This window comes from Alkalibacterium kapii (genome assembly GCF_007988865.1).
Classification (GTDB): domain Bacteria; phylum Bacillota; class Bacilli; order Lactobacillales; family Carnobacteriaceae_A; genus Alkalibacterium; species Alkalibacterium kapii.
Genome location: NZ_BJUY01000009.1, coordinates 1 through 57,671, shown reverse-complemented (window position 1 = coordinate 57,671; position 57,671 = coordinate 1). Strand labels below are relative to the sequence as shown.

The 57,671-nt window shown below is 41.4% G+C and carries 53 protein-coding genes and 1 riboswitch (1 of these 54 running past the window's edge); of the genes, 42 read left to right on the top strand and 11 right to left on the bottom strand.

Going from position 1 to position 57,671, the window contains the following annotated elements; all coding sequences use genetic code 11:
* Nucleotides 1-693, top strand: the 3' portion of a protein-coding gene (locus AKA01nite_RS04850; RefSeq protein WP_146924194.1) for a C40 family peptidase. 621 nt of this gene lie to the left of the window's left edge; 693 of the gene's 1,314 nt are visible here — the last part of the coding sequence; the start codon falls outside the window, past its left edge; it ends in the stop codon at nt 691-693.
* An 852-nt stretch (nt 694-1,545) separates the two neighbouring features.
* Here AKA01nite_RS04850 and AKA01nite_RS04845 read toward each other — a convergent pair.
* Entirely contained in the window at nt 1,546-3,351 is a 1,806-nt protein-coding gene (locus AKA01nite_RS04845; RefSeq protein WP_146924193.1) for a M3 family oligoendopeptidase, read from the bottom strand.
* 109 nt (nt 3,352-3,460) lie between these two features.
* Here AKA01nite_RS04845 and AKA01nite_RS04840 point away from each other — a divergent pair, with 109 nt between their 5' ends.
* From AKA01nite_RS04840 to AKA01nite_RS04730, 23 genes are all read left to right on the top strand, one after another.
* On the top strand, nt 3,461-3,982 hold the full coding sequence (locus AKA01nite_RS04840; RefSeq protein ID WP_146924192.1) for a VanZ family protein: 522 nt from the start codon (nt 3,461-3,463) through the stop codon (nt 3,980-3,982).
* Nucleotides 3,983-4,117: 135 nt separating this feature from the next.
* The gene (locus AKA01nite_RS04835; RefSeq protein WP_146924191.1) at nt 4,118-4,843 is read left to right on the top strand and encodes a YebC/PmpR family DNA-binding transcriptional regulator; all 726 of its coding nucleotides are present in this window, start codon (nt 4,118-4,120) and stop codon (nt 4,841-4,843) included.
* Nucleotides 4,844-4,982: 139 nt separating this feature from the next.
* On the top strand, nt 4,983-6,059 hold the full coding sequence (gene comGA, locus AKA01nite_RS04830; protein WP_246116989.1) for a competence type IV pilus ATPase ComGA: 1,077 nt from the start codon (nt 4,983-4,985) through the stop codon (nt 6,057-6,059).
* Entirely contained in the window at nt 6,007-7,071 is a 1,065-nt protein-coding gene (gene comGB, locus AKA01nite_RS04825) for a competence type IV pilus assembly protein ComGB (RefSeq protein ID WP_146924190.1), read from the top strand. Before comGA ends, comGB begins: the two co-directional genes overlap by 53 nt.
* 16 nt (nt 7,072-7,087) lie before the next feature.
* Entirely contained in the window at nt 7,088-7,435 is a 348-nt protein-coding gene (comGC, locus tag AKA01nite_RS04820) for a competence type IV pilus major pilin ComGC (RefSeq protein ID WP_146924189.1), read from the top strand.
* 17 nt (nt 7,436-7,452) lie between these two features.
* Nucleotides 7,453-7,902: a competence type IV pilus minor pilin ComGD gene (comGD, locus tag AKA01nite_RS04815; RefSeq protein ID WP_186805100.1), complete on the top strand. Its 450-nt coding sequence runs from the start codon at nt 7,453-7,455 to the stop codon at nt 7,900-7,902.
* On the top strand, nt 7,889-8,215 hold the full coding sequence (locus tag AKA01nite_RS04810; protein ID WP_146924187.1) for a type II secretion system protein: 327 nt from the start codon (nt 7,889-7,891) through the stop codon (nt 8,213-8,215). Before comGD ends, AKA01nite_RS04810 begins: the two co-directional genes overlap by 14 nt.
* Nucleotides 8,212-8,652: a competence type IV pilus minor pilin ComGF gene (gene comGF / locus AKA01nite_RS04805; RefSeq protein ID WP_186805099.1), complete on the top strand. Its 441-nt coding sequence runs from the start codon at nt 8,212-8,214 to the stop codon at nt 8,650-8,652. The genes AKA01nite_RS04810 and comGF overlap by 4 nt, the downstream gene beginning before the upstream one ends.
* A 6-nt stretch (nt 8,653-8,658) precedes the next feature.
* Nucleotides 8,659-9,123 (top strand): hypothetical protein, encoded by a 465-nt coding sequence (locus AKA01nite_RS04800; protein ID WP_146924185.1) that lies wholly within the window; start codon nt 8,659-8,661, stop codon nt 9,121-9,123.
* Between the two features lie 193 nt (nt 9,124-9,316).
* A complete protein-coding gene (locus tag AKA01nite_RS04795; RefSeq protein ID WP_146924184.1) occupies nt 9,317-10,378 on the top strand; it encodes a M24 family metallopeptidase in 1,062 nt (353 codons plus the stop codon).
* Nucleotides 10,379-10,501: 123 nt separating this feature from the next.
* Nucleotides 10,502-11,059, top strand: coding sequence for an elongation factor P (gene efp / locus AKA01nite_RS04790; RefSeq protein WP_146924183.1), 558 nt, complete (start codon nt 10,502-10,504; stop codon nt 11,057-11,059).
* A gap of 50 nt (nt 11,060-11,109) precedes the next feature.
* Nucleotides 11,110-11,529, top strand: a complete 420-nt coding sequence (locus tag AKA01nite_RS04785; protein ID WP_146924182.1) for an Asp23/Gls24 family envelope stress response protein — start codon at nt 11,110-11,112, stop codon at nt 11,527-11,529.
* Nucleotides 11,526-12,005: a transcription antitermination factor NusB gene (gene nusB, locus AKA01nite_RS04780; RefSeq protein WP_146924181.1), complete on the top strand. Its 480-nt coding sequence runs from the start codon at nt 11,526-11,528 to the stop codon at nt 12,003-12,005. The genes AKA01nite_RS04785 and nusB overlap by 4 nt, the downstream gene beginning before the upstream one ends.
* A 168-nt stretch (nt 12,006-12,173) precedes the next feature.
* Nucleotides 12,174-13,544: an exodeoxyribonuclease VII large subunit gene (gene xseA, locus AKA01nite_RS04775; RefSeq protein WP_146924180.1), complete on the top strand. Its 1,371-nt coding sequence runs from the start codon at nt 12,174-12,176 to the stop codon at nt 13,542-13,544.
* A complete protein-coding gene (locus tag AKA01nite_RS04770; RefSeq protein WP_146924179.1) occupies nt 13,537-13,752 on the top strand; it encodes an exodeoxyribonuclease VII small subunit in 216 nt (71 codons plus the stop codon). Before xseA ends, AKA01nite_RS04770 begins: the two co-directional genes overlap by 8 nt.
* A 32-nt stretch (nt 13,753-13,784) precedes the next feature.
* Nucleotides 13,785-14,666, top strand: coding sequence for a polyprenyl synthetase family protein (locus AKA01nite_RS04765; protein WP_146924178.1), 882 nt, complete (start codon nt 13,785-13,787; stop codon nt 14,664-14,666).
* 21 nt (nt 14,667-14,687) lie between these two features.
* Nucleotides 14,688-15,494 (top strand): TlyA family RNA methyltransferase, encoded by an 807-nt coding sequence (locus AKA01nite_RS04760; RefSeq protein WP_146924177.1) that lies wholly within the window; start codon nt 14,688-14,690, stop codon nt 15,492-15,494.
* Between the two features lie 185 nt (nt 15,495-15,679).
* Nucleotides 15,680-16,129 (top strand): arginine repressor, encoded by a 450-nt coding sequence (argR, locus tag AKA01nite_RS04755; protein ID WP_146924176.1) that lies wholly within the window; start codon nt 15,680-15,682, stop codon nt 16,127-16,129.
* A gap of 30 nt (nt 16,130-16,159) precedes the next feature.
* On the top strand, nt 16,160-17,869 hold the full coding sequence (gene recN, locus AKA01nite_RS04750) for a DNA repair protein RecN (protein ID WP_146924175.1): 1,710 nt from the start codon (nt 16,160-16,162) through the stop codon (nt 17,867-17,869).
* 348 nt (nt 17,870-18,217) lie between these two features.
* Nucleotides 18,218-19,657: an NADP-dependent phosphogluconate dehydrogenase gene (gene gnd, locus AKA01nite_RS04745; protein ID WP_146924174.1), complete on the top strand. Its 1,440-nt coding sequence runs from the start codon at nt 18,218-18,220 to the stop codon at nt 19,655-19,657.
* A gap of 219 nt (nt 19,658-19,876) precedes the next feature.
* On the top strand, nt 19,877-20,569 hold the full coding sequence (locus AKA01nite_RS04740) for a response regulator transcription factor (protein ID WP_146924173.1): 693 nt from the start codon (nt 19,877-19,879) through the stop codon (nt 20,567-20,569).
* Complete coding sequence (locus AKA01nite_RS04735; RefSeq protein ID WP_146924172.1) at nt 20,566-22,077, top strand: HAMP domain-containing sensor histidine kinase; 1,512 nt, start codon at nt 20,566-20,568, stop codon at nt 22,075-22,077. The genes AKA01nite_RS04740 and AKA01nite_RS04735 overlap by 4 nt, the downstream gene beginning before the upstream one ends.
* 145 nt (nt 22,078-22,222) lie before the next feature.
* Nucleotides 22,223-23,098 carry a nuclease-related domain-containing protein gene (locus tag AKA01nite_RS04730; protein ID WP_186805098.1) on the top strand — a complete coding sequence of 292 codons (876 nt, stop codon included), beginning with the start codon at nt 22,223-22,225 and terminating at the stop codon, nt 23,096-23,098.
* Between the two features lie 602 nt (nt 23,099-23,700).
* Here the strand turns inward: AKA01nite_RS04730 and yidC are convergent.
* Together yidC and AKA01nite_RS04720 are read right to left on the bottom strand one after the other, a co-directional pair.
* On the bottom strand, nt 23,701-24,681 hold the full coding sequence (gene yidC, locus AKA01nite_RS04725; RefSeq protein WP_371860857.1) for a membrane protein insertase YidC: 981 nt from the start codon (nt 24,679-24,681) through the stop codon (nt 23,701-23,703).
* A gap of 76 nt (nt 24,682-24,757) precedes the next feature.
* Complete coding sequence (locus tag AKA01nite_RS04720; protein ID WP_146924169.1) at nt 24,758-25,129, bottom strand: acylphosphatase; 372 nt, start codon at nt 25,127-25,129, stop codon at nt 24,758-24,760.
* Between the two features lie 177 nt (nt 25,130-25,306).
* On the opposite strand from AKA01nite_RS04720, the gene AKA01nite_RS04715 reads away from it, so the two are divergent.
* From AKA01nite_RS04715 to AKA01nite_RS04695, 5 genes are all read left to right on the top strand, one after another.
* A complete protein-coding gene (locus tag AKA01nite_RS04715) occupies nt 25,307-27,661 on the top strand; it encodes an FtsK/SpoIIIE family DNA translocase (RefSeq protein ID WP_146924168.1) in 2,355 nt (784 codons plus the stop codon).
* Nucleotides 27,662-27,846: 185 nt separating this feature from the next.
* Nucleotides 27,847-28,953: a BMP family lipoprotein gene (locus AKA01nite_RS04710; RefSeq protein WP_246116988.1), complete on the top strand. Its 1,107-nt coding sequence runs from the start codon at nt 27,847-27,849 to the stop codon at nt 28,951-28,953.
* A 192-nt stretch (nt 28,954-29,145) separates the two neighbouring features.
* Nucleotides 29,146-30,711 (top strand): ABC transporter ATP-binding protein, encoded by a 1,566-nt coding sequence (locus AKA01nite_RS04705; RefSeq protein WP_246116991.1) that lies wholly within the window; start codon nt 29,146-29,148, stop codon nt 30,709-30,711.
* Entirely contained in the window at nt 30,692-31,768 is a 1,077-nt protein-coding gene (locus tag AKA01nite_RS04700; protein WP_246116990.1) for an ABC transporter permease, read from the top strand. The genes AKA01nite_RS04705 and AKA01nite_RS04700 overlap by 20 nt, the downstream gene beginning before the upstream one ends.
* A 2-nt stretch (nt 31,769-31,770) precedes the next feature.
* The gene (locus AKA01nite_RS04695) at nt 31,771-32,727 is read left to right on the top strand and encodes an ABC transporter permease (RefSeq protein WP_146924165.1); all 957 of its coding nucleotides are present in this window, start codon (nt 31,771-31,773) and stop codon (nt 32,725-32,727) included.
* Between the two features lie 62 nt (nt 32,728-32,789).
* Here AKA01nite_RS04695 and AKA01nite_RS09295 read toward each other — a convergent pair whose 3' ends face one another.
* The 3 genes from AKA01nite_RS09295 to mnmM form a co-directional block, all read right to left on the bottom strand.
* Entirely contained in the window at nt 32,790-32,954 is a 165-nt protein-coding gene (locus AKA01nite_RS09295) for a hypothetical protein (protein WP_186805097.1), read from the bottom strand.
* A gap of 45 nt (nt 32,955-32,999) precedes the next feature.
* On the bottom strand, nt 33,000-33,755 hold the full coding sequence (locus AKA01nite_RS04690; protein ID WP_146924164.1) for an ATP-grasp domain-containing protein: 756 nt from the start codon (nt 33,753-33,755) through the stop codon (nt 33,000-33,002).
* A gap of 174 nt (nt 33,756-33,929) precedes the next feature.
* A complete protein-coding gene (gene mnmM, locus AKA01nite_RS04685) occupies nt 33,930-34,493 on the bottom strand; it encodes a tRNA 5-(aminomethyl)-2-thiouridylate-methyltransferase MnmM (RefSeq protein ID WP_146924163.1) in 564 nt (187 codons plus the stop codon).
* 555 nt (nt 34,494-35,048) lie between these two features.
* Between mnmM and leuS the strand changes: the two genes are divergently transcribed.
* From leuS to AKA01nite_RS04665, 4 genes are all read left to right on the top strand, one after another.
* Nucleotides 35,049-37,466 carry a leucine--tRNA ligase gene (leuS, locus tag AKA01nite_RS04680; protein ID WP_146924162.1) on the top strand — a complete coding sequence of 806 codons (2,418 nt, stop codon included), beginning with the start codon at nt 35,049-35,051 and terminating at the stop codon, nt 37,464-37,466.
* A gap of 187 nt (nt 37,467-37,653) precedes the next feature.
* Nucleotides 37,654-39,414 carry an ABC transporter ATP-binding protein gene (locus tag AKA01nite_RS04675; protein ID WP_146924161.1) on the top strand — a complete coding sequence of 587 codons (1,761 nt, stop codon included), beginning with the start codon at nt 37,654-37,656 and terminating at the stop codon, nt 39,412-39,414.
* Nucleotides 39,415-39,593: 179 nt separating this feature from the next.
* A complete protein-coding gene (locus AKA01nite_RS04670) occupies nt 39,594-41,258 on the top strand; it encodes a putative polysaccharide biosynthesis protein (RefSeq protein WP_146924160.1) in 1,665 nt (554 codons plus the stop codon).
* 30 nt (nt 41,259-41,288) lie between these two features.
* Entirely contained in the window at nt 41,289-42,017 is a 729-nt protein-coding gene (locus AKA01nite_RS04665; RefSeq protein ID WP_146924159.1) for a pseudouridine synthase, read from the top strand.
* Nucleotides 42,018-42,608: 591 nt separating this feature from the next.
* On the opposite strand, the gene AKA01nite_RS04660 is transcribed toward AKA01nite_RS04665, so the two are convergent.
* Together AKA01nite_RS04660 and AKA01nite_RS04655 are read right to left on the bottom strand one after the other, a co-directional pair.
* Nucleotides 42,609-42,872 (bottom strand): hypothetical protein, encoded by a 264-nt coding sequence (locus AKA01nite_RS04660; protein ID WP_146924158.1) that lies wholly within the window; start codon nt 42,870-42,872, stop codon nt 42,609-42,611.
* 110 nt (nt 42,873-42,982) lie between these two features.
* Nucleotides 42,983-43,828: an NAD(P)H-hydrate dehydratase gene (locus AKA01nite_RS04655; protein WP_146924157.1), complete on the bottom strand. Its 846-nt coding sequence runs from the start codon at nt 43,826-43,828 to the stop codon at nt 42,983-42,985.
* A gap of 209 nt (nt 43,829-44,037) precedes the next feature.
* Between AKA01nite_RS04655 and pepV the strand changes: the two genes are divergently transcribed.
* Together pepV and AKA01nite_RS04645 are read left to right on the top strand one after the other, a co-directional pair.
* A complete protein-coding gene (pepV, locus tag AKA01nite_RS04650; protein ID WP_146924156.1) occupies nt 44,038-45,444 on the top strand; it encodes a dipeptidase PepV in 1,407 nt (468 codons plus the stop codon).
* A gap of 152 nt (nt 45,445-45,596) precedes the next feature.
* Nucleotides 45,597-46,478, top strand: a complete 882-nt coding sequence (locus AKA01nite_RS04645) for a hypothetical protein (RefSeq protein WP_146924155.1) — start codon at nt 45,597-45,599, stop codon at nt 46,476-46,478.
* Nucleotides 46,479-47,093: 615 nt separating this feature from the next.
* Here the strand turns inward: AKA01nite_RS04645 and AKA01nite_RS04640 are convergent.
* Both AKA01nite_RS04640 and AKA01nite_RS04635 read right to left on the bottom strand, forming a co-directional pair.
* Entirely contained in the window at nt 47,094-48,272 is a 1,179-nt protein-coding gene (locus tag AKA01nite_RS04640) for a GerMN domain-containing protein (protein WP_146924154.1), read from the bottom strand.
* A gap of 54 nt (nt 48,273-48,326) precedes the next feature.
* Nucleotides 48,327-49,520 (bottom strand): iron-containing alcohol dehydrogenase, encoded by a 1,194-nt coding sequence (locus AKA01nite_RS04635; protein ID WP_146924153.1) that lies wholly within the window; start codon nt 49,518-49,520, stop codon nt 48,327-48,329.
* A 264-nt stretch (nt 49,521-49,784) separates the two neighbouring features.
* Between AKA01nite_RS04635 and gcvT the strand changes: the two genes are divergently transcribed.
* The 7 genes from gcvT to AKA01nite_RS04605 all read left to right on the top strand — a co-directional run bounded on the left by gcvT (nt 49,785) and on the right by AKA01nite_RS04605 (nt 57,360).
* Complete coding sequence (gene gcvT, locus AKA01nite_RS04630; protein ID WP_146924152.1) at nt 49,785-50,897, top strand: glycine cleavage system aminomethyltransferase GcvT; 1,113 nt, start codon at nt 49,785-49,787, stop codon at nt 50,895-50,897.
* 25 nt (nt 50,898-50,922) lie between these two features.
* On the top strand, nt 50,923-51,309 hold the full coding sequence (gene gcvH, locus AKA01nite_RS04625; RefSeq protein WP_146924151.1) for a glycine cleavage system protein GcvH: 387 nt from the start codon (nt 50,923-50,925) through the stop codon (nt 51,307-51,309).
* A gap of 104 nt (nt 51,310-51,413) precedes the next feature.
* On the top strand, nt 51,414-52,769 hold the full coding sequence (gcvPA, locus tag AKA01nite_RS04620) for an aminomethyl-transferring glycine dehydrogenase subunit GcvPA (RefSeq protein WP_146924150.1): 1,356 nt from the start codon (nt 51,414-51,416) through the stop codon (nt 52,767-52,769).
* Nucleotides 52,770-54,245 carry an aminomethyl-transferring glycine dehydrogenase subunit GcvPB gene (gene gcvPB, locus AKA01nite_RS04615; protein ID WP_146924149.1) on the top strand — a complete coding sequence of 492 codons (1,476 nt, stop codon included), beginning with the start codon at nt 52,770-52,772 and terminating at the stop codon, nt 54,243-54,245.
* A gap of 59 nt (nt 54,246-54,304) precedes the next feature.
* Complete coding sequence (locus tag AKA01nite_RS09290) at nt 54,305-54,466, top strand: hypothetical protein (RefSeq protein ID WP_186805096.1); 162 nt, start codon at nt 54,305-54,307, stop codon at nt 54,464-54,466.
* Nucleotides 54,467-54,579: 113 nt separating this feature from the next.
* The gene (locus AKA01nite_RS04610; RefSeq protein WP_186805095.1) at nt 54,580-55,242 is read left to right on the top strand and encodes a carbonic anhydrase; all 663 of its coding nucleotides are present in this window, start codon (nt 54,580-54,582) and stop codon (nt 55,240-55,242) included.
* A gap of 134 nt (nt 55,243-55,376) precedes the next feature.
* A riboswitch (Lysine riboswitch) is annotated at nt 55,377-55,544 on the top strand.
* 76 nt (nt 55,545-55,620) lie between these two features.
* Nucleotides 55,621-57,360 (top strand): Na+/H+ antiporter NhaC family protein, encoded by a 1,740-nt coding sequence (locus AKA01nite_RS04605; protein WP_146924147.1) that lies wholly within the window; start codon nt 55,621-55,623, stop codon nt 57,358-57,360.
* Between the two features lie 106 nt (nt 57,361-57,466).
* Here AKA01nite_RS04605 and AKA01nite_RS09345 read toward each other — a convergent pair.
* A partial coding sequence (locus AKA01nite_RS09345) for a hypothetical protein (protein ID WP_222592484.1) occupies nt 57,467-57,671 on the bottom strand: 205 nt, incomplete at its 5' end.

The following is a 57,671-nucleotide window of genomic DNA, read 5'->3' as shown; positions in this document are numbered from 1 at the left end:
CTGGAAAAAGAAGTGCTGGTTGCCCAACTTGCTGCTGAAAAAGCAACAGCTGAAGCAGAGCGAAGCCGATTCTTGTCTCAAAAAGCAGAAGCTGAAAAAGCAGTAGTAGAACTTGTATCAGCAAGAGAAGAAGCCGCAGAAGCCGCAAGACAGTCATTAGAGAACAGAAACACGGAAAATAATAGCTCTAGTGTTGAATCCGAAGTGTCTGTTTCGTCTTCTAGTCAAACAAGCAATACGAACTCTACGAGCGATTCGAACAAAACAAACAATAAATCTGAACAACAGACAAGCAAGCCGAAACCAAAACCCGCACCTGAAGCTTCATCAAACGGTGTGACTTGGGGACAGATCAGTTCATATGCTAATGGTGTACTTGGCACACCTTACTTATATGGTGGATCAACGACGTCAGCATTTGACTGTTCCGGCTTTACAAGCTATGTCTTTGGAAAAGTCGGCGTCAGTTTACCGCGTTCCGCTGCTGGTCAGTATGCTGCATCACAAAAAGTATCAAATCCGCGTCCCGGCGACCTGGTTTTCTTTTCAGCTAATGGGTCCCGCGTCACACACGTCGGAATTTATGTAGGGAATGGCAGATTTATTGGTGCACAAACGAGTACAGGTGTCGCCTATACTAGCGTACACACAAACTATTGGGGTCCTAAACTCGTTGGTTACGGAAGATACTAAAATAAACAAGAAATCCGCTGTTAAACTGAAAAGTTTATACAGCGGATTTTTATGTTTTCATAAGTTCTATTGACTATTTTAGCGTTTTGTTTTCCTGTTTCTGGAAGTTCGCCGTTTTCATATCCAAAGATCGGTCCAATCTGTCAAAGAATGGAGACTTCGGTTGATTCAAACGAGCAGCACCATCCGAATGTGTCGAATAATGCGAACTTCGGTTGGTTCAAAGGAAGGATGCGCTCGAATGTGTTGAACAACAGAAGCTTCGGCAGATTCAACATTTGAAGTGCTGCGGAACCTGTCAAAGAACGGAGACTTCATAGTAGAATAACAAAATCTATTTCGTGCTAGTCTTAAAAGGTGTTATCTAAAGGAGTTGATCACGTTTTTCCAACCACTACTTAAACAAACTGATTATCTTAAGCAGTACTCGTCTGCATTCATCTCACTTCTTAAGCTAGGACATTATCTTAAGGAGTGCGCGCCTTTTTCTCTCTCACTTCTTAAGATACTACTCAATATGGAGAAATCTATTTAAAGTAGTAGCTGGCAAGAATCATTATATCCGGTTATTAAAAAAAGCACTGACAGAATCGACAACAACGTTCGAATCATCGGGTCAAGTAGAATGAGCCGACCAAACGTATTCGAACAATCCTTACTAGAGAGGCGCATTAAGCTGTTCAGCTAAAAAGTAATAGGAATATTTCAATAATATAAAAAGCATCAACTATATATCCTCGAAAAAAAGATACCAGTTGACGTTTTTATTGTTTTCTAAGAGTAGGATCGTTAGATGACAGTGGGCTTTACCTCATTAAAAAGAAACCGTACATAAAAAAGATTCCACAGAAATTAGATTTTATCTGCAGTCAATGCAAGGTAATCATCGATATCTGCTGAAATTTCATCGATGGCTGACTGCCAGAAATCAGAACGTTCTAAATTTACATTTAAATGCTTCTTTGCCAGCTCTTCAGTTGTCATGCTGGCTGTATCTCTAAGCAGGTTACGGTAATTTTCTGCGAAAGCCGGGCCTTCCTGTTTTGCTTTGGAATAAATACCGAGACTGAACAAGAAACCAAAGGTATATGGGAAGTTGTAGAAAGAAATACCCGTAATATGAAAATGCAGTTTACTTGCCCAGAACGTTGGGTGATAGGTTTCCAAAGCATCCATAAAGGCTTCTTTTTGCGCTTCTTCCATTATCGTATTCAATTCATTTTCACTAACAAGACCGTTTTGTCGGGCTTTATAAAAACGTTTTTCAAATAGAAACCGGCTATGAATATTCATAAACATAACGGCTGCTCGAGAAATTTTGCTATCGAGTAAAACAATTTTTTCTTCTTTCGATTCGGCGACCGAAACTGTTGCATCAGAAATCAACATTTCAGCAAAAGTAGAGGCCGTTTCTGCCACATTCATAGCGTACGAACGGTTTAATACCGGTAAATCCCTCATGACGTGACTATGATAGGCATGCCCCAATTCGTGAGCAAGTGTGGAAACATTATTAGCACTTCCAGAAAACGTCATAAAGATACGTGACTGCTCGCTCTCAGGGAGATTAGAACAGTAGGCACCTGGACGCTTGCCTTCTTTATCTTCCGCTTCGATCCAGTTTTCATCAAAAGCACGCTGCGCCATATCTTGCATTTCTTCGCTGAACGTCCCGAAGTGAGTTGTAATAAATGATTCTGCTTCGGCAAAGGAATACGTTTTGGGCTCGAAATCGCCAACTGAAACAGGCGCAGTTACATCAGCCCAATTGAGTTTGTCTTTGCCCATCAATGCGGATTTCCGATTTAAAAACTCAACGATTTTCGGCTTGTTCTCAGTGATCGTATCCCACATAGTATTCAAAGTCGTTTCTTTCATGCGGTTATATTCAAGCGGCGGGTTTAAAAAGTCTTTTTCACCTCTTAAATCATATGTTTGAAGTCTGAAACCAGCAAGGTGATTGAGTGTATCAGCGAACAGAGGCGCTTTTTCTCGCCAGGCCTTCTCCCAATCCATCAACAAGCGAGATCTCACAGCAGGATCTTTTGAACCTGTCAGTTTATTTGCCGCTTGGCCTGCAGACAAGTAGGTGATTTTGCCATCTTCATTGAAAGGGACAGACACACTATTGACGATCGTTTGATACATATTTCCAAATCCATTTAACCCGTCAAGAGATAATTTTTGAATAACTTTTTCTTCACTTTCCGATAATAATTTTTGACCTTTTTCTCTTTTTTCCTGCAAGGGAAAGGCGCTTTTTGAAAAAGGTTCTTTGGAGATAAGGATAGACCACTCTTTTTTCGGGACGTCTTTCAATTTTTTCATAAACAATGTTTCAACTTCACTCATTTGACTCGCTACTGTACTGAGTTGGTTGACGATTTTAGCTGCTTGTGCATCATTTGTATGCGTTGAAAACAAGCCTCGGGCAAAGGTGTTTGCTTCAGACAAACCATTGCCGATGCTTTCTCTTTTATCCAGGAACGAACCAAAGTTTTGATATTCAGGATAGTCCTGGGCGGGTTCCCAATCTTTAATTTGTATTAAAAGTTCTCCAATTAAATGATCAAGCTCTTGGATACGTTTCTGTAATGTTTTTGAATGACTTCCTCCTGAAAACACACTTTCCATATCCCAATTCATCTTTTCTGTCATCAATGATCTCTCCCCTGTATATTGACCTGCTTTTATTGTATCGTTTTTTTCTTTTCATATCCAGATACATCAGTTAGAATAGAACTACTAACGAATGAGGTGTAAACGAATGAACAGAAAAGTAAAACCGATCGATAATGTATTTTTACTGCTTGCTTTTGGCGTTATGGCTTTACTGTTTTACAGTACTTCTATGGGATATGAAGAGCAGAACGTTCAACCCCTTCTGCATCGCTGGCTTGAAGGGGAGCCGCTGAAATGGCTGTTTGAACGTGTTGAATTTATGTATGCCGGTAGTGAAGTAAGTATAGGAGCACAAGGGTATACCAGTTTCATAGATTTTTTTATCAGGAAAGGAGCACACTTTCTTTCCTACTTCCTCCTTGGATTATTCTGGTTTTTAGGGCTGAAAAACCGAGTCGCGCATCCCTGGCTTACATTTTTAATAGCATTGATGCTTTCCATTGGCTACGCTTCTTTTGATGAATTGAGACAATCTTTCAACCCGAACCGTACGGCACTCATGGAAGATGTTATGCTGGACAGTGCCGGAGCGCTTGTTGGGACGACGGTTGCTCTACTTTTTAAACCTAAAAGTAGAAGACGAAAAAAATTAAGGTTTAGAACATAGTTTTAATTGATTACAAGAAAGGTTTTTTGAATAGCGTGTAAGCGACGTCATTTTCTCTGTGAAGTTGATATAGCTGGAAATTTTGGTATAATAATAGAGAAAATTGTAACTCAAATTCAGGAAAGAGGAATTGTGATGGCAGGACATTCAAAGTGGAATAATATCAAACAGCGTAAAGGGGCTCAAGATGCCAAACGCGGTAAGATATTCCAGAAATTATCTAAAGAAATATACAAAGCAGCTAAAGATGGTGGAGCAGATCCAGAAATGAATGCCTCTTTACGACTGGCTATAGATAAAGCAAAATCAAATAACATGCCTAATGATAATATCGAACGCGCAATCAAACGTGCAACAGACGCTGGTCAAGGTGATAATTACGATGAAGTGGTCTACGAAGGATATGGCCCCAACGGGATCGCTGTCCTTGTGCATGCACTTACCGATAATCTGAATCGGTCAAGTACCAATGTGCGTGTGGCTTTTGACCGTAATGGCGGATCTTTAGGAGAAAAAGGCTCTGTGAGCTATATGTTTGACCGCAAAGGCTACATTGCGATCGACAGAGAGAATCTTGATGTGGATGAAGATACCATGTTGATGGAAGTGCTTGAAGCAGGTGGAGAAGAACTGGAAACAAGTGATGAAGCTTTTGAAATTTATACAGAAGCAACTGACTTCACAGCAGTAAGAGATGCCTTAAAAGAAGCCGGATATACGTTAGCTCAGGCAGAATTGACAATGATTCCTCAAACAACTATACCTGTACCGGAAGATAAAGAAGAAGTCTTTGAACAGCTGATAGATGCACTGGAAGATGACGACGATGTCAGCGAAGTCTATCACAACGCAGAAAATTAACTTAAAAAATGAAATCACATTAAAAAAACCTCAAATGAGCGGAAAAAATATTTTTCATTCATTTGAGGTTTTTTCGTGAATAAAAAATTAAAAAGACAATATATAAGGTAAGACAAATAAAATAGAAAGGAAGGATGCGGTGGACACTGAAGCATTTGCTGTACATCTCTTGACGATGGCAGATTCATATCGGACAAGCGATATCCATATTTTACCTGAACAGAAGCATTATGATATATATTTTCGTCTGAACGGCCAGATGGAGAAACAGTATTATCTTGACCGGGATGAAGGGACACGGCTTATTTCTTACTTCAAATTTCTATCCAATATGGATGTTGGAGAAAAAAGACGACCGCAAAGTGGTGGAACCACTTTTCAACTGAGCAATAAGGCAATAGACTGTCGATTTTCCACTATAAGCAACTATCAGTTACAAGAATCGCTGGTGATCAGGCTCTTGAAGCAGAAAGAAGAGGAAAATAAAATACCTGGAATCTTTTTTTCTCATGAATGGAAAAAGCTTGAAAGACTCGTTCAATCAAAATCAGGTCTCTTGTTATTTTCAGGCCCCGTTGACTCGGGCAAAACAACCAGTATGTATCATCTGATCAAAAATCGCTCCCAAGGCGAAAAACAGCAGGTCATAACTGTCGAAGATCCCGTAGAAATAGAAGAAACGTCCTTCCTGCAGACACAGGTGAACGACAAAGCTGGCGTATCATATGAGCACTTACTGAAGTCCAGTCTGAGACATCATCCCGATGTTATTATCGTTGGCGAAATAAGGGACGAGGAAACAGCTCGTATGGTCATGCGTGGCGCCTTGACTGGACACCTGATCGTTGCGTCCATTCATGCTAAAAATGCTTCAGGTGTGATAGCCAGGATGCAGGAGCTCGGCGTGAGCACGTCACTGCTTAAGCAAACCTTGATTGGCGTGGCATTCCAGACATTGCTGCCACTGTATTGTTCACTTTGTGAGTCGAATTGCAGGACATATTGTTCCCATCATGATAGAGGCAAAAAACGGCTTGCTTTATTTGAAGTCATGACTGCGAAAGAACTGGACAGTCTTACTTTTAATGAACCGACAGAAAGAGGCGGGGGGACCGTTTCAGTGAAAAGAGAATTTAATCACTTACTTGAAAAGGTGTTTATGAATGGCTATATCAATGAAAAAACCTATCGGCGTTACTATATATCGAACGCATAAAATAACGATGCAGCAGGGCTATTTTTTAAAAAGATGCGGTCAGCTACTTAAGGACGGATTTTCTTTGCAGGAAACGCTGATTTTTTTGGAAACGATTGTTGATAAAAACTCAAAGGAGATGATTGCAGCCATACATACGGAGGTCAGTCAGGGGGAGCTGTTTTCTATAGCATTAAAAAAAGCCGGTTTTTCAGATGTCGTATGTTCACAACTGTATTTTTCTCTCTATCACGGTCATTTAGGAGAGACAGCGATAAAGTCGGGGGAACAATTATTGAAACAAGCAGAAAAGAAAAAGAAAATGAAAGCCGTTTTAAACTATCCGGCTATCTTGTTCCTTTTTGTGGTCATGATGCTTTTAGCTATGCGGTTTATTTTACTGCCGCATATAAATGACCTAGTTTCAGTTGGGTCAGAGCAACTTGATCTCGGAACAAGAATGATCGTGGCAGGTGTGTATCATGCGCCTGTAATACTGGCCGCAGGAAGTCTCATTTGTCTGATCGGATTTTTGCTGGTGTATGTTAAATGTAGAAAAATGTCCCCGCTGGAGCGATTGAACTGGATCGCCAAAAGGTCTCGCTCTTCATTGTACCGGTTATACTGGAGCCAGTTTTTTTCAAATGAATGGGGGTTTTTACTTAAAGGAAACAGTGGACTTTTAGAAGTGGTTACGATCATGAAGCAAAATACATTGTCACCACTGATAACCGAAATCGGTGCCCATATTGAACAAAAAATGAAACAGGGCGACTCTTTTCATGACAGTCTAAAAGAGTTCGTTTTTTTAAAAGAAGAAATAATGTTAGTAGTTAGACAAGGTGAACGATCTGGCCATCTGGGGCATGAACTGGAGATGTATGCACTAACTTGTGAAGAAGAATTTGACAAAAAGATCGAACAGAGAATCAACTTGATCCAGCCTATTATATTTATTTTCGTTTCACTTATAATCGTCGCTATATACGCAGCTTTACTGTTACCAACATTTAACGCACTCAATACATTTTAAGAAAAGAGGATAAGAAATGAAAAGCATAAAAAAATGGACTAAACGAATAAAATGGGAAGAAGGCTTTACTTTAATTGAAATGTCACTGGTACTGTTTATTATTTCAGCGCTGCTTTTACTGTTTGTACCGAATCTTTCAGGCAGACAAGCCAAAGCTGAAAATACAGGGGATGAAGCTGTAGCTAATGTCATCCAGGCACAAGTCGATATGTACAAAATGGACAATAATGAAACAACTCCAGCCACTTTCCAAATATTATTTGATAACGATTACCTGACTGAAAAACAGTTAAAAAAAGCAACAGACAACTTTAACTTAACCGAGGGTAAGGTAACTAAGAAAACAAATACGTCGACACCCTGATCTTAAGGATGATACTTATGTATGAGTTCGAACAAGAAGAAGGTTTCACTCTTTTGGAAGTCCTTTTAACGTTAGTGATCGTCTCCGTTATAACAGCAATTCCAATCATGCATTTCACACAATTGAAAAAAGAAACGGAAACCCAATTATTTTTTGAGTCTTTAAGGTCGGGGATCACTCTGATTCAAAATGAAGCTGTTTTTAATAATCAATGGACCACTATGGAAGTACGACCGACCAATCGACTTATACGCTTTAGAGTGACGGGCAGGGAGAATGAAAATCATCCAGCTAATCATATTCTCGATCTACCTGAATCGATATCTCTAATAGGCACTTCAAAAGAATATATGTTTTCAAAAAAGTCCGGGAATCTAGGGAATATCAACAAAGTGAATTTCAATACCATCCATGGAAGAGTATCCGTAAGTTTTCAGATGGGGAGTGGCCGTTTTGTCATCGAATAAGAACGATACTGGTTTTATCATTCTCGAAAGTTTAGTGAGTATCAGTATCTTGGCTTTTTTTGTCAGTGTCGTTTTACCATTCAGTATGGAGATGTTGATTATAAGAAGTAAAGAAAAACAGGACGTGGAATTGAACCGATTTTTATATGAGTCAGCCTTGTTTTATGATTCAGACAAACCAGAAAATAAAATCTATCATTCAGGAAATGTTTCTGCGCACAGCATTGAAACAAATCAAAGCATCCATATTTATATGGACAAAGAGAAAGTTTCTGGGATCGATTATATTTCTGCAGAATGGAATCTAAAATGAAAAACGACAAAGGCTTTTCATTACTTGAAGTCATTATCACACTAAGTGTACTAAGTAGTTGTGTGCTTTTACTGAGCTTTGCGATTTCTCAAATTCAAACCAGTCGCAGTCTCATTAAAGATGAAAGGCAGATCGAGTGGCATTTATTTATCAACCAGCTGGAATATGAACTAAGAGAAAGTGAAACGGTTCGCACTACAAAAAGTGAACTGACATTAATAAAAACCGACCCCAGCGATCAGCTTAAAAAGACAATCACCTATAATCGCCGCTTCAGTATAATACGGAGGCAGGTAGATTCTCAGGGTCACCAGCCGATACTGCTGGAAGTGAAAAGTATTGAGTTTGGGCTTTTAGATGAAAAACTGACAATAGAAGTCATTTTTCAAAACGATGAAACGTACCAGGCAGCTTTCAGAGTACGAATGAATGGATGAGCATCAATGAGACATTCAGTTAAAAAAACAATAGAGCAAGACGAGGGAAGTCTTTTATTATCGACGTTTCATCTGCTCTTTTTCATTTCATTTTTGATCATCTCACTGACTAGTATTATTAATAACCAATTGATGCAGCTCCAATTAGTCAGCCGGGCTTATGAAGCGAAGGCAATGATCGAAGTCAGCCAGACTTTGCTGCGCGGAAAAAATGAGTGGGAAAATGTGGAAACGGGCACGATATACTTCAGCCAAGGCGAAGTGACCATCGAAAAAAAGACAGCCGGCGAATACGAACTTGAAGCCAAGTTGAATAATAACTACACCAGCAGTCAGACTATATTTATTGATAAGACCATTTCAAAAGAAGAACGAAAAAAGAAAAGAGATAACACTACTACCAGTAAGACACCAGTCAAAGACACTTCCAGCGAAGAAAAACAGGGCGAAGGATCAATAGTGACAAACTAAAACTAACAGATAAGAGGCATCATTCGAGAGGAAATAATATCTTTTCACTTGGTATGCCTTTTTTATTTTGTTCATAACCAATATATACATAGTGCATGCGTTTATTTTTCGCCCTTGTTTTGCTATAATAAATACGGAGTGTTCGTTATAAAGTGAACAGAGCGGAAATTTAAATACAGAATAGGGTGTAAAGATGTCTCGTGTAAAAGTTATTCAAAAAATGATGAAAGATCAAAAAATAGAAGCAATAGTCATAACAAGTCCATATAATTTAAGGTATGCTTCAGGTTTCACTGGCAGTACTGGCTTAAGTGTGATTACTCAGGAAAAAGCTTATTTTGTCACTGATTTTAGATATACAAAACAGGCCGCAGAACAAACAAAGGGCTTTTCTATCATTCAAAATACTGGCCCGATTTTAGAAGAAGTGAAAACAATTATTGAAGAAGAAAAAATCAATGTGTTGAGTTTTGAAAAAGACTTTGTAACCTACACTGGATTTGATAAAATGCGGGATTTGTTGCCGTGTGAACTGAATCCGGTCAGTGGATTGATCGAATCACTAAGAGAAATAAAAGATGAGTCTGAAATCGAAACAATAGAAGCGGCTATAAAAATTACTGAGTATGCTTTTCAGGAAATATTAAACTTTATAAAACCTGGAGTAACTGAAATAGAGGTTGCCAATAAACTTGATTTTCTGATGCGGGAAAAAGGAGCGACGGGTGTTTCTTTTGATACGATCGTAGCCAGCGGAAAGCGTTCAGCAATGCCTCATGGTGTGGCGAGTGATAAAAAAATCGAACAAGGTGATATGATCACGATCGATTTCGGTTGTTATTACAAAGGTTACGTATCAGATATGACTCGAACGATTGCTTTGGGTGATCCCGGCGAAGAGTTGAAAAAAATCCATCAAATCGTTTTAGAAGCACAAGCAAAAGTTAATGAAGCTGCTAAACCAGGCATCACAGGAAAAGAACTGGATGCGGTTGCCAGAGATTACATTAAAGAAAAAGGATACGGCGAAGCGTTTGGTCACTCAACAGGTCATGGGATTGGTTTGGAAGTTCATGAAAATCCAGGGATCAATTACAGGAACGATAAACCTTTAGTTCAAGGGAACGTCATTACAAACGAACCGGGGATATACATTCCTGACGTCGGCGGAGTAAGGATCGAAGATGATTTAGTGATCACCAAAGACGGAAACAGAAATCTGATGAGTGTGACAAAAGAACTTATTCAATTATAGAATAAAAAATCCGCATTTCTTGTTTATGAAAATAGGTTTTAGGGATCAATCGTGATACAATAGGAAGTAAGTAGGATCAAAGAGAGCAGTGGCTCTACCGAGAGGTAACTAGGAGGAAATTGAATGATATCAACCAGCGATTTGAAAACAGGATTAACGATCGAATATGATGACAGTATCTGGCGTGTCATGGAGTTTCAACACGTTAAGCCCGGAAAAGGAGCTGCCTTTGTGCGTTCCAAGTTAAAAAATCTTCGTACCGGTGCTTTGCAGGATAAAACATTTCGTGCAGGAGAAAAATTTGAAACAGCCCATATCGAAACACACTCCATGCAGTATTTGTATGAAGACAACGGGAGTCACGTTTTTATGGATACCAGCACGTATGAACAGCTGGAGATCCCTGAAGAACGCATTGAAGATGAATTGAAATTCATGAAAGAAAATATGGAAGTTTCCATCATGATGTACGGCAGTGAGGTTCTTGGAGTCGAAGTTCCTAATAAAGTCGAGTTGAAAGTCATTGAGACAGAGCCTGGAATACGTGGAGACACCTCTGGCGGTGGTTCAAAGCCAGCCACGCTTGAAACAGGCGCAGTGGTCACTGTTCCTTTATTTGTCAACAAAGACGATGTGCTAGTTATCAATACTGATGAAGGCACTTATGTCTCACGTGCCTGATCGATCATGACTGAATGAAGTACTGATACATTTTAAAGGAGGAACGACAGATGGAAGAGAAAGTAATGAGAACAAATCAAAGTAATCCATTTGGTGAAATCGAAGTGGCTCCCGAGGTACTGGAAGTGATTGCCGGTATTGCGGCCAATGAAGTCGACGGCGTTTATGCCATGCAGGGGAAGTTCACAAAAAAAATGAAAATTGCTTTTGGCAAACCCAATCATAAAAAAGGAGTACACTTAACTTCCGATGAAGACGGACTGAAAGTGGATATCTACTGTTATTTTAAGTTTGGCGTAAATGTTCCAGATGTCGCTCAGGCGATCCAGAAAAAAGTGCGAGAACAGATTTTCCATATGACAGATATCACTTTAGCAGAAGTAAATATTCATATAGCCGATATTGTTCCGGAAAAAACATCATACCAGGAATTATTTGACATAGACAGAGAAGAGGATGAAAAAGAGTGACAACTGTAAGGCGTGTGATTAGGGAAAAAGCCTTTCAGTCTCTTTTCCAATTAACAACTCATGAAAGATTAACTACAGATGAGGCAATCAAGTTAGCGCTCGAAAGTACCTTATCTCACAAAGACAGCCGTTCGGTAGAAGAAGCAATGGCTGAAGTTTTACCTGAAAATAAAAATACCAGAAAAATCGTTACTGATGCACTGAACTATTTGAAAATCCTAGTATCAGGTGTGCTGCAGCATCATGAAGAAATCGATCAGACTATTTCAAAACATTTAAAAAACTGGAATATAAATCGTTTGGAAAGAACCAATCTGCTACTGTTGAGATTGGCTGCTTATGAATTGTTGTATCAGCCTGAGGTAGACAAACGAATTGTCATGAATGAAGCTATTGAATTAGCTAAAACGTTCAATGATGACAAATCAAGCAAATTTATAAATGGTGTACTCCAGAGTATCATCGATAATAAATAGCTTTTATTCTTTCATTTTAAGTGGTCTGCTTTTTTTATGGAAAGGCTTCTGAGCTGAATGAGAAGCAGTAATAAAGAGCGAAAAGCAGTAGAGGATGTTGTCTGCTTTTCAGCTCTTTTTTTCTATGTACTTAAAGAACGTCACTATGAAAGCAGGAAAGGAAAACATATGGTAGAGGAGTATTTATCAGTTACTCAGTTAACACGCTATGTAAAAAGAAAGTTTGACTATGACCCTTACTTGGAGCGTGTATACGTTAAAGGTGAAATATCGAATTATAACCCGAAACGACGAAACAGTCACCAGTACTTTAGTATCAAAGACAAGGGCGCAAAGCTATCTGTTGTCCTGTTTTACAAAGAACAGCGGAAATTAAAAGTTGAACTGGATGAAGGCATGAGCGTTTTAGCAGTGGGGCGGTTGTCTGTTTATGAAAAAACGGGCGCTTACCAGCTTTATGTGGATCATATCGAACCAGAAGGACTGGGACAGCTTTATGCCGCTTATGAGCAGACCAAGAAAAAACTTACTGAAGAGGGCCTGTTCGATGCCAGTTTAAAGAAACCCCTTGTGCGTTTCCCTCAAAAAATAGGCATTATCACAAGTAAAAGCGGGGCAGTAATAAGAGATATCCAGACAACGATCGAAAGACGGTTTCCTATCGTAGAACTATATCTTTTTCCGGCGGTTGTCCAGGGAGAGAAGGCGGCAGATTCTATTGCGAAAAGTATTCGTCAGGCAGATGAAGAGTATGATCTGGATACCTTGATCGTTGGAAGAGGCGGAGGTTCCTTCGAAGACCTTTTTCCGTTCAACGAAGAAAAAGTTGTACGAGCGATCACAAAAGCCAGGTCACCGGTCATTTCTTCGGTGGGGCATGAGACAGACACGACGTTATCAGATCTTGCTGCAGATGTAAGAGCTGCGACGCCTACTGCTGCAGCTGAACTGGCTGTTCCGGTCTTGACTGATGAAATTGGCCGGATCGAATTGAATCAGCAGCGGATCATACAAGAGATGTCAGCAGTCATAAGACGTGAGAAAGAAAATCTCAAGCGTTTGAATAATTCCTATATTTTCAGACAGCCCAGACGCTTATATGACGGGTACAGTCAAAACCTGGATCAACTGACGAATCAGCTGATACGGTTAACGGATAATCATTTCAAAGATGAAAAGTACCGCATTCACCTCTTGAATCAAAGCCTCTTAGCCTTACATCCAGAAGCTAAAATCAGACAGTCGGTCAGTACTTTAGAAACAATGACGAATCGTTTGAGTGCAGCAGCAGAACAAAGTGTAAGGGATAACCAAAAAGATCTGGCCGCTCTGATACAATCGCTGGATCATTTATCCCCTCTGAAAATATTGAGCCGGGGCTATGCGATAGCTCAGAACGAAACAGGTGTCATAAAATCTATCGACCAAGTAAAAACAGGCGACCCGATCAGTATAATGGTTGCCGACGGGACAGTAAAAGCCAGGGTAGAAGAAACTGAGAAAAAAGACATTGACTTAAAGGGAGATCGCCATGACTAATGAAAAAACATTTGATGAAGCAATTAAAGAGCTGGAAATGATCGTTCAAAAACTGGAACAGGGCGATGTGCCACTGGAAGAAGCGCTGGATCAGTTTCAGGAAGGGATCAAATTAAGCCGGCACTGCAAGCGTATTGTAGAAGATGCAGAAAAAACGGTGACAAAAATGGTCAACGAGAATGGCAGTGAAGAAATACTTGAAGAGTAAAATCCAGATAAATAAAACAAAAGGAGTCCGTCATGCATTTTGATACTTTTACAAATCACTATAAAAGCTCTTTTGAAGATTACCTGATCAATATTATCGAGAATAAAAGTCAAACGGATGTTGAAGAAGCCATGACTTATTCTTTAAAAGCGGGAGGCAAACGTCTAAGGCCGTTACTTTTGATCGCTTTAGTCAAAGCTTTTAAAAAAAATGAACGGCAAGCCTTTCCCATCGCAGCTGCTTTGGAAATGATCCACACCTATTCACTTATTCACGATGATCTACCGGCAATGGATGATGATGACTTAAGAAGAGGTAAACCTGCCAATCATATTGCATTTTCTGAAGCTACAGCTATTTTGGCCGGTGATGCCTTACTTACTAAAGCGTTTGAAGTTATAGCAGCAGCAGACCTTTCTGATGAAACGAAAATTTCTGTCATCAGAGAACTGACTTTTGCTTCGGGTCATGAGGGCATGATCGGTGGTCAGCAGGCCGACATGGACGGGGAGAAGGCGGCCTTAACATTAGAACAATTATCATCGATTCATTACCGTAAAACAGGCATGCTGATTATGTTCGCTTTCAAAGCGGCAGGGAGCCTTGCAAGAATAGATGAAGAAACAGTAGCCAAGTTGGATAAGATTGCTGAAAAAATCGGGATAGCTTATCAGATCAGAGACGATATTCTGGATGTCAGCAGTTCAGAGGAAGCGCTGGGTAAACGTGTGGGATCAGACGTCAAAAAAGGAAAAAGTACCTATCCTTCTTTACTTGGAATCTACCGCGCGAAAACCTTATTGGATGAACATCTGGATGAAGCATTGAAACTGAATGCAGCAATCAAAAGTCATGTAAATAACTACGATGAGGAATTGCTGGGCACTTTCATAGCTTCTATTAGACTGAAGTGAAACGTATAACGAGGTGAAAAAGTGAAAAAAGAACGGGCAGACGAATTACTTATAGCACAAGGCTGGGCAGAAAATGCGGAAAAAGCAAAACGATTGATTATGTCCGGCAAAGTTTATACAGATAAAGAAGAACAGATTTTCACTGCAGGAGAAAAATGGTCGAAAGAAACGATTGTTTATATTAAGGGCTTAGAGCAGCCATATGTGAGTCGCGGCGGATACAAACTAAAAAAAGCACTGGATGACTTTAATATAGATATAGAAGACCGCATCGTTTTGGACATTGGTGCGTCAACAGGCGGATTCACCGATGTTTGTTTAAGGCAGGGGGCACGTTTAGTCTATGCTCTGGATGTGGGAACGAATCAGCTTGCCTGGAAACTGCGGATCGATGAACGAGTAGAAGTCATGGAACAGACAAATTTTCGACATGTGACCCTAAATGATTTTAAACGGGGGCAGCCAGAATTTGCGACAGTCGATGTTTCCTTTATATCCCTGAAAAAAATAATTCTCGTATTAAAGACGATCCTCTCTATAAGAGGGGAAGTGGTAGCTCTTATAAAACCGCAGTTTGAAGCAAAAAAAGAAGACGTGGGGAACAAGGGGATCATTACAGACCCAGCCATTCATGAAAATGTAGTGAAAAATAGCGTGAATTACTTTTATGATCAGGGATTTGAAGTGAAAAAAGTCATTCCATCTCCGATAAAAGGAGGAAAAGGGAATAAGGAATTTCTCACCCACCTCATCTTCAAAGAAACCACTTTGACTAAAGAGGAACATCTGAATAAGGTCATGTCTGCATCTTTGTTCCAGACAGACTAAACTAGAAATTGCCCTTGCTGTCAGCGTTAGCATCCTATACTTTTTTTACTGTCAAATATACATCGGTCAAAAAGTGTTTGTGTTGTTAGAATAACTTAAAAGAAGTATAATTAAAGCGTATAAAATGCATAAAAATACTGATGACTTCTGGTTTTGACAAGGCGGAAAATATAGGAGTGATAAAAGTGAAAAAGGATGAAAGGCATCAATTACTCAGGAAACTCGTCCAAAAAGATGTGATCACAAAACAGGAAGACTTTGTCGATAAACTGCATGAAAGAGGCATCGAAGTCACCCAGGCAACGATATCACGAGATATAAAAGAACTGCAGCTCGTAAAAGCACCAGCTCAAAATGGAGGCTATAGGTATAATTTACCTCCCGAAATGGACTATGATGTTTCCCAGAAACTTTCACGGTTAATGAAAGATGCCTTTGTTTCAATCGATACGCAAAGAGAATTTGTATTGATCCGGACATTGCCTGGAAATGCTTTTGCGCTGGCGTCATTGATTGAAGCGGCCAAATACAAGGAAATGTTCGGATGTGTCTCTGGAGACGATACGGTCTTAGTCATCAGCCGTGATGAAGAAAGTGCCAAACGGCTGCAGAAGAAAATCATCTCCTTTATATAATAAAGCGATAATGAATTAGGAGGTTTGTCTTTGTTAGAATCACTGCAAATAAAAAACTTTGCGATTATTGAAGAGTTGTCTTTAGATTTCAAAGAAGGCATGACTGTTTTAACAGGAGAAACAGGAGCAGGTAAATCTATTATTATTGATGCCGTAGGACTCTTGGCTGGTGGAAGAGGATCGACTGAATTTGTGCGATTCGGAACAAAAAAATGTATTCTGGAAGGTGAATTCAAATTCAAACCATCCACTGAACTTCTTGCTTTACTTGAAACGCATGAGATCGATCATGTTGAAAACACCTTGCTTATTCAGCGTGAAATTTTTATGAGCGGACGGACAGTCTGCCGTGTCAATGGCAGTATTGTAACGATTGCTGTTTTAAAAGAAATCGGCACCCATCTTATTGATATTCATGGACAAAATGAACATCAGGAACTGATGATGACAGAAAATCACAGCTACCTGCTTGATAACTACGGTCAAAAAGAATTGCATCAACTGAAAAAAGAGTATCAGAATGTCTTTCATAATTATAAACAGCTGAAAAAAGAACGTGAAGAATGGGTTTATAATGAACAAGAGCTGGCCCAGCGTCTGGATATTTTAAGATATCAGGTAGATGAGATAGAGGCGGCACAACTAGAACCGCATGAAGAAGAAAACTTACTTGAAGAAGAAAAAAAACTGGCTAATCACCAGGCCATTGTAAAGGCTCTGTCAAAAAGCTACGATGCGCTGCAGGGAGAAGAATACAGTGGACTCGACAGCGTTGGCCGGGCTATGGAGGAAATGGCTTCTGTAGAGACGATCGATGATTCTTTTAAACAGCTCTCAGAAAGTCTTTCAGCAGCGTTCTTTCAACTCCAGGAAGCAGCCAGTGATATTTACTCTGAACTTGACGGCTTGGAATACGATGAAGAAAGATTGAATGAAATTGAAAGCCGGTTGAATTTTATCCAGCAACTGAAACGGAAATACGGAGACAGTATCGAAACCATTTTGGATCATTTTGAAAGATCAGAAATAGAACTGAAGAAATTGGAAAACAGAGAAGAACAAGTGGATGAGATCAGCAAAAAAATAAAAACAGAATACGAAAAAGCTGAAAAACTGGCGCAGAAGTTATCTGAAATCAGAAAAGAAAAAGCTGTTCTACTTGAAAATAACATACAGCAGCAACTGAAAGAACTTTACATGGAAAAAGTAGAATTTTCTGTTGTATTCAAACAGGCTGAAAATGCTGGATCAAAAGATGTTCAGCTGAATGATCAGGGAATGGATAGAATCGAATTTTTTATATCAACGAATCCTGGTGAACCTCTGAAACCGTTAAGCAAGGTTGCCTCTGGGGGCGAGCTTTCGAGAATGATGCTGGCTTTAAAGACGATCTTTTCCCAGTCTCAAGGCATAACGAGTATCATATTCGATGAAGTGGACACTGGCGTCAGTGGTCGTGTAGCCCAGTCGATCGCAGATAAGATTTATTCTGTGGCTAAACATTCACAGGTCCTGTGTATCACTCATTTACCTCAAGTAGCGGCTATGGCCGATCAGCATTTGTATATTAAAAAGTCAACAGCGGACGAACGTACACAGACTAGTGTAGAGAGACTTGTCAAAAATAATCGTGTCGAAGAAATCGCCAGAATGCTTTCTGGAGATGAGCTGACCCAGCTTACCAAAGAAACTGCAGCAGAATTACTGAAATTAGCCCAGAAGAAAAAGAATATAAAATAAAAAATCTCCTGTCGTCAGTAGACAGGAGATTTGGAAAAAACGAGTCAATGATTTATTACAGTACGCTGAGTAAAGAAGCAAATACAGGAACGATCAGTGTCAGAACAAGAATACCGATAATAATGCGGGACATTGTGCTTGTAGATCCTTTTTCTTTTTTATGATTAGGCATAGGATGTGCACCCTCTTTCTTTAGTTCGTTCAGGTATAAGTGTACTGAAAGTAAGCTGAAATTGCAAGAGACAAGATGAGAGTACAAAAAGCGTTCATATTTTGTTACTATATACAAGTAGAAGCGATACTAAATGCAGCAACTAAATCGAAAGAATAAACGGAGGAGATTAATTAATGAGCAAACAACAAGTCGGCGTTATTGGAATGGCCGTCATGGGTAAAAATCTGGCACTTAATATTGAAAGCCGCGGTTATACGGTATCGATATATAACCGGACATCATCTAAAACGACAGCTGTCATTGATGAGAATACAGGTAAAAATGTTGTTGGTACTTACGATATAGAAGAATTCGTGAATTCTCTTGAGAAACCAAGAAAAATCTTATTGATGGTTCAAGCGGGTAAAGGAACAGATGCAGTGATTCAGCAGTTACTCCCTTATCTGGATAAAGGTGATATCCTGATCGATGGAGGAAATACTTTCTACAAGGATACGATGCGTCGCAGCGAGGAGTTAGCTGATTCTGGGATCAACTTTATCGGGACAGGCGTTTCTGGTGGAGAAGAAGGTGCGCTCAAAGGTCCGGCTATTATGCCTGGAGGACAAAAAGTGGCTTACGACCTTGTTGCGCCGATCCTTGAAAAAATTGCAGCAAAAGCACCTGCAGATGGTGAACCTTGTGTAACATATATTGGGCCTAATGGTGCCGGACATTATGTCAAAATGGTGCATAACGGCATCGAATACGGTGATATGCAGCTGATCGCTGAATCCTATGACCTGATGAAAAATATGGTTGGCTTGTCGAATGAAGAAGCTGCAGAAGTTTTCAAAGAGTGGAATGAAGGTGAGCTTGACAGCTTCCTGATCGATATCACAGCAGATGCTTTAACCAAGAAAGACAGAGAAACAGGAAAAGATATGGTCGATGTCATTTTAGACCGTGCCGGCAATAAAGGAACAGGAAAATGGACATCTCAAAGCGCGCTTGATTTTGGGGTTCCACTGCCACTCATTACAGAGTCCGTTTTTGCACGTTATATCTCTGCTATGAAAGAAGAACGTGTAGAAGCCAGCAAGGTATTGCCTAAACCGGCTGCTAAACAATATGAAGGCGATAAAAAAGAGCTGATCAAAAAAATGAGGGAAGCTCTGTACTTCAGTAAAATAATGAGTTACGCACAAGGTTTTGCTCAGTTAGGGACAGCCTCAAAAGAATTTGGCTGGGATCTTGAATACGGTGAAATTGCTAAAATTTTCCGCGCCGGCTGTATTATCCGTGCCGGATTCCTGCAGAAAATAACGGAAGCTTATGAACGTGAACCTCAGTTGAAGAACCTCATGCTTGATGAATACTTTATGGATATCGCCAGAAGGTATCAGCAGTCAGTGAGAGATATAATCGCTTTAGCTGTACAGGCTGGAGTGCCCGTACCCGCCTTCTCATCCGCTATTGCTTATTACGATTCTTATCGTTCCGAGCGCTTACCGGCTAATATCATTCAAGCGCAACGCGACTACTTTGGTGCGCACACATATGAACGCGTCGATAAAGAAGGGAAATTCCATTTCGACTGGTATGGTAATAACGGCGAAGAAAGATGGAATTAAGTTTAAGTAACTAACATATAACGTTGGAATAGTAGGTTTTCATTTTGGGAACCTACTATTTTCTTGTTGTCAACTTTATAACTTGTTATATCGGTTAAATTAGATTATTCTTATATTTCTAATTTTGTGAGAATATGGTAAACTGAAATTGCGATACAGCAATGAAAACCGCATGAGTACCAATATATAAATGTATAAATTATGGTAGGAGTGAAAAAAGTGGCAAAGATTTTGATTATTGAAGATGAAAAAAACTTAGCGCGCTTTGTAGAACTGGAATTGACACATGAAAATTTTGAGACGGAAGTCCGGTTTGATGGTCGTTCAGGTCTCGAGGCTGCACTGGATAAAAACAAAAAATGGGATATCATTTTACTCGACCTGATGCTTCCAGAACTGAATGGCATAGATGTCGCCAGGCGCATACGTCAGGTAAGCAATGTACCGATTATTATGATGACAGCCCGTGATTCAGTTATCGATCGTGTTTCCGGATTCGATCATGGCGCTGATGATTATGTCGTTAAGCCATTTGCTATTGAAGAACTATTGGCACGAATGCGTGCACTGCTTCGCCGTATCGAAATAGAGACGGAAGAAAACATCAGCCGCCAAACGACGATCAATTACAAAGATATCACAGTCGAAAAAGAGAACCGCATCGTCAAACGCGGGGATGAGATCATTGAGTTGACTAAGAGAGAACACGAATTGCTAGTTGAATTAATGGAAAACTTGAATGTTGTACTTTCCCGTGAAGTGCTATTGAACAAAGTCTGGGGATATGAGACAGAAGTGGAAACCAACGTGGTCGATGTTTATATCAGATATCTTCGAAATAAAATCGATGTTGCCGGAAAAGAAAGCTATATACAAACGGTCAGAGGAACAGGCTATGTGATGCGCACGTGAAATCTCAAGCAGCCGTTGATACGAAAGGAATTAACGAGACAAAACGAATTTCTTTGAGATGGAAATGGACTATCGGGGCTGCTATTGCAATATTCCTGACTTATACTCTCTTCTCCACCATTTTATTCATTACCTTTCAGCAGATCATGATAGATAATGAACAGCAGGCAGTTCGCAATGTGATGGTGAACTTGACAGAGCGCTTTGGTCAGCACTTCTATGATCTGACAGAAGAGGATGTAGAAGAAGTTCTGGATCAGCACGAGTTGTATCTGACCCCTGAAACGCCGATTCTTGAAGAATCACAGAACCAGCGGAGTACACCTCTACGCGCCAGCCAGGGCAGCATCATTATTCGCGTATACAATCCAGATGAGGAACTTTTATATCGGACGAATCAAGTGGACATCGCTTTTGAGCCTAAAGAAACCCTTCAAATAGACAGCATCAAAGAAGGCCCTAACGGTGAAGCACTTTCTGCCGTCACGCCGGTCTATTCATTTTTGAATAATGAAAAAATCGGTTACGTTCAAGTCATCAATACTTTATCTTCATATCATCAATTATTCAGGAGAGTTTTAGGTGCAATCCTTTTAACTGGAGTCATTGCTCTGCTCTTTAGTGGTGTGATAGGTTATATCATCGCTATTTCCTTCCTTCGGCCGATCAGACGTTTGACAGAAGCCATGCACATCATAAAAAAAGATCCCGAATCGCGCGAACGCATCGATGTGGGAGATGGCAATGATGAATTGACAGAACTTGCGAATGCTTATAATGCCATGCTGAACCGGATGCAGCGGAACATTGAACAGCAGAAACAATTTGTCGAAGATGTTTCTCACGAGTTACGTACACCTGTAGCTGTTGTTGAAGGACATATGAAGCTTTTGAACCGGTGGGGGAAAGATGACCCGGTCGTACTGGATGAATCACTCAGTGCCTCACTTCAGGAAATTGAACGGATGAAGAGTCTCGTGCAGGAGATGCTTGACCTTTCCCGCGCGGAGCAAGTAGATATCCACTACAAAGATGAGCGTACGTCAGTTAGAGAAATCGTCAGTCAGACCTATAACAATTTCCAGCTTGTTCATCCTGACTTTACCTTTATTCTCGACGACGATTTAAATGCGGACAACTATGTCAATATTTATCGTAATCATCTGGAGCAGATACTCATTATTCTTCTTGATAATGCCGTTAAATATTCTACGAATCAAAAAACCGTGCATATAAGTTCTTCGGATAATGGTCAGACGATTCAAATTGCTATTCAGGACTTTGGGGAAGGGATGACGGAAGAAGATACAGAAAAAATCTTCAACCGTTTCTACCGGGTCGATAAAGCAAGAAGCCGTTATAAAGGCGGGAATGGATTAGGACTGGCTATAGCCAAACAACTGATTGAAGGATATAAAGGAAAAATATGGGCTCAAAGTGTACTGAATCATGGCTCGATTTTCAGGATCGAACTGCCGAAAATTAAAGATTTGGATGAAACCATTTAAGACAATACTGAAAAAAGGAATAAATAAAGATGCCGAATCGTACAGATTTATGTATGATTCGGTTTTTTGTGTGCACAAAAAAAGTGATTTTTTTATTGATTTGACAGTTATTACTATAGAAGAAAAAATATACAGGAGGAATATAATGCAAATAAAATCACGTGTAAAACCTGATCAGCTCAAAATACTGGAGTCACTAAAAGCAAGGCATAAGCTGGAATACTCTAAACAGCTATATTTAATGAATCTGCAAAAAGGTTTGGAAGGAGAGGAAAGATTTGATGAGTTGATCCGTAGGCATCTTGATCCGGAAACGATACTATTAAAAGACAGACGAGTGAATGTCAATGGCTCCACTGCTCAAATCGATGCACTTTTAGTTACTGGTGACACGCTGAGATTATATGAAATAAAAAACTATGAAGGAGACTACCAACAACTGCCAGGTCATCTACGAACGCTAAAAGGACAGGAGTTTATTTGTCCGAGCGTTCAACTTAATCGAACCAGAAAAGTTTTAGAACAAGTTTTGGGACAGTGGACTAATTCGCTGGAAATAAAAGCCTACGTTATTTTTGTCAACCCAGGTTTTACACTTTACGATGCTAAGGTAAGTAATCCATTCATATTGCCTACTCAAATAGCTGAGCACTTTAAGATGTTGAAAAGCAACGAAGTGAAAGCATCGAAAAAAATGAAACGTTTGATTGATAAATTATTGCTGGAAACAAATAGTGGTGTCAATTATAGAGATCCGTCATTAAAATATACTTATAAAGAATTGAAAAAAGGCCTTATCTGTAATAAGTGCTGCTCATTCAATCTAAGCTTGAGTCAGCGGCAAGCCAAGTGTCTTGATTGTGGTAAAAAGAATTCAATTACACAATTGCTGACTGATCATATAGATGAAATCACCTTACTGTTTCCAGAGATGAAGGTTTCCACACCACTGATGTATGATTGGATAGATGGAAAATTAAATAAAAGAAGAGTTGGAAAAATTTTGAAAACTTTATCATGAAGAAAGTGTAGCCCATGTCGAACTCAGGCCTCAGTCACCGTCTGAGTATGCACTTTTCAGAGTGAGATGTCGAACTCAAGTAGCATTTACTGTCTGAGTGTGCACTTTTCAGAGTGAGATGTCGAACTCAACCCGCAGTCACCGCCTGAGTGTGCACTTTTCAGAGCGAAATGTTGAACTCAACCCGCATTCACTATCCAAGTGTGCACTTTCCGGAGTGAGATGTCGAACTCAGCCCTCAGTCACCGCCTGAGTGTGCACTTTTCAGAGCGAAATGTCGAACTCAGCCCGCATTCACCATCCGAGTGTGCACTTTCCGGTGTGAGATGTCGAACTCAACCCGCAGTCACCGCCTGAGTGTGCACTTTTCAGAGCGAAATGTCGAACTCAATCCGCAGCACCCATCTAAGTATGCACTTTTCAGAACGAGATGTCGATTCTATTAAATAATGACACAACGAAGGAGCAGCTCTCACTACTAAACGATCTAAGATTCCATTGAAAAAAGCTAAAATAAAAGAGTGAACAGTGATAATTCAAATACTGTTCATAAAAACAAAAAAAGAAGACCCGGACAGGTCTTCTTTTTCCATTATATGATTTTACTTCTTGCGTTGCTGTTTACCAGAATTCCGTCCACCTTTTTGTTCGAAAGGACTTTGATTCCGACGGTTGTTCTTATTAGAACTTTGATTTAACTGTTTTGAATTCGTCTGAGTAGCTTGAACAGTCCGACGCTTTGGTTTCTTACGCTTGGCAACGGGTTTACCACCGTGTTTTTTCTCCATCTCTTTTTCAAGTTTAGGCTTATAGTAAAGATTGGTTATAAGTGACTGACCAATCGCGACGAATCCACCGACGAACCAGTATAAAGTCAACCCGGCCGGACCTGTAATTGAAACCATTAAGATCATCACGGGACTCATGTACATCATGGCGCCAGACTGCTTACGCGCATCTTCTGGCATGCCAGCCTGCATCACTTTAGTTTGAGCAAAATAAACAAGACCCGTTAATAGAGCGAGTATGATACTTCGTTGGCCTAAATTGATCCCCAGCCAGCTTGCGCTTTGAATCGTATCGGACAATCGAATAGCCTGGAACATTGCCGTAAATATGGGAAGCTGAATGAGCAGCGGTAAGCAGCCTGCCAAGCCTCCAAGCATATTGACATTATTTTCCTGATAAATTTCCATCATTTCCGCTTGCAGTTCCTGTTTAACTTTTGGATCATTCGTTTCTTTCATTTCAGCCTGAATTTCGTCAGTTACAGGTTTGACCGTAGCCATTTTAGCTTGTTGTTCCAAAGTTGTACGCTGCTGTTTGATCGATAACGGCAAGATAAGGATACGAACAATTATTGTGATCACGATAATTGCTAAACCGTAGCTACCCGTAAAATCTGCTAGAACTTCGATAAACTGCTGAGTTGGAAGTACAAGATAAGTATATAAAAATTGAGAGAATCCGCCGGCAGGTCTACCAGTTTCCTGGTCGATCCGCATACAGCCTGATAAAAATAGAACGATGGAAAGCATTCCACCTGATAATAACCATCTTTTAGTACGATTTTTCAATTGCATTCCATCCTTTAAGTTGAATTAGTAGTGACATTTTCCAATACGCTATTCACCACTATACCTTAATGGATAGTAAAATTCAATTAGCCTGAGAAAAGTTTGATTTTTCTTCAATCTTTTCGTCATAAGTGACAACAACCTTGTCGACATCAGCAGCGGGAGAAGGTCCCTTACGCAGTCTTTCGATAAAGTCTTTTATCTGTTCTTCCTTGCCGACCGCTTCGACATAAACCGTACCATCCGGTTCATTTTTAACGATACCTGTAACGCCCAATTCATCAGCAGCCTGTTTTGTGGAAAAACGAAACCCTACACCCTGAACGCGGCCGGAAATGTCAGCACGGATTTTTTGTGTAGTCGTATTTTTCAAAGGATCATTAGCAAAGACGATTTCTCCATCTGACTCACTGTTCTTTCCTTTATTGAAAAAATCATTAAATATTGAGCTCATTTATAGTCCTCCTTCTTTTTTTATTACACGAATAAGATTGCTTATATTAACAGTTTACTTGTTTTTTTGTTCCAACGCCAAAGAAAGCAATTCTACTCCAGACGATCAGCAAGTGACCTACCTTGAAAAGTTATTTCATGCTATAATTAAGCAGAATAGAGAGGAAGGAGCAAAAGAATGCCACGCAAAAAGAAACGAGGAAGACCAAAGAAAAAACAGCATATCATCGCCCCCGAAGGAATAGGATTCATTCTTTCATTTATGAGTATATTAACATTAGGATCTTTTGGGTTCGTGGGGCGGTTTTTTACCAATGTTTTACGTTTTTTTGTCGGACAAACCTTTACATTTTCAGCAATTATTTTATTGGGACTCGGAATTTATCTAATATTAAAAGGAGACTGGCCTAGTTTAAAAGATGCCAAGATCAAAGGCGGCGTTCTTTTATACACCGCTTGGCTTGTGTTTTTACATTCCAGATGGTTTGCTCCGATCATCAACGATTCAATCAATAGTGTCGTCGCAACCTGGCGATTTTTCTGGCCGCAGTTTATTTCAAACAGTATCGGTACAGACATTGGCGGGGGTATGATCGGCTCGATCTTTTTCAGTATCAGTTATTTTCTTTTCAGTGTAGCCGGAACGTACTTAATGATCATTGCTCTGGTCTTTTTTGGAGTTATGACTTTTTTCCAGTTCTCTTACCGCGGGCTGTTTGACCGCATCAGAAAGTTACTTAAATCGATCGGGTTCAAGCTGCAGGAGAGATTTAAAAATTTCCAGACTAAACGCGCTGAAAATTCTAAACAAAAGAAAACAAAAGCAAAGAGAAAAGGAAAGAAAAATTCCGAATCAGCTTCGACTCCAAATAGTGATGAAGTAATAAAAGAAGATATACCACGGGCCGAAACAGAACACTCGGAACAAAGAGCTCTTGAAATCGAAGGATATCAGGAACTTCAATCAAAATATGAACAGCAAGTAGAAAAGCAGCAGCAAGCAGAAAAAACTGCTGGTAAAAAACAAGGTGACGACAGCAGCGAGGACGACACGCCGGTAGAATTTGAAATTGGAGAAGAAGAGAATCAGTCCTATAAATTGCCGCCTGTCTCCATACTTGATGAACATGAAGCTATTGACCAATCAAATGAATATTCTATTATTCAGAAAAACGTCAATAAGCTGGAAGAAACTTTTGAGAGCTTTGGTGTGCAAGCGAAGGTAACTAAAGCAAATCTGGGTCCTGCTGTAACGAAGTATGAAATTCAGCCGGCTACGGGTGTAAAAGTCAGTAAAATCGTTAATTTGTCAGACGATCTGGCCCTCGCATTAGCGGCCAAAGACATCAGGATGGAAGCACCTATTCCAGGTAAAGCAGTGATCGGAATCGAAGTCCCCAACTCTGAAGTCAGCACCGTTTCATTTAGAGAAACGATCGAGGGACAAAAACATAATAAAGATCGACTGCTTGAAGTACCGCTTGGACGAGATATTGCCGGCAATGTAGCGATGGCTGATTTATCTAAAATGCCTCACTTGCTGGTAGCAGGGGCAACGGGATCAGGAAAATCCGTGTCGATCAATGGTATAATCACAAGTTTACTGCTTAAAGCAAAACCTAACGAAGTTAAATTGATGATGATCGATCCTAAAATGGTTGAACTCAATGTCTATAATGGTATCCCGCATCTATTGACCCCTGTCGTTACGAATCCAAAAAAAGCGGCTCAGGCTTTGCATAAAGTCGTTCAGGAGATGGAACGTCGGTATGAACTTTTTGCAGCAAGCGGAACTCGTAACATGGAAAGCTACAATCTGTATGTCAAAAAGAAAAATAATGAAAACGATGAAGGCTTACTGCCGCTGCCGTTTATCGTCGTGATCGTTGATGAGCTGGCAGACCTTATGATGGTTGCTTCTAATGAAGTTGAAGATGCAATTATCAGGCTTGCTCAAATGGCTAGGGCAGCCGGAATCCATATGATATTGGCCACACAAAGGCCTAGTGTCGACGTTATAACAGGAATCATTAAAGCCAACGTGCCATCGCGGATTGCTTTTGCCGTATCAAGCGGAACAGATTCGAGAACAATTTTGGACAGTAACGGAGCAGAAAAATTGCTCGGGCGCGGAGATATGCTGTTTCAACCTATGGGCGCTAATAAAGCGACACGTGTGCAAGGTGCCTTTATTTCAGATGAAGAAGTTGAAGCGGTTGTTGCGTTCGTCAAAGAACAGCAGGAAGCCAATTATGTTGAAGAAATGATTCCAAAAGATGAGCCAAAAACTCAGACAGGCGAATCAGAAGATGAACTATATAATGATGCCGTCGATTTAGTGGTCGACATGCAGACGGCCAGCATCTCTCTATTACAAAGACGTTTCAGAATCGGTTATAACCGGGCGGCTCGTATCGTTGATGAAATGGAAGTAAAGGGGATCGTTGGACCCCATGAAGGTTCCAAGCCTAGGGAAGTCTTGGTCACTGAAACAGAACAAACTGATGTAAGTGAAGAGATGACAGAAGAATAAATTCAAAAAAAAGAAAGTTAAATTAAGATTAAAAAAATTTAACTTTCTTTTTTATTACAAGAATGTTACTATGTACTCATGAAAGGGTTAACAGACAATCTGCTGCAGGGTTTATTATTACTGGAAATGCTGCAACAGAGTGTTTTAGACCTTTTAATGTAATTAAAATTATAGGGGGAATTATAGTGTCAAATATCAAGTTAAGAAGTTTATTGGCAATTGGTTCATCAGCACTTCTTTTAGCAGCATGTTCAGGAGAGGACGCATCTGATACTTCTACAGATGAGCCAACAACTGAAGAAGATACAACAGCTGATTCCGGAGATACATCTGGAGACAATACAGAATCAGTCGATTTCTCAGTAGCTATGGTTACTGACGAAGGTGGCGTAGATGACCGTTCATTCAACCAGTCCGCATGGGAAGGGATCAAAGAATGGGGTCAGGAAAATGGCCTTGAAGAAGGTTCAGGTTACGCTTACTATCAGTCAGATGACTCATCAGACTTCGTACCTAACTTCAACCAGGCTTTAGCTGATGGTTATGACATTATTTATGGTATTGGATACTTACTGCTAGATTCAGTCAACCAGGTAGCTGACCAGAACCCTGACCAGCACTTTGGTATCGTTGACGATATTTCAGATCGCGACAACGTTGTTTCACTTACATTTAAAGATCACCAGGCAGCTTTCTTGGCAGGTGTAGCAGCAGCTGAAACAACTGAAACAGGCAAAGTCGGATTTATCGGCGGAATCAAAGGCCCAGTTATCGACCGTTTCCAGACAGGTTTTGAAGCAGGCGTCGCTCACGTTGACGACAGTATCGATGTAGACGTTCAGTATGCAGAATCATTTGGTGATGCAGGTATTGGTCAACAGATCGCCGCAGGTATGTTCTCAAACGGCGCAGACATCATTTACCACGCAGCAGGTGCTGTAGGTAACGGTGTATTTACTGAAGCCCGTAACCGTATGGAATCAGACCCAGACAACAAACTTTGGGTAATCGGTGTTGACCGTGACCAGGAAGCAGAAGGTGACTATGATGGTGGTAACCTTACTTTAACATCAACACTTAAACAGGTTGGTAATGCTGTAGTAGAATCAACAAAACAGGCAATCGATGAAGGCTTCCCAGGCGGAGAAACAATCGCTTACGGTTTAGAAAAAGGCGGAGTTGACTTGGTAGAAGGTAACCTATCAGAAGAAGCTTGGTCAGCAGTTGAAGAAGCACGCCAAGGTGTTATCGATGGAGATATCGAAGTACCAGAATTCACTTATAGTAATTAATAATTAAATACTGAAAAGTTCAGAGTTTTAAAAATCAAGAGTTAAGCGCTGGTCTATAGGCTGGCGCTTTTTCTAGTAAAGATGAAATATCGCTTGCACAATCATGAAAAATAAGTAATAATGTGTAATGTTATACAATACAATCATATTAGGGAGGGATCGGTATTGGCACAGACAGAAAGAGTCATAGAAATGAAAGGCATTACAAAGAAATTCGGCGAATTCAAAGCGAATGACAATATCAATTTGAACGTTGAAAAAGGTGAAATACATGCCCTTTTAGGAGAAAATGGCGCAGGGAAATCTACTCTGATGAATATCTTGTCTGGATTGTTAGAACCGACATCGGGAGAAATTATTGTAAACGGTAAAAAAGAAAAAATCGATTCACCTGAGAAAGCCAATCAGTTAGGAATCGGTATGGTTCACCAGCATTTTATGCTTGTGGACAAATTTACTGTAGCTGAAAATATTATGTTGGGTAAAGAAAAACATAATTATGGCTTTATGGATGATCAAGGCGCGGAAAAAGACGTAAAAGATTTATCAGATCGCTACGGTCTTACCGTTGACCCATCTGCAAAAATAGAAGATATCAGTGTAGGCATGCAGCAGCGTGCGGAAATCCTCAAAACCTTATTCCGTGGTGCAGACATTCTGATTTTTGATGAACCAACAGGTGTATTGACCCCGCAGGAAATCGATGAACTCATGGATATCATGAAAAAATTGACAGATGAAGGCAAATCGATCATTCTGATCACACATAAGCTTGACGAAATCAAGAAAGTTGCTGACCGCTGTACTGTTATCCGTCGAGGAAAGAGTATCGATACTGTGGACGTTAAATCAACATCCCAGCAAGAACTTGCTGATATGATGGTCGGACGTTCTGTTTCGTTTAAAGTTGAAAAACAGGCCCCTTCACCTAAAGGACCCGTGCTGGAAATCAAAAATTTAACTGTTAAAGAATCCCGCGGTCTTGAAGCTGTAAAAAATATCGACCTCGAAGTAAAAGCAGGAGAAGTTTTAGGTATAGCTGGTGTTGATGGCAATGGACAATCAGAACTGATCCAGGCGATCACTGGATTGACCAAAATAGAATCTGGAACAATCAAGCTGGATGGTAAAGACATCACAGGTAAAAAACCTCGAGAAGTTACAGAAACAGGATTGGGACATATTCCTGAAGACAGACATCGTCACGGGTTAGTCCTACCAATGATGCTGGAAGAAAATATGACCCTGCAGCAGTACTATCAGAAGCCATTCAGTAAAAATGGATTTCTTAACCACGGTAAAATAAAAGAATATGCGAAAAAATTGATCGAAGAGTTTGACGTTAGAACTCAGAGCGAGGAATCCACAGCAGCTTCTCTTTCTGGTGGTAACCAGCAGAAGGCGATTATTGCACGAGAAATAAATAGAGACCCGGCATTACTGATTGCAGCACAACCGACTCGTGGGCTGGACGTGGGTGCGATCGAATATATTCATAAGCGTTTAATTGAACAACGCGATAATGGAAAAGCTGTGTTGCTCATGAGTTATGAATTAGATGAAGTTATGAATGTATCTGACCGCATAGCTGTTATGTATGACGGTAAAATCATTGCCATCGTCAATGCAGAAGATACTTCTGAAAATGAACTGGGACTACTGATGGCAGGTGTGCCACTTGAAAAAGCCAAGAAAGAACTGGCTGGAAAAGTTGAAACAGACGGAAAGGAGCGTGCAACTGTTGCAAACGACGAGTAAAAATAGACTAAATGCTTTATTGATTCCTTTATTCTCTATTCTTCTAGGCTTTATTTTTGGAGCGATTCTTATGTTGCTCTTTGGTTATAACCCGATCGATGCTTATTCTGCGATGTTGATGGGAGTATTCAACAGTCCTTACTTTATGGGAGAAGCCATAAGACAGGCCACTGTACTTACCTTTACTGGATTAGGATTTGCGATCGCGTTTAAGGCAGGATTTTTCAACATCGGTGTAGCCGGTCAGTTACTTGCCGGCTGGGTCGCTGCCATATGGGTAGCTTTGAGTTTCCCGGATCTACCAAGAATCATCCTGCTGACGCTCAGCTTAGGTGCAGCAATTATAGCTGGTGCTGTATGGGCAGGAATAGCAGGAGCTTTACGGGCTTACTTTGGAACCAGTGAAGTTATCGTTACGATCATGTTGAACTATACAGCTTTGCATCTGACGAACTATATTATCAGAAGTGTTTTAGCTACAGGAAATACTACTGAGATCGTTGGAGAGAATGCAAGCCTCAGGGTAGGCTGGTTAACAACTCTGACACAAGGTTCACGTATCAATATGGGTTTATTCATTGCAATCATTGTTGTCATTCTATATTGGGTATTCATGACTCAAACAACAGCAGGTTTTGAAGTAAGAGCCGTTGGATTGAATCCAGATGCTTCGACATACGCCGGTATGAGTGCAAAAAGAAATATCATCTTATCAATGCTTATCAGTGGTGGTTTAGCTGGTTTAGGCGGAGCAGTCCATGGACTAGGTACATTCGGTAATCTCTTCACCCAAAGTGGCTTGCCAAGTCTAGGTTTCAATGGTATCGCTGTTGCATTGCTTGGTTTAGGTAATCCTGTGGGTATCTTTTTCTCCTCCATTTTATTTGGTGTCTTAGACGTCGGTGCCGGATTCATGCCGAACCGTGCAGGCGTTCCAGATGAAATGGCTGACATTGTTATTGCGGCAATCATTTTCTTCGTCGGTGCTAACTATGTCATTCGTTTAGTGCTTGATAAAATGCAAAGCAATAAAACTGCAGAAAAAGGAGGAGAATAGGCATGAATATCGTTTCTTTATTACAGCTGATCGTATCAAGTTCACTCGTCTATGCCGCTCCACTTATCTTTACTGCTTTAGGTGGAACGTTCTCAGAACGCAGTGGCGTTGTAAACATTGGTCTGGAAGGTATCATGGTTATGGGTGCCTTTATGTCCGCTATATTTAACTTAACATTTTACAGTACATTTGGTGCAATGACACCCTGGTTGGGTCTACTTGCCGGTGGTGTGATCGGAATATTATTTTCACTGATACATGCCGTTGCAACGATCAATCTGCGTGCAGACCACATCGTTTCCGGTACGGTTATCAACTTGGCAGCACCAGCTTTAGCCGTGTTCCTGACACGTGCTATATACGGTGCAGCTCAGACTGGTCCATTAGCCCGTTCGTTCGGTTTTTCCAATATTTTCTTATTGGAAAAAATACCAGTCATTGGCCCAATTTTCTTCCAGAACACGTCAGGACCTGCTTATTTGGGTATACTGACTGCTATCATAGCATGGGTCGTTCTCTTTAAAACACGATTCGGCCTGCGTTTGCGTTCAGTAGGTGAGCATCCTCATGCCGCTGAAACGCTGGGGATCAACGTTTACTTGATGAAATATTCTGGCGTCTTGATTTCCGGATTCTTAGGAGGTATCGGTGGAGCTATCCAAGCTCAAGCTATCCATAATGAGTTTGGTATCTTGACTGTAGCAGGTCAAGGATTCATCTCCATGGCTGCTATGATTTTTGGTAAATGGAATCCACTGGGAGCAATGGGAGCAGCGATTTTCTTTGGATTTGCTCAAAGTCTTGCTCGTATTGGTAACTATATCCCGATCATACAGGATGTTCCAGGTATCTGGCTGCAGGTTCTTCCATACTTATTGACTATCGTTATTTTAGTTGGAGTTGTGGGACGTTCAACAGCACCTAAAGACTTAGGAAACACATTTGTTAAATCTAAATAAAACAGATATTGAAAAAGTCATTCGATGTTTTTATCGAATGACTTTTTTTAAATGTGTTCAGCTTACCAGAAGTCCGGTTCTTTTTCTGAAGTGTCATTGTGGTAGAATACACTCTCTCTGTAACGGATCATACGCGTATTCCATTTTGGCTCAGGTATCGGACGTTTATCTGTGAGATGATAAATCAGGAAAAGTTTTGGAAAGTTTACTCCAGCTCCGAGTGCCATCACCTGACTACCACAAAAGCGCGGATTGATATCGGTCAGTTTGTATTAACCATCTTCTTTCATAAACTGAAGATTTAAAAATTCATTATCGATCAGCGTTTCAGCAATAGTTGAAGAAATTTCTATCAACTCGTTATGTCTAAGGACGGTACCGTCGAGTACGAGACCATTTGAAACGCCCGTTCGTTCTCTAGGGACACTGATCACAGTTTTGGAATCATGTACGTAAACATCTACACTGAATTCAAGTTTACCCAAATTTTTCATGACCATGCGCCAATGGGTATTATTAGACTCCAAGTAATCGTCAAAGGCAAAAACACGGGAGCGCTGTTGTTCGATTGCTTTTATAAAATTTTTATGACTTGTAAGTATGGCAAAGCCTGTAGCGCCATGGCCTGAAGTATCCTTAACGACTAATTCCTTCTCATTTTTCAACTCATTCTGAATTAAATGCTTTAGCTCTGTATGTGTTTTAAACGTGAAATAAGTAGGAATATAGTGACTAAGACCTTGCTCTATGAGCCATTCATAGGTAGAAACCTTATCAAGCAAAATGTCAAAGTGTTCGCTTTCGGGAAGAGCAAATGGAATAGATAAATGGTGATCGTAATCATCAAACAAAGTAATTTCCTGTGGATGGCTGGGAAATACAGCTTGAACATTTTCTTTAGCAATGATCTCATCCAACTTGGAGAAATAACTTTCTTTATCTTCTGAAAATCTAGGCAGACGATAGACTCGGTCACAAAAAAATATTTCCCGCTGTATGTATCCTTGAATCGATACCGATGATTTCAATGTTATTGATTTCTTTTAAACCCTTCAAGATGCCATGAGCAACTGGAGTGCCTATAGAAGGTTACGAGAACTGTCAGTTTTTGCATATAATCTCCTTCGTTGTTGTTAAACTCATACATATAAATCCTTGGTTTAATTTTATCGGATTTATGATCAGCTTACAATGAGTAAGGACTATTTCTTTTCTATAGCAATAAGAAAAGGGGGTGAATTTTTCTGGTTAAGGTACTGATACTGCAAAACAGAATACTCTTTTTGAGGCAGCGTTTCAACGTACTTTAATAGCGCATCTTTTTCCTCAGGTCCTCCTTCATGACCATAATAAACCATCAATAAGACCAGACCATTCTTTTTAAGGTAAGATAAGGCCAGTTCAATACTTTTTAGAGTCGATGCTGGAGTGGTCACTATCGACTTATCGCCTTTAGGAAGATAACCAAGATTGTAGACGACTAATGAAACAGAGTCAGCAGGGGAGAGCACTTCGTCAATAGTTTCATGTCCTTTATGGTGAAGGGTGACACGGGCGTCTACTCCAGTCTCCTTCAGCCGCTTTTGTGTGACAGTGAGAGCTGATTTCTGAATATCAAAACCGATCACCTTGCCAGAATCTCCAACAAGTCTGGCAAGATGCAGTGTGTCATGACCATTTCCAACCGTCGCATCTATAACGGTATCTCCTGACTGAACAGCTTGTTCAATCAGTGCACGGGTAAAAGCTAAAGCATGAAGTAACATGTGAGTCATCCCCTTATTTTCATATAATCAAATAATTGAAATATACTCAATCATAGCAGATAAAAGAAAGTGAAGTCAAAACGAGTAGTTTAATATAAATGAGTAGAACACCTGACAAAGTTATGTACTTTAACAACTTAGAATAGTTTGCTCAAGAGTTGAATCAGATTTTTGAAGTATGCCGTTGGTAAGCAAACGAAATAACTGTTGCGACAAACTTCCTGCTTTGGTATGATTAAAGCAATAGATAAATGCCTGTGGGAGTACTAGGGGATCCTGTCTGACTTAGAGAGTGTATGGGTGGTGGAAATACACGAGACAGCAACTGAACTTACCCGCAAACAAAGCAGCTTTATGATCACAGGTCGTAAAGTCGTCCTCCGCGTTAAGGAAAAAGGCCGCCTGGTGCTTTAATACAGGTGGTAAATATAGGTGGTACCGCGACTATAACGCCCTATGATCAGATTTTTTAAAACTGTTCATAGGTTTTTTTATTTATGGACAGAGAAGTGACCAGCTTTTAAACAAACCGACAGAAATTAAGGAGAGAGAGACATGTCTTTTAATCACCATCAGGTAGAAAAGAAATGGCAGAAATTTTGGGAAGAGAATCATACATTTAAAGCAACAGAAGATGATGAGAAAGAATATTTCTATGCACTGGATATGTTTCCCTACCCATCCGGACAAGGCCTTCACGTAGGCCATCCAGAAGGATACACGGCGACAGATATCATTTCCCGAATAAGACGCAGTCAAGGCTTCAATGTCCTGCATCCAATGGGGTGGGACGCTTTCGGGTTGCCTGCAGAACAATATGCCTTGGATACGGGAAATGATCCCGCTGAATTCACTGAGAAAAATATCCAGACATTTAAGCGTCAAATTAATTCACTCGGTTTCAGTTATGACTGGGAAAGAGAAATCAATACAACAGATCCTGAATACTACAAATGGACGCAGTGGATTTTCACTAAACTTGTCGAACACGGTCTCGCCTATCAGGCTGAAGTCCCTGTCAACTGGTGTCCCGCTTTAGGCACAGTATTAGCTAATGAAGAAGTGATCGACGGTAAATCGGAACGCGGGGGACATCCTGTTTACCGTAAACCGATGAAACAGTGGATGCTTAAAATAACAGCTTACGCCGACCGTTTACTTGAGGATTTAAAAGACGTCGACTGGCCGGAACATATCAAGGACATGCAGCGAAACTGGATCGGTAAATCAGAAGGTGCTGAAATCACCTTTAAAGTAAAAGGTACCAAGGAATCCTTCAATGTCTTTACCACAAGACCGGACACGATTTTTGGTGCCACGTATGCAGTACTTGCTCCTGAGTCTGAACTCATCGATAAAATAACGACTGAAAAACAAAAAGAAGCCATCGAATCATACCGTAAAGAAGCCTATAAAAAATCCGACCTTGAACGAACGGACTTGAACAAAAATAAAACAGGGGTCTTCACTGGGGCTTACGCCATCAATCCGGTCACCGAAGAGGAAATGCCTATTTGGATTGCTGACTATGTGCTCGCTTCATATGGAACAGGAGCCATTATGGCTGTTCCGGCACATGATCAACGTGACTTTGAGTTTGCACAAAAATATGACCTTTCGATCCGTCCGGTGATTGAAGGAGGGAATACGGAAAAAGAAGCCTACACGAGGGATGGCCAGCACATTAATTCCGACTTTATCAATGGTATGGCATTGGAAGAAGCAAATCAGGCCATCATTGATTATCTCGAAGAGAAAAAAGTGGGGGAAAGCAAAACGACCTACCGTCTAAGAGACTGGCTGTTTGCAAGACAAAGGTACTGGGGAGAGCCGATCCCTGTGATCCACTGGGAGGACGGTACGACTACAACAGTAAAAGAAGAAGATCTACCTGTAGTCCTTCCAAAAACAACTGAAATCAAACCTTCAGGAACAGGAGAATCTCCGCTTGCCAACATCACCGACTGGGTCAATGTCGTGGATGAAGAGACAGGGATGAAAGGAAAACGTGATACAAATACCATGCCGCAGTGGGCTGGAAGTTCATGGTACTTCCTGCGGTATATCGATCCGCATAACACAGACAGGATCGCTGACCCTAAGCTGCTTGAAAAATGGCTGCCCGTTGATTTGTATATCGGAGGAGCGGAACATGCTGTCCTGCATCTTTTGTATGCACGCTTCTGGCACAAATTCCTTTATGACTTGGAGCTCGTTCCAACAAAAGAACCTTTCCAGAAGCTTTTCAACCAGGGAATGATCCTAGGTGAAAACAATGAAAAAATGTCTAAATCAAAAGGGAATGTAGTCAATCCTGACGATGTTGTGGAGAAATATGGTGCAGACACACTCAGACTTTATGAAATGTTTATGGGCCCTCTGGACGCAGCGATTGCCTGGAGTGAAGAAGGTCTTGAAGGGGCAAGACGCTTTTTAGACCGAGTCTGGCGCTTGCTTGTGGACGAAGAGGATAAAATGAGAGACCGCATCACGACACATAATGATGGGAAATTGGATGTAGTCTACCATCAAACCGTGAAAAAAGTCACGGAAGATTATGACGCGCTTCAATTCAACACGGCGATTTCGCAACTCATGGTCTTCACGAATGCGGCTTATAAAGCAGACACACTGCCTCTGAATTATGTGAAAGGCTTTATTCAGTTACTCGCACCTATTGCACCGCATCTCGGTGAAGAATTGTGGGCGAAAGTGACTGGATCAAATGAGGGAATCAGTTATGAACCATGGCCTGATTTTGATGAAAATAAACTGGTCAAAGACGAAGTCACAGTGGTTTTCCAGGTGAACGGTAAAGTTCGCCGGAAAGTACTGGTACCAAGTTCGATATCCAAAGAGGAGCTGGAAGCCAGAGCCTTAAAAGACGCACGCATCAAAGAATTTATTGAAGGAAAGACGGTACGAAAAGTCATCGTTGTTCCCGGTAAATTAGTAAATATCGTCGCAAATTAAACAGTTAAAATAAAAAAATGTTCAGACCCGTATTGTTGGAGGATCGATTCCTCCAGGGATGCGGGTCTGTTTTTATACGTCTAAAAATAGTTACAAGCTCTTCAATTGTAATGGTATACTTAAAAAAATAAGTTGAACTCATGATTAAATTGTCTAGTAAAATGGACCAGGAAAAGAGGCGTTATAAATGGAAAGAAAACCGGAGCTCAAATCGCCGACAAAAAATGATTTCAAAACATTCACCCGACTCTTGTGGTCGACTAATATATCCAAAGGCCTAATCGCTATCGGACTTGCTGGGAGCATCCTCTCCATTGCAACGCGATTATTGATCCCGCTGGCGACCCAGCAATTCATAGATGGCATCGAACTGGATTTCTTTACTCCCTGGATGATTGCTGCTGTTGTCGTGATTTTCATCGTTCAAGTCTTGTTCAGCGGCTTTTCAAATTATGTATTATTTAAAATCGGTCAGCACGTTGTATCGGGTTTGAGAAAGTTCCTTTGGAATAAAATCATTAAACTCCCTGTATCTTTTTTCGACCGGTATGCATCTGGCGAGATCGTCAGCAGGCTGACCAACGACACCTCGATCGTCCAGAATCTGATTTCTTCATTTTTTCCGCAGTTTATCAGTGGTGTTTTATCTTTAACAGGTATTTTCTTTATCCTGATCATCATGGACTGGCAAATGACTTTGGTCATGCTGACTGCTGTACCACTGGCTTTGGCTCTCACTCAACCGCTGGGGAAGCGCATTGCCAGAGTGTCACGTGAAATGCAGGACGAAACAGCGATGTTTTCAGGAAAAGTCCAGCAGACGGTTGCCGAAGTGAGATTAATGAAATCCTCAACTGCTGAGAGAGCTGAAAAAAACAAAGGCGAGAAGAATATAAACAAGCTTTACCGTATCGGTTTGAAGGAGGGGAAATATATTGCTGTCATTGGGCCACTGATATATACTTTGATGATGGGCGTGATGGTACTTGTCATTGGGTACGGTGGTGTGCGGGTAGCCCGCGGTGAGATGTCGACTGGCCAGCTGGTCGCGTTCCTGCTTTATTTATTCCAGGTGATTTTTCCTATCACGACCTTTATGAATTTCTTTATGCAGATTCAAAAAGCTGTAGGGGCTACCGAACGGATTGCTCAGATCTTGGATGAACAGAAAGAAGAAAAAGGTCAAGGAGTAGACATTAGAATAGACGGCTTGCCGATCATGTTTGATGAGGTAAGTTTTTCTTATGAAACTGACAAAAAAGTGATCAAGCCGATTTCTTTTGTGGCTTATCCGGGAGAAAAAATAGCCTTTGCCGGTCCAAGTGGCGGTGGGAAATCTACCCTTTTTGCTTTACTTGAACGATTTTATAAACCTGACAGCGGGGAAATTCGTGTTGGGGATACGCCGATCAATGAAATCAGTATGACGTCCTGGCGCAGTCAGATCGGTTACGTGTCGCAGGAAAACGCGATGATGTCAGGAACGATAAAAGAGAATCTTACTTATGGACTACTGGATTCAGAAAAGATTTCAGACGAACGGTTGTGGGAAGTTCTTGAAATGACATATGCCAAAACGTTTATCGAACAGTTTCCTGACAAGCTGGAAGAGGAAATCGGTGAGCGGGGTTCAAAGCTCTCTGGAGGGCAGCGCCAGCGTATAAATATAGCACGGGCATTTTTAAGAGACCCCAAAATACTGATGATGGACGAAGCCACTGCCAGTCTGGATAGTCAATCTGAAAAGATCGTTTCGCAGGCTTTGAACAAGCTCATGAAAGGACGCACGACGTTTGTTATTGCTCACCGTTTAAGTACGATAGTGGATGCCGATAAAATCCTTTTTATTGAAGAAGGCAAGTTGACCGGTATGGGTACGCATAAGGCACTGCTTGAGACTCATCCACTCTATCAGTTGTTCGCGACTCAACAGTTGTCCAAAGATTAAAGGATTACAAAATCGAGGTCAATCTGGAACGTTTCATGAATCTTTCTCCTAAAAGATTGCACCTCTGACATTAAAACAGTAAAATAGGTTTAGGCAAAAGGAGCACTCTGCTCCTTTTTTTCTGAATAAAAAAGTTCAAACCATCTTATGTGGATATGGTGAAAGTAGGTTTCAATAAAATGATTAAGGATTCAAATAAAAGTATAGAAAACAAAGAAGAGTCGCATGACAGCAAGATGGTCAGCGGCGCTGCCTGGATGACAGCCGGAAGTATGATCTCAAAAATCATGGGAGCTTTGTATGTCATTCCGTGGTTTGCCTGGATGGGTGGCCAGGAGCCGGGAAATGCCGCTATGGCGCTTTTCCAAGTAGGTTATACGCCATATGGGTTTTTCCTGGCACTCGCAACAGCCGGGGTTCCTTCTGCTATAAGTAAACAAGTAAGTTACTACAATGCGCTGGGTGAATATGAAGTGTCAAAAGGTATATACAAGCAAAGTCTTAAAATCATGGCCTTTACAGGTGTTTTATCCGCAGTCGTCATGTTTTTTATAGCCCCTTTGATTGCTCAGTCGAGTCCTTCAGCTGATACGAGCGAAGCAGTTATTGTCATGAGATCGCTGACCCCGGCCTTACTCATTATACCGGCACAGAGTGTGACAAGAGGATTCATCCAGGGACACAACAATATGGTTCCTTCGGCGGTTTCTCAAATTCTGGAACAGCTGACACGTATTCTCTTTCTATTAAGCTCAGCTTATCTCATCAGACAAGTACTGGGCGGAGAAGTAATAACAGCCGTTGCTTACTCTACTTTCGCTGCTTTTGTAGGTGCGGTATTCTCTCTTGGATATTTGGCTTATAAGATCAGACATTTAAAAACTGCCTTTGACTATACCCCAGAACAAAGTGCAGGGAATGTATCCGTATCTCCCAGACAACTGATCATAAACATTATCAAAACATCCATCCCATTTGTTATCATCGCAACGGGTATTCTCGTTTTTCAAATGGTAGACCAATTGACTTACAGTCCGCTGATGCGTCAGTTTTCTGAGATGAGTCCTGATTTGATTGAAGAAACTTACGGTATCACTCAGGGGAACGCACACAAACTGATCATGGTGTTGACATCATTTGGTACAGCTTTATCGATTGCTTCCGTTCCTTTGATCAGTGATTTGATAGCCAAGAAAAACATGAATGAAGTGAGAAGACAGTTTTCAAAAGCAGTACAACTCTTACTATTTGCCATGTTCCCGGCAGCAGTCGGCATGATCGTAGTTGCTGAGCCCTTGTACGCTATTTTTTATGGACACAGCAATCTGGGAACAAGCATCACCCAAGTTTCTGCAGTGATGAGTATCTTTGTAGCATTGTATGCCGTTTTAGGGAATATTCTGCAGGCCTCCAACCTGACGCGACCGGCGATCAAAGCGTTACTTACCGGTTTATTGGTGAAAGTAGTTAGTCAGGTAGTATTTGTCTGGCTGGTCGGCCCATATGGTATGCTACTTTCTGCGATACTAGGTTTTTTTGTCAGCTGTGCGATGATGATGAAAATCATGCACACAAGCGTTTATTATTCAGCTACTCGTCTCTTCAGACGCTCTTTGCTGATACTGTTGATTTCTCTCGTCATGGGAGCCGGCACGTGGCTTGTTAAATTCGGCTTAGGCTTTTTCATAGACTATAACAGCCGATTCGATTCACTGCTTGCTTTAATGATCATCGTAGCTGTTGGAATTGCTATTTTCGGCTCACTAGCACTAAAAACACGCCTGGCCGATAGACTCGTTGGCAAAAGAGCCGCCAGTGTCCGTCGAAAATTACGAATGAACTAAATTAATCTGGAAAAGATGAAAGGAGCGCTTATGCGTTTAGACAAATTATTAGCCCACAGTGGTTTAGGCACAAGGAAAGAAGTAAAGAAGTTACTCAAGAAAAAAATCGTCGAAGTGAATGATGAAGTCATCGTTGATCCAAAGACTCATGTGGATCCTGAAACAGATACGATAAAAGTTGGTGGAGAAAGCATTGATTACCAGGAGTTCGTTTACTTTATGTTAAATAAGCCACAAGGTGTGATCAGTGCCACAGAAGACCTTATCCATGAAACTGTTCTGGATCTATTGGAGCCACAAGACAGTTTACAGGAACCACACCCGGTTGGCCGATTGGATATCGATACAGAAGGTCTGTTAATACTGACGAATGATGGAAAGCTGACCCACCGTTTGACCTCTCCCAAACATCACGTGGATAAAAGATATTACGCCGAGACCGATGGAGTAGTTACCGAAGAAGATGTCCAAACGTTCAAAGAAGGGATCATCCTAGTCGATGACCATGAGGAATTCAAAACGATGCCTGCTGAACTGATTATCCTGGAAGCAGATGCGTCTACTGGAACCTCAAAAGTAGAAGTAGTTATTCGGGAAGGTAAATTTCATCAAGTTAAGCGCATGATGAAAGCAGTAGGAAAAGAAGTTCTGTACCTGAAGCGGCTCTCAATGGGCGAACTGAAACTTGATCCGAAACTGGAACTGGGCGCTTACCGTCCATTATCCAAAGATGAAATCAATGTATTAAGAAATAAATAAAGAAAAGACATGAACAGTCAGAAGACTACTCTCCGAAAAGAGCAGCATTTAGTGACTCATTCATGTCTTTTTGACATTTTAAAGAGCTTTGAGGCGAAACACGAATGACGATTTCTGAAAATGCACACTCACGGGGTTGCTGCACGGTGAGTTCGACATTTCGGTTCGAAAAGTGCACACTCAGGAAGCTGGTGCATGCTGAGTTCGACATTTCGGTTCGAAAAGTGCACACTCAAGCAGTTGATGCATGCCGAGTTCGACATGTGGCTCCAAAAAGTGCGCACTCGAGCAGTTGATGCATGCCGAGTTCGACATTTCGATTCGAAAAGTGCACACTCAGGAAGCTAGTGCATGCTGAGTTCGACATTCTGCTATGAAAAGTGCCCACTCAAGCGGTTGCTGACCTGTGAGTTCGACATCTCGCTCCAAAAAGTGCACACTCAGGAAGCTAGTGCATGCTGAGTTCGACATTCTGCTATGAAAAGTGCCCACTCAAGCGGTTGCTGACCTGTGAGTTCGACATCTCACTCTAAAAAGTGCACACTCAGGTATTTACTGCCATACGACTTAACCTATCGCTTTCAAAATAGTCTACAAAACAAATGTATTGAGAGCAAGAGCTAAAAATCCTGCAGAGATGTATGCTGCAGCGATACTGAGGGTCCAGATCGTTTTTTTCTTTTCATAGGCATATTCCTCATCTGAATAGTCACCGCTGGCTTTAGGTACTTGCCATAGGGTAAAAACAAATAAGGCGGCGATCCCTAAAAAATAGACGAGTTGAAAGTTCAGAAACATCAAAATAAATCCCAGTATAAACGTCCATACGCTAATCCAAAGTAATTTCTTCTTCATTTAAGATCATCCTTCAGTTTATTTTGTCACTTAATAAGTGTAGCGTTTATACCAGTTGACTGCAATGAAAATAGTATGAACAAATTTTCAAGTCAGTCTTTTTAAAATTTTTATAACCAGCGCCTATGTTTATCTGTGGTGAAGTCTTTCATAGTTGTTGGGATTTCTTTTATTATAGCTGTTGGGAGAGTGACATATTGAGTCAGACTCAGTTCATCTGCGATATAACTGTGTAAATAGACGGCTGCAAGAACACCTTCTTTAATCGTATCAAATTGAGGAACGAAGCCACCAATCATACCGGCCAGCGTATCGCCCATCCCACCAGTAGACATAGAAGGATTTCCGGTAGTATTTTTCCACGTTTCCTCCCCGCAATAGACCTCCGTACGGGATTTCTTGAGCACAACGATGGCATTCAGTTTCTTGGCATGTGAAACATTGACATCATCATATTGATCATCTGGAGACAAGCCAGTTAGTGTCCGCCATTCACCCAAATGAGGTGTGAGTATGAGTGTGGCAGACGGTTCGGGTACCTCTTCATTTACATGTAGATAAATACCGTCCCCGTCAACGAGGAGCGTCTGATGAGAAGAAACACTCTGATAAACAGTCTGCAGAACAACTTTTGACATTTCATCACGTCCGAGACCGGGGCCTAAAACGATCATATCCACTGAGTCAACGTGTCTCTTTAAAGCCTCTGTGTCTGTCATATCAACAAACATAGCTTCAGGTAACTGTGCGTGCAAGGCAGATTTATTTGAAGGATGCGTAGCCACAGTAACAAGCCCCGCCCCACTGTAAACAGCCGCAGACGCCGCAAGGATGACAGCTCCGCCCATATTCTCATTCCCACCGACTAAAAGAACCCTGCCGTATGAACCTTTGTAACTATTGGGATTTCTCGTTGGCATAAATGCTCTGACTTTTTCTTTTGTGATTTTATCCATATTATGACCTCCAAAAATCTTTCGTGTTACTCTAAGTGTAATACTTCTTAACAAAGGATTCACGTCTAAACAACTGTAATTAACGAAAAATCATGCCCTATATTTTGAAGCCTTCTGACAAAATTCCGTCACAATAATTGGCCTTTCCTTAAATTAATGATAAAATAGGAAAAGAGAGTAAAATTTTAGTAATCAAGGAGGATGCAAGAATGACACAAAATATAGATTGGAAAGCGGAAGCAGCCAAACGTAAAGATGCATTTCTAGAAGATTTATTTGAATTGCTTAGAATCGATTCTGTACGTGACGACGAAAAAGCGACAGACGATGCGCCAGTAGGACCTGGACCAAAAGAAGCATTGGAAGCTTTTCTTGAATTAGGAAAGCGCGACGGGTTTGAAACGAAAAACGTCGATAACTGGGCCGGACACATCGAATATGGTGACGGTGATGAACTGATGGGCGTATTAGCTCACGTGGACGTTGTTCCAACCGGGACTGGCTGGGATACAGATCCTTTCGAACCGGTTATTAAAGACGGCCGTTTATATGCACGGGGTTCGAGTGATGATAAAGGCCCTGGAATGGCAGCTTATTATGCGCTTAAGATGATCAAAGAGCTTGATTTGCCAGTTTCCAAAAAAGTGCGTTTCATCATCGGTACAGATGAGGAAAGCGAATGGAAAGGCATCAAGCATTACCTTGAAACTGAACAGGAACCTGACTTCGGTTTCTCTCCCGATGCCACTTTCCCGATCATAAACGGGGAAAAAGGTAACGCTACAGTCTATATTGAAACAGAAGGCGCTGTTGACGGTGGATCTGAAGAACTTGTTCAGTTTGAAGCAGGTCTGCGTCCCAACATGGTCCCTCAAGATGCTGTCGCCGTTGTTAAAAGTCAGAATCCGGAAGCCTTGCAAAATGGTCTGGCTGATTTCCTGGATGGCCTACCTGTAACTGGCGTTGCCGCTGTTGAAGGCGACCACGTGACACTTGAAATGACAGGTAGAGCTGCTCACGGAAGTAAACCTGCTAGTGGCGTCAATGCAGCAACATACCTTGCACGTTACTTGTCAGATTTCAATTTTGCAAAAAATGCCAAAGATTTTCTGGAACTTGTGACTCTTTATCTGCATGACGATCCAAAAGGCGAGAAACTGAATATCGATATCACGGATGAAGTGATGGGTGAACTGACATCCAACCCAGGCGTCTTCTCATTTAAAGCCAATGAAGGCGGAAAAATCACTGTCAATATGCGTTATCCACAAGGAACAACTGAGGATAAATTATTCGAGTCATTCAAGGAAAAGCTGTCTGACTACAAAGTCACTTTATCCAAAGCAGATGGCAAAGTGCCACATTACGTACCTGCAAATGATCCACTTGTCACCACATTATTAGATGTGTATGGGAGACAGACAGGACTGGATGCACATGAAATGGTGATCGGAGGCGGCACATACGGTCGCTTGATGGAACGCGGCGTCGCATATGGCGCGATGTTCCCTAACAGTATCGATACCATGCATCAGGCCAATGAATTTATGGCTGTGGATGATCTGATGAACGCGATGGCGATTTACGCTGAAGCGATATATGAACTGATCAAGTAAATCTGAATAAAACGTCACATCTCCTTTGCTCTTTATAGAGTAAGGGAGATGTGTTTTTGTATAAGCAAAAAAATATAGATTTTTTAAAAAGAAGGCATCAGCCACTGTTTTCTGTGTTATACTGGATTAAAATACATAAAAGGAGACAGCTCATGAAAAAGATACTATCAGATAGTTTTCGCTCCTTAGGTTCCTTTATTAAAGAAAATAAGACCGCTTCAAGTATGATCATTGGTCTGACCTTACTGTTGTTCATTATTCTAACGATAGGAATCGGTCGCACGCAGCAGCCCATACAGCAGCAGAACGTTAAAGCGGTAGATGCTTTGGGAACTGATGATGCGGATAAAGATGACAAAGAACAGCCTGATGATCAAGTTAAAGAAAATCAAAAAGATGAAACGGAAGAAGAGATGGATGAAGAAAAAGATAATGAATTAGATGATGAATCAAAAGAGACTAAGGAACTGGAAGAAACAGAAGGCGAAGATTCAAATGGGATGGAGTCAAGCCACGGTTCCGACTGGGAGCCTTCAGAAGGAAATAATCATTCAGATAAAAACGGTGCTACTTTTAATTCTGGTTCAAACAGTAACGGTTCATCTGGTAGTAACAGACCAAGTCGTCCTGTGACTAAACCTGACAAAAAACCTAATACTAAACCTAATACTAAACCTAATGAGAAGCCTGGAACTAAACCAGTAGAAAAGCCATCTGGAAAACCTAATAAACCTTCAGAGGATAACGGTAGCCCTTCTGATAAAGATGATAACGAATCAACCGAAGAAGAAAACAAACCAAATGATAAACCAGCCGACGAAGATAAAACAGATGACTCTACTGATGATAATAACCAAACGACAAATCCATCAAATCCTTCGAAGCCCGTCAAACCAGAAGAACCTGAAGAAGAAAAACCAACGAAACCCGAAGAGTCAAAAGATCCAGACAAGTCAGAAAATGATAAAACGACAGAAGACGAAACAAATAATGAGAATGATAAAGAAGATACTGAAGAAACATCTAAGGATTAAAAATGCGCTGAATAATAAACAAGTCAGTGACTCAACCAAAATAAATGAAATATACTTTAGTCAAAGCTAGCCTTGTGCTAGCTTTTTCCATATAGAAAAACATTATGTAGAAACGTATTGAGATGTCGAACTCGACAAGCACCACTCATGTGAGTGTGCACTTTTTGAAGTGAAATGTCGAACCCAGAGAGCACCCCCAGTCTGAGTGTGCACTTTTTGAAGTGAAATGTCGAACTCAGCAGCCACCAACCATTTGAGTGTGCACTTTCTGAAGCGAAATGTCGAACTCAGCAGCCACCAACCTGTTGAGTGTGCACTTTTGGTAGTAGGATGTCGAACTCAACAGCCACCAACTCGATGAGTGTGCACTTTTCGGACCTAGATGTCGAACTCGACATGTACTAACTCTATGAGTGCGCACTTTACAGTTCCAAATGTCGAACTCAAAAGATTTACTGCACTGAGTAGACAGTGTTTCACTCCGATACTTAGAATAAAATCGACAGACCAACCAAAAACCTTTAAAACCAAAAAGGAAGCTTTGGATACCCAAAGCCAATCAGCAAAAAAGAGGATACTGGCTAAGAAAGACTCAGCCAGTATCCTCGGTTTCATTTATTCGTTCACATTACTATAATCAACAGACCAGGTTTCGCCTTCTTCAAGAAGGATATGACCTGATTCATAAGGTTCATTGTCCAGTGTTAACAGAACCTCTTCAACATTATAATAATCTCCGATCGTATTGACGATGCCTTGAAGAGTCATCGCCTCAATTCCTGCCCCAGCATTCATAGCTGACAGGTCGGTGGAAAAGTCGACGTGCACGATGCCGTCCTGACGCAGATACATGAAGTTGATTTCAGTGCTGTCTTTGAGCGCCTGAGCTCCTTCAGTATCCGGTGCCTGTCCTTTAAGGATGTCCGCCATGGCCAACCGAGCCGGCTCGTTTGTATAGAGTTCCATTGTCACGGATGTCTTATCCAAACCTAAAGCCTGATCATCAACGCTATAAACTGTTAATGGAAAAGTTTCAGGTGTGTCCTTAGATTGTGTGCTCAAAGTCGACGTCACAGTGTAGTCATTCTCAGCTGTTTTAAATACCTGTTCGATCAGACCAATGTCTTTACCGTAATAATCGACTGTTTCGCTGTCACTATCGTATTGGCGCGTGACTTCGATTGCTTTGACTGTTCCAAAAGGAAGTTCTTTATCGATAGCTACATCAGTGATTTCTGAAGTCGAGCCATCAGGACTTTCCCATGAATGCCCTTTTTCCAGAGGTTTTTGAAGCAGGATCAGGAAATCATCCTGCTCACTTTCTAGTCCAGTATCTACAAAGTCATCGCGGAAATAGGTTTCGGGTCGGACAAAACGTTCTCGGATCTCATCATCAGAATAATCATAAACCGTCACGACATCTGTTCCGGCCGTTGATTCCACCATCTGCATCGAGTCGTCTTTTACAAACTGCGGATATCTGGTAAACGGAGAGAATTCATTGCCGTCCCCTTCATAATCCAGCAGGGTGTCTTCCACTTTCGGGAACCAGACAGTCAGATCCTGATCGATGTCATTTTGTGTTTCATCTTTATCTGCTTTGTCCGCCTGGTCCTCTTCAGTCATGTCTTCACTGGTTGAATCTCCATTGTTCATAGTGGAGTTCTCAGTAGTGGATGAGTCATTTTCAGAGTCAGTTGCAGGATCGGTATCTTCAAAGAGACCGCATCCCGATAACAAGAAGCTCGCGACTAAAAAAGTTGACAGAGGTTTTTTGATGTTGGACTGTTTCATTATAAAGTCACCCCTTTCAATCAGTTATATCACTTTAATCATGATCAGACAGCGTTAAAAGTCAAGCACCAGAGAAGCGCGGTAAATCTCGCGGGAAACCTCCAGTGTCTGGTCACCGCGTTCAGAAATCGCTGCATTGCCGTGTGTTTCAAGCTGCTTGACCAATGTGTCAATATCCTTTTCCTCTACACCGACTGCTGAAAGATTGGTCGGCATACCGATCGACTTCAAAAAGGCGACGGTTTTCAAAATAGCTGTATCGATCTTGACTTCTTCAGAGCCCTCAGTGATGCCCCAGACGTTCTCGGCATACTGTACCAGTTTATCCCATTTTTTCAGTTTACGAACAACCATCACAGCAGGTAAGAGGGCAGACAAGCTGCGCGCATGATCTGTATGATTCATTACGGTGATTTCGTGTCCTAAAGCGTGCGTCGACCAGTCGCCCGGAACCCCTCTTGAAAGCAGACGGTTCAATGCAAGGGTAGCCGTCCACATATAATTGGAACGCAGCGCGTAATCATGATGGTCTTCATCCACAACTGAAGGTCCAATATCGATCAGGATACGAAGGAGACCTTCTGCAAATTCATCCTGCACTTTACCGTTGACAGGATAAGTCAGATACTGTTCGATGACATGTACAAAAGCATCAGTCACTCCATTGGCCAGTTGACGTTTTGGTAAAGTATAGGTCAATTCCGGTTCCAATATTGAAAATTCTGGATAGACATGAGGAGAGCCAAAACTGATCTTCGCCTGTTCTTCTTCAAATGTGATAACAGAACCGTCATTCATTTCCGAACCTGTTGCAGGGAGGGTCAAAACTGTCCCAAAAGGAACGGCTGATTCGATGGGAAGACCTTTGCCGACACCTTTAGCAAAGATATCTTTTGGATCACCGTCAAACTCGATGGCAGCTGCTATAAATTTAGTACCGTCGATGACCGAACCGCCGCCAACAGCTAGTAAATAGTCATAGCGTCCTTCTTTAAAGTATTTTACTGCCTCCATACACGTCTTGAACGTCGGATTGGCTTCGATCCCACCGAATTCACCAACAATATGGTGCTTCAAAGCTTCCTTGACCCGGTCCAGAGTGCCGAATCGCTTCACACTTCCGCCGCCGTATATGATCAGGACTTTCTTACCATCGGGGATCAGGGTTTGAAGTTCACTGATTTTATTTCTGCCGAATAAAATTTTTACTGGGTTATAGTAGACAAAATCTGACATGGCTTTTTCCACAATAATCGTCCTCCTTGAAATGTAATTCAAGTATAGCACAAGTCCCCGCCAGACCTAAAAGAGAAGGCAGGTCAGACCGTTTATTTTGAAAAGCAGCCATAGAAATTCAAGTTTAAGGGAAGGTAGTGATATGTTCCTGTCAACTGAAGAAAGAAATTATTAAAGTTTCAGAAGTGATTGAATCGTGGTAAAATAGAAATGCAATGACAGGTACTTGATCGTTAAAAAATATGTCTGTCAGAAGAGACGTATGGAGGGATAGCTTTGGCAAACGAAGAAACGGAGTTACAACGCACGCCTTTATACCCGTATTACACAGAACAAAAAGTTAAACTGATCAATTTCGGATCATGGGCATTACCCGTCCAGTTCACTAAACTGCGAGAAGAACACCAGGCCGTTCGTGAGCATGCCGGTATGTTTGATGTGTCTCACATGGGGGAAATCAAAGTTTCAGGCGAACAAGCGGCAGACTGGCTGAATAAACTGGTCACTAATGATACAAAAACAATGGCAGTCGACCAGGCGATCTATACCCTGGTGACGGATGAATCGGGTGGGATACTGGATGATATCCTTGTTTTCAAACTGACTGAAAGAGACTTTCTGCTGACACCCAACGCAGCGAATACAGAAAAAATATGGCAGTGGCTCATTGAACATAAAGAAGCAGCTGTCGAGCTGAGTGATTTGTCAAAAGATATCGGCCTGATCGCTATCCAGGGGCCTAAAGCTAAGGCTGTCGTTTCAGAAATCTTTGGAAATGAAGCTTTGGGTATCGATAGTTATCATTTCCATCAGCACTTTTTTACTGAAGACTTAGACGATGTTCTGATAGCACGGACAGGCTATACTGGTGAAGACGGTTTTGAGTGCTATCTGAAATGGGATCAGACGGAAACACTCTGGAAAGCTTTCTTAAAAGCAGGCGAACCGTATCAGCTCAAAGAATGCGGTCTTGGTGCACGAGATACGTTGCGCCTTGAAGCTGGATTGCCGCTGTACGGTCAGGACCTTAGTGAAAAAGTGACGCCACTGGAGACCGGGCTCAAGTTTTTTGTGAAATGGAACAAAGAAGAACCCTTTATCGGCCAGAAAGCACTTGAAAAACAGAAAGAGACGGGGACGACTTATTTATCCCGAGGCTTTGAAGTAAAGGGCAGAGGGATTGCTCGCGAAGGATACCTTGTATTCAATGAAAATGATGAAGAGATCGGTGTCGTTACCTCAGGGACCCAGTCGCCGACCTTAGGTAAAAGCATCGGATTCATGCGTATCAAAAAAGCTGGTATCAAACTGGGCGACACTGTGAAAATACAAATTAGAAAAAACAAGGTGGAAGCTGAAGTCGCCAAAAAGAATTTTTTAAAAAAATAACATCACTATAAAAGGAGAATAAAAAATGACACACACAGCTAAACTATTTTACACAAAAGAACATGAATGGATCGAACTCATCAATGAAGACTATGTGCGTATCGGGATCACTGCCTATGCTGTCGAGCAGCTTGGAGACATTGTTTTTGTTGAACTACCTGAGCTGAATACTGATTTGTCTGAAGAAGATGAGTTTGCGACCGTCGAATCTGTTAAATCGACGTCGGAAATCTTTGCACCTGTAGGAGGAACGGTTTCAAAGGTAAACAGCAGTCTGGAAGACGAGCCTGAGAAAATGAATGAATCTCCTTATGGTGAAGGCTGGCTCATTGAACTGCAGTCAAATCAAGCAGTGGACACATCACATTTATTGGATGAAAAAGCATATCAGGACTACCTTGAAACGTTATAAACGAGGATTTGTAGAAAGAAGGGGTCAAAAAGACCTTTTCTTTCTACCTTTTTATTATAAATATGAATAATAAATAAGCAAAGGTAAGAAAAGGAGTGAGCGATTTGAAAAAACAGCACCGCTATTTACCAACAACGAGTGAGGACCGAAAAGAAATGCTGGACACGATAGGAGCAGCATCGATCGATGATCTTTTCAAAGACATACCTGAATCGATTCGGGCAACTGAGGATAAAGCTGTAGAATTAAAAGAAGCCTTGAGTGAACAAGCTTTAACTGAACATATGAAAAAACTGGCCGACAAAAACATCTCAGCAGAGTCGCACGCTTACTTTTTAGGGGCTGGAACCTATGATCATTTTATTCCAAGTGTTGTCGATCATGTGCTTTTACGCTCGGAATTCATGACCGCTTACACCCCCTATCAGCCTGAAGCGAGCCAGGGAGAACTCCAGGCGCTATTTGAATTTCAGTCGATGATCTGCGAACTGACAGGTATGGATGTTGCCAACTCCAGCCTTTACGATGGCTTCACGTCTTTAGGCGAAGCGTGTAATCTTGCTGTATCAGCAACCAAAAAAAATGAAATTATTTATTCTGGGGCGATCCATCCTCAGGCAAAAGAAGTCGTAGACACTTATGCATACGGTATGGAATATCACGTGAAAGCAGCTGGGGTCGATCAAACTTATACGGATATAAAAGTATTGGAAAAAATGCTCAGCGACCAGACAGCTGCGGTGATCATCCAGTATCCGAATTTTTACGGAAGCATAGAAGACTTGAAAGCCGTGAAAGAGTTATGTGAGACAACTAAAACTCTACTCATCGTAATGGCCAATCCCTTGGCGCTGGCATTGCTGGAATCCCCAGGGGCACTTGGTGCTGATATTGTCGTCGGTGACACGCAACCTTTAGGTCTGCCGATGAATTTTGGCGGACCGCATTGTGGTTACTTTGCTGTGAAAAAGAAATACATGCGTAAAGTTCCCGGACGTATCGTGGGTCAAACCTCCGATAAAGAAGGCAAACGCGGATTTGTCATGACTCTCCAGACACGGGAACAGCATATCAGGCGTGACAAAGCAACATCTAATATGAGTTCGAATCAGGCGCTGACTGCGCTGGCGAGTTCGGTTTTCATGTCTACCCTTGGTAAGGAAGGACTTGTGGAGATGGCTCAGCAAAATCTGAACCACGCCCATTATGTGAAAAACCGATTGAAAGAAAAAGGAATGGCCATCCTTTCCGATGATGCCTTTTTCAATGAGTTTGTCGTGCAGTGCAGTACGCCCTTAAAAGATATTGCAGAAAAACTGCTGGATAAAAAAATAGTATCAGGCTATGACGTTTCTGACTATTTAAATAAAGACAATGTCCTACTTTTATGCGTGACTGAAAAACGTACAAAAGAAGAAATGGATACCTTGATCGATGTCCTAACAGAGGAGGTAAAATAGATGCACTCAACTTATAACAATTTAGTCTTTGAGATTTCCAAAAAAGGACGCAAGGCATACAGTCTCCCGGAATCATCGATTGAAAAGACAGCGATCAAAGATATCCTTCCGTCTCACTTAGAACGAAGTGAACCTGCTGAATTGCCTGAGCTGTCTGAACTCCAGGTCATGCGTCACTATACAGCCCTGTCGAATAAAAACTTTGGTGTTGAAACAGGCTTTTATCCACTCGGTTCCTGTACCATGAAATATAATCCAAAGGTGAACGAAGACATTGCACGTTACAGTGGCTTTTCAAATATCCACCCCCTGCAGCCGGAAGCCACAGCCCAGGGTGCACTGGAACTGATGTATCGTCTGGAAGAAAATTTAAAAGAAGTGACCGGAATGGATGCGATCTCCCTTCAACCCGCAGCCGGTGCCCAAGGCGAATGGGCTGGGCTTTTGATTTTCAAAGCCTATCATGAAGCTAACGGAGAGAGAGAAAAACGCACTAAAATCTTGGTGCCCGATTCCGCTCACGGAACGAACCCAGCCAGCGCGGTGGTGGCAGGTTTTGATGTCGTTGAAATCAAATCCAATAAAGAAGGACGAGTCAGTGTTCAAGCACTGAAAGAAGCAGTGGGACCAGACACTGCCGGACTGATGCTGACCAATCCCAACACCCTTGGTTTGTTTGAAGTCGATATCGTGGAGATTGCTGAGATCGTTCACGAAGCAGGCGGGTTGCTTTACTATGACGGTGCCAATGCCAATGCGATTTTAGGGAAATCAACACCCAAAGAAATGGGCTTTGATGTGGTTCACCTGAATTTACACAAAACATTCAGCACCCCCCATGGTGGCGGCGGACCGGGCTCCGGACCGATCGGCGTAGTGGACTACTTAACTGAATATTTACCGTCTCCACGCATTGAAAAAGACGAAGAGGATTACAAGCTGTCGGACCCAGATAAAAATTCGATCGGACGCGTCAAAGGATATTACGGCAACTTTGGCGTCAATGTTCGGGCTTATGCCTACATTCGTTCAATGGGGTCAGAAGGATTGCAGCAAGTTTCTGAAGATGCAGTCCTGCATGCCAATTATTTGAAAAAGAGACTGGAACCTTATTTCGATACACCATTTGAATCGATCTGCAAACACGAATTCGTGTTGAGCGGCAGCCGTCAGAAACAACTGGGCGTCAGAACACTGGATATTGCCAAGCGCCTGCTGGACTACGGCTTTTATGCACCTACCGTATATTTCCCGCTGATCGTGGATGAATGTCTGATGATCGAACCGACGGAAACGGAATCCAAAGAAACCCTCGACGCCTTTGCGGAAGCACTGATTGAAATCGTTCAGGATGTCAAAGATGATCCAGCAAAGGTTACCGGAGCACCTTACACAAAGTCAGTCAAACGACTGGATGAAGTGACAGCCGCAAGAAAACCTGTCGTAAAATATCAGAAAGAGATCGAAGCGAAGTAAGACATTATAGAAACAACTATTCATGTTATTATACAGTTTCTTCAGGGAGGGTATAAACTATGAGCAGAATGAAAAAAGTGATCATCACTACTGTCTCTATTTTAGGAAGTGTCGTTGCGTTTGTATCAGGGTTATTCGCGACATTCTTTATTGTAGGGAAGAAAATCGATCAGGCCTATAGATCTAAAACGGAAGAAAACATACAGGATGAAGATAACTGAATTATTCATCAATTGACGATCTGCATCGGTGAACCTTATCGAGTGAAGCAGTAAATACGACAATAAAAGTAATAACGACTTTACATTAAATGTTTTTATGGAAGGAATTTTGGATGAAAGAAGAAGTGGAAGTTAAAATCAAACGGGGACTGGAATCTTTTCAAACAGACACGTACAAAAAAAGAGAACGGGTCTATCATACACTTGAAACCAAGCAGAATCCGGATATCCTTTATATCGGCTGTTCAGATTCCAGAGTAAGTCCTGAAGTCATCTTGAATGCTGAGCCGGGAGAAATTTTTGTATTAAGAAATATCGCTAACAAGGTGCCGTCTTTGAGTAAAAATGAGGTGGATCCAACAACGATGTCTGCCATTGAATTTGCTGTGCTGGTTTTAAAAGTGTCATCCATTGTTGTTTGCGGACACTCCAACTGCGGCGGATGCGCTGCCGCACTTTCTGGAGAGAAAGGGTTAAGTGAACTGCCCTTTACAAAACATTATCTGAAATCATTAGAAGAGTTAAGTGAAAAAGTGACCCGGGAAGCATCGGATAAATCAGCGAAAGAAAAAGCAAAAGTGATGGAAGAGCGTAACGTTCTGGAACAGGTGGAACATTTAAAAGAGTACGCGTTTATAAATGAACGACTAGCAGATGGAAGACTCGAGCTTGAAGGCTGGCGCTTTGATATAGGGTCAGGCCAAGTGGAAAGATATGATGAAAAGGCAGAACAGTTTGTTCCAATTCTTTTAAATCAAAAGCTGCATACTGATTGATGCCTTTCTGCCAGCATTAAAAACCAGTCTAAAACGCATGAACACAACCCTTTGACTCAAAAAATCTGAGAGGTCTCAATTTGACCTTGAAACTCACTTGTAAATGAGTTAGACTGTACTTTGTTGAAAATAGAAAATAAGATAGGGGCGCAAAGTCTAAGAGTACTGTCTGGAGGCACGACTGCCGGGGAATGACAGGAAAGGATTCTTTGCCGAAGGAGAATGGCATGTCGATCCGTTTTTCTGGCCATACGTTTAATAAGCGTATGACTGTCACGCTTGCGTGGAGCACTATCCTTAAACATGCGCTTTTAAAGCATCTAAGGATATGGTCCCTTGGGTGCTTTTTTATATAAATTTTTAGATTGGAGAAGAATAATGAATAAACGGTTTAGACATTTTATCAGTTTGCTGGCTTTAGGAGGTGCCGTGTGGCTTGATCCCATGACTGCATTTGCTGCAGAAACGGAAATGAACCTCGTGCAGTCGATGGGGCCTTTGACGCTGATTCCGCCGATCGTCGCTATCATCCTGGCTTTTGTAACTAAAAATGTAATCCTGTCCCTGTTTTTAGGCATCTTCAGTGGAACAATCATCATCCAGTACGCTGGCGGGGAAAATATCCTTTTAGGGGTACTGTATGGTTTCACAGATATCGTTGATTATATTCTGATGTCACTGTCAGATCCCTGGAACGCGGGAATCATTCTTCAAGTACTGGCCATTGGCGGACTGATCGCCCTGATAACATCCACTGGCGGCGCGAGAGAAATCGCTGAAAGTCTTGCCAAACGAGCAAAGGGACCGGTCAGCACGCAGATCATTACCTGGGCATTAGGCCTGCTGATTTTCTTCGATGATTATGCCAATGCACTGATCGTAGGTCCAATCATGCGTCCTGTTTCAGACAAAATGAAAATGTCACGTGAACGACTCGCTTTTGTGATCGATGCAACAGCGGCACCAATTGCTGGGATCGCCCTTATTTCGACCTGGATCGGTTATGAAGTCGGGCTTATCAATGACGCATATCAGTCAATAGGCCAAAACGTCAACGCCTATGGTATCTTTTTGCAGACGATTCCTTACCGCTTTTACAATATATTGATGCTTGTTTTCGTATTCGTCACATCAATTACTTTGAGAGAATTTGGTCCTATGAAAAAAGCCCAGGAACGTTCGCGCGATACCCATGAACTTATAGCTAAAGATTCTCATCTAGACAATAACGATGACGAAATGGAAGTTGTCGCTAAAGGGAAACCCTCTATCTGGAACGCTCTGCTTCCAATCGGTTCGCTTATTATGTTCAGTTTCATCGGCTTTTATACGAATGGTCGAACAGCCATTTTAAATTCGGATAATACTGCGCTCATACAAACAGTCGAGCGCTCACCGTTTTCCTTTGAAACCTTGAGAGAAGTTTTCGGTGCATCAGATGCGTCCATCGTACTGTTTCAGGCAGCGCTGATTGCCAGTATCATCGCCTTAGTTATGGGCGTCTTAGAAGGTCACTTCAACTTCAGCAAAGGAATCGACATTTGGGTCAATGGAATGAAAACCCTCATGATCACAGGCGTCGTCTTGCTTTTGGCCTGGTCATTGTCCGGTGTCATGGGAGATTTAGGTACAGCGGACTATCTCGTTTCATTATTAAGTGATTCAATGCCGGCCTTTTTACTCCCAACAGTTATATTTTTACTGGGAGCGATCATTTCCTTCGCAACAGGAACCTCTTATGGAACAATGGGAATCCTGATGCCACTGGCTATTCCTCTGGCAACAGCGATGCATCCGGAAGATCCAAATTTCGTAATCATGTCAGCTGGTGCTGTGTTGACCGGTGCCATATTCGGAGACCACGCTTCTCCGATTTCCGATACGACCATCTTGTCATCGATGGGGGCAGGCTCAAACCTTCTGGATCACGTTAAAACACAGTTGCCTTATGCTATTGCGGTCGCTGCGATTTCAATCCTGTTTGGGTATATTCCGTCAGCCTTTGGCGTATCGATCATGTTAGTCTTACCGATATCTCTTATCGCCGTAGTTGGCGTGATTTATCTATTCGGTAAGAAGACTGATACAACAGAAGAGATTTCTAAAAACGAAGAGTAATGAAACTAAATAAAGAAGTCCAGTCAGTCACTTTAAGAATGATTCGACTGGACTTTTTTGATTAAGAAGAGTCGAGAGCCCTCGACTCTTTCTATATAAAGGTTTCTTAGATGCGAGTGGTAGGCTTCAGTTGATTCAAAAAAATGGCGACGCTCGAATATGTCAATAGTGTCAAACTTCGGCTGGTAAAACTGAGCAGCGTCATTTGAATGAGCCGAAGATAGCAAACTTCGGCTGGTAAAACCAAGCAGCGCCATCTGAACGAGCCGAAGGTAGCAAACTTCAGCTGGTAAAACTGAGCAGCGTCATTT

Coding starts and splice junctions, on each gene's coding strand:
- AKA01nite_RS04845 (WP_146924193.1), bottom strand. CDS start 3,351: ATGACAGAAAAGATGAATTGGGATATGGAAAGTGTGTTTTCAGGAGGA.
- AKA01nite_RS04840 (WP_146924192.1), top strand. CDS start 3,461: ATGAACAGAAAAGTAAAACCGATCGATAATGTATTTTTACTGCTTGCT.
- AKA01nite_RS04835 (WP_146924191.1), top strand. CDS start 4,118: ATGGCAGGACATTCAAAGTGGAATAATATCAAACAGCGTAAAGGGGCT.
- comGB (WP_146924190.1), top strand. CDS start 6,007: ATGGCTATATCAATGAAAAAACCTATCGGCGTTACTATATATCGAACG.
- comGC (WP_146924189.1), top strand. CDS start 7,088: ATGAAAAGCATAAAAAAATGGACTAAACGAATAAAATGGGAAGAAGGC.
- comGD (WP_186805100.1), top strand. CDS start 7,453: ATGTATGAGTTCGAACAAGAAGAAGGTTTCACTCTTTTGGAAGTCCTT.
- comGF (WP_186805099.1), top strand. CDS start 8,212: ATGAAAAACGACAAAGGCTTTTCATTACTTGAAGTCATTATCACACTA.
- AKA01nite_RS04800 (WP_146924185.1), top strand. CDS start 8,659: ATGAGACATTCAGTTAAAAAAACAATAGAGCAAGACGAGGGAAGTCTT.
- AKA01nite_RS04795 (WP_146924184.1), top strand. CDS start 9,317: ATGTCTCGTGTAAAAGTTATTCAAAAAATGATGAAAGATCAAAAAATA.
- efp (WP_146924183.1), top strand. CDS start 10,502: ATGATATCAACCAGCGATTTGAAAACAGGATTAACGATCGAATATGAT.
- AKA01nite_RS04785 (WP_146924182.1), top strand. CDS start 11,110: ATGGAAGAGAAAGTAATGAGAACAAATCAAAGTAATCCATTTGGTGAA.
- xseA (WP_146924180.1), top strand. CDS start 12,174: ATGGTAGAGGAGTATTTATCAGTTACTCAGTTAACACGCTATGTAAAA.
- AKA01nite_RS04770 (WP_146924179.1), top strand. CDS start 13,537: ATGACTAATGAAAAAACATTTGATGAAGCAATTAAAGAGCTGGAAATG.
- AKA01nite_RS04765 (WP_146924178.1), top strand. CDS start 13,785: ATGCATTTTGATACTTTTACAAATCACTATAAAAGCTCTTTTGAAGAT.
- gnd (WP_146924174.1), top strand. CDS start 18,218: ATGAGCAAACAACAAGTCGGCGTTATTGGAATGGCCGTCATGGGTAAA.
- AKA01nite_RS04730 (WP_186805098.1), top strand. CDS start 22,223: ATGCAAATAAAATCACGTGTAAAACCTGATCAGCTCAAAATACTGGAG.
- yidC (WP_371860857.1), bottom strand. CDS start 24,681: ATGCAATTGAAAAATCGTACTAAAAGATGGTTATTATCAGGTGGAATG.
- AKA01nite_RS04720 (WP_146924169.1), bottom strand. CDS start 25,129: ATGAGCTCAATATTTAATGATTTTTTCAATAAAGGAAAGAACAGTGAG.
- AKA01nite_RS04715 (WP_146924168.1), top strand. CDS start 25,307: ATGCCACGCAAAAAGAAACGAGGAAGACCAAAGAAAAAACAGCATATC.
- AKA01nite_RS04705 (WP_246116991.1), top strand. CDS start 29,146: ATGAAAGGCATTACAAAGAAATTCGGCGAATTCAAAGCGAATGACAAT.
- AKA01nite_RS04695 (WP_146924165.1), top strand. CDS start 31,771: ATGAATATCGTTTCTTTATTACAGCTGATCGTATCAAGTTCACTCGTC.
- AKA01nite_RS09295 (WP_186805097.1), bottom strand. CDS start 32,954: ATGGCACTCGGAGCTGGAGTAAACTTTCCAAAACTTTTCCTGATTTAT.
- mnmM (WP_146924163.1), bottom strand. CDS start 34,493: ATGTTACTTCATGCTTTAGCTTTTACCCGTGCACTGATTGAACAAGCT.
- leuS (WP_146924162.1), top strand. CDS start 35,049: ATGTCTTTTAATCACCATCAGGTAGAAAAGAAATGGCAGAAATTTTGG.
- AKA01nite_RS04675 (WP_146924161.1), top strand. CDS start 37,654: ATGGAAAGAAAACCGGAGCTCAAATCGCCGACAAAAAATGATTTCAAA.
- AKA01nite_RS04670 (WP_146924160.1), top strand. CDS start 39,594: ATGATTAAGGATTCAAATAAAAGTATAGAAAACAAAGAAGAGTCGCAT.
- AKA01nite_RS04665 (WP_146924159.1), top strand. CDS start 41,289: ATGCGTTTAGACAAATTATTAGCCCACAGTGGTTTAGGCACAAGGAAA.
- AKA01nite_RS04660 (WP_146924158.1), bottom strand. CDS start 42,872: ATGAAGAAGAAATTACTTTGGATTAGCGTATGGACGTTTATACTGGGA.
- AKA01nite_RS04655 (WP_146924157.1), bottom strand. CDS start 43,828: ATGGATAAAATCACAAAAGAAAAAGTCAGAGCATTTATGCCAACGAGA.
- pepV (WP_146924156.1), top strand. CDS start 44,038: ATGACACAAAATATAGATTGGAAAGCGGAAGCAGCCAAACGTAAAGAT.
- AKA01nite_RS04645 (WP_146924155.1), top strand. CDS start 45,597: ATGAAAAAGATACTATCAGATAGTTTTCGCTCCTTAGGTTCCTTTATT.
- AKA01nite_RS04640 (WP_146924154.1), bottom strand. CDS start 48,272: ATGAAACAGTCCAACATCAAAAAACCTCTGTCAACTTTTTTAGTCGCG.
- gcvH (WP_146924151.1), top strand. CDS start 50,923: ATGACACACACAGCTAAACTATTTTACACAAAAGAACATGAATGGATC.
- gcvPB (WP_146924149.1), top strand. CDS start 52,770: ATGCACTCAACTTATAACAATTTAGTCTTTGAGATTTCCAAAAAAGGA.
- AKA01nite_RS09290 (WP_186805096.1), top strand. CDS start 54,305: ATGAGCAGAATGAAAAAAGTGATCATCACTACTGTCTCTATTTTAGGA.
- AKA01nite_RS04610 (WP_186805095.1), top strand. CDS start 54,580: ATGAAAGAAGAAGTGGAAGTTAAAATCAAACGGGGACTGGAATCTTTT.
- AKA01nite_RS04605 (WP_146924147.1), top strand. CDS start 55,621: ATGAATAAACGGTTTAGACATTTTATCAGTTTGCTGGCTTTAGGAGGT.